At 67.7% G+C, this 57671-nt stretch carries 40 protein-coding genes, 2 tRNA genes and 1 pseudogene (1 of these 43 running past the window's edge); 12 read left to right on the forward strand and 31 right to left on the reverse strand.

The genetic code is table 11. The annotated features are described in order from the left end of the window. Window positions 1-448: 448 nt before the first annotated feature. Genes H7U32_RS04120 through H7U32_RS04130 form a run of 3 tightly spaced genes read right to left on the reverse strand, consistent with a single transcriptional unit; the run spans window position 449 to window position 3648 of the window. Window positions 449-1357 carry a carbohydrate ABC transporter permease gene (locus H7U32_RS04120; RefSeq protein WP_239457490.1) on the reverse strand — a complete coding sequence of 303 codons (909 nt, stop codon included), beginning with the start codon at window positions 1355-1357 and terminating at the stop codon, window positions 449-451. Between the two features lie 19 nt (window positions 1358-1376). Beyond that, window positions 1377-2324: a carbohydrate ABC transporter permease gene (locus H7U32_RS04125; protein WP_204468340.1), complete on the reverse strand. Its 948-nt coding sequence runs from the start codon at window positions 2322-2324 to the stop codon at window positions 1377-1379. 40 nt (window positions 2325-2364) lie between these two features. Next, window positions 2365-3648 (reverse strand): ABC transporter substrate-binding protein, encoded by a 1284-nt coding sequence (locus H7U32_RS04130; RefSeq protein ID WP_204468342.1) that lies wholly within the window; start codon window positions 3646-3648, stop codon window positions 2365-2367. Window positions 3649-3901: 253 nt separating this feature from the next. Between H7U32_RS04130 and H7U32_RS04135 the strand changes: the two genes are divergently transcribed. After that, window positions 3902-5137: an ROK family protein gene (locus tag H7U32_RS04135; RefSeq protein WP_204468344.1), complete on the forward strand. Its 1236-nt coding sequence runs from the start codon at window positions 3902-3904 to the stop codon at window positions 5135-5137. Between the two features lie 285 nt (window positions 5138-5422). Here the strand turns inward: H7U32_RS04135 and H7U32_RS04140 are convergent, their stop codons facing one another. From H7U32_RS04140 to H7U32_RS04150, 3 genes are all read right to left on the reverse strand, one after another. Further along, window positions 5423-7921, reverse strand: coding sequence for an alpha-galactosidase (locus H7U32_RS04140; protein WP_440201432.1), 2499 nt, complete (start codon window positions 7919-7921; stop codon window positions 5423-5425). Window positions 7922-8021: 100 nt separating this feature from the next. Continuing rightward, window positions 8022-8591: a nucleoside deaminase gene (locus H7U32_RS04145; protein WP_204468347.1), complete on the reverse strand. Its 570-nt coding sequence runs from the start codon at window positions 8589-8591 to the stop codon at window positions 8022-8024. Between the two features lie 163 nt (window positions 8592-8754). Next, the gene (locus tag H7U32_RS04150; RefSeq protein ID WP_323804575.1) at window positions 8755-9477 is read right to left on the reverse strand and encodes a M48 family metallopeptidase; all 723 of its coding nucleotides are present in this window, start codon (window positions 9475-9477) and stop codon (window positions 8755-8757) included. Window positions 9478-9618: 141 nt separating this feature from the next. Here H7U32_RS04150 and H7U32_RS04155 point away from each other — a divergent pair, with 141 nt between their 5' ends. The 5 genes and pseudogenes from H7U32_RS04155 to H7U32_RS04175 all read left to right on the forward strand — a co-directional run bounded on the left by H7U32_RS04155 (window position 9619) and on the right by H7U32_RS04175 (window position 13893). Beyond that, a complete protein-coding gene (locus tag H7U32_RS04155) occupies window positions 9619-9846 on the forward strand; it encodes a hypothetical protein (RefSeq protein ID WP_204468348.1) in 228 nt (75 codons plus the stop codon). A 207-nt stretch (window positions 9847-10053) separates the two neighbouring features. Next, a pseudogene (locus H7U32_RS04160) lies at window positions 10054-11469 on the forward strand (MDR family MFS transporter); the annotation flags it as partial. 511 nt (window positions 11470-11980) lie between these two features. Then, window positions 11981-12054, forward strand: a tRNA-Ile gene (locus H7U32_RS04165). 43 nt (window positions 12055-12097) lie between these two features. After that, window positions 12098-12170: transfer RNA gene (locus H7U32_RS04170), tRNA-Ala, on the forward strand. Between the two features lie 442 nt (window positions 12171-12612). Further along, the gene (locus H7U32_RS04175) at window positions 12613-13893 is read left to right on the forward strand and encodes an MFS transporter (protein WP_440201433.1); all 1281 of its coding nucleotides are present in this window, start codon (window positions 12613-12615) and stop codon (window positions 13891-13893) included. Window positions 13894-14671: 778 nt separating this feature from the next. On the opposite strand, the gene H7U32_RS04180 is transcribed toward H7U32_RS04175, so the two are convergent. After that, window positions 14672-16045, reverse strand: a complete 1374-nt coding sequence (locus H7U32_RS04180) for a GH1 family beta-glucosidase (protein ID WP_204468352.1) — start codon at window positions 16043-16045, stop codon at window positions 14672-14674. A 236-nt stretch (window positions 16046-16281) separates the two neighbouring features. Here H7U32_RS04180 and H7U32_RS04185 point away from each other — a divergent pair, with 236 nt between their 5' ends. After that, a complete protein-coding gene (locus H7U32_RS04185) occupies window positions 16282-17340 on the forward strand; it encodes a GDSL-type esterase/lipase family protein (RefSeq protein ID WP_204468353.1) in 1059 nt (352 codons plus the stop codon). Between the two features lie 58 nt (window positions 17341-17398). Further along, on the forward strand, window positions 17399-19195 hold the full coding sequence (locus H7U32_RS04190; protein ID WP_204468355.1) for a sialate O-acetylesterase: 1797 nt from the start codon (window positions 17399-17401) through the stop codon (window positions 19193-19195). Window positions 19196-19292: 97 nt separating this feature from the next. Here the strand turns inward: H7U32_RS04190 and H7U32_RS04195 are convergent, their stop codons facing one another. From H7U32_RS04195 to H7U32_RS04205, 3 genes are read right to left on the reverse strand one after another with little or no spacing between them, the layout of a single operon-like run. Further along, the gene (locus H7U32_RS04195; protein WP_204468357.1) at window positions 19293-20567 is read right to left on the reverse strand and encodes a serine hydrolase domain-containing protein; all 1275 of its coding nucleotides are present in this window, start codon (window positions 20565-20567) and stop codon (window positions 19293-19295) included. Then, window positions 20564-21775, reverse strand: coding sequence for a glycosyl hydrolase (locus tag H7U32_RS04200; RefSeq protein WP_239457491.1), 1212 nt, complete (start codon window positions 21773-21775; stop codon window positions 20564-20566). The genes H7U32_RS04195 and H7U32_RS04200 overlap by 4 nt, the downstream gene beginning before the upstream one ends. Window positions 21776-21814: 39 nt before the next feature. Beyond that, on the reverse strand, window positions 21815-24004 hold the full coding sequence (locus tag H7U32_RS04205) for an alpha-galactosidase (RefSeq protein WP_204468359.1): 2190 nt from the start codon (window positions 24002-24004) through the stop codon (window positions 21815-21817). Window positions 24005-24159: 155 nt separating this feature from the next. Here H7U32_RS04205 and H7U32_RS04210 point away from each other — a divergent pair, with 155 nt between their 5' ends. After that, complete coding sequence (locus H7U32_RS04210; RefSeq protein ID WP_204468361.1) at window positions 24160-24930, forward strand: hypothetical protein; 771 nt, start codon at window positions 24160-24162, stop codon at window positions 24928-24930. A gap of 99 nt (window positions 24931-25029) precedes the next feature. Continuing rightward, a complete protein-coding gene (locus H7U32_RS04215; protein WP_204468363.1) occupies window positions 25030-25659 on the forward strand; it encodes a DUF624 domain-containing protein in 630 nt (209 codons plus the stop codon). Between the two features lie 11 nt (window positions 25660-25670). Here the strand turns inward: H7U32_RS04215 and H7U32_RS04220 are convergent, their stop codons facing one another. The 6 genes from H7U32_RS04220 to H7U32_RS04245 form a co-directional block, all read right to left on the reverse strand. Next, window positions 25671-26843 carry a glycoside hydrolase family 26 protein gene (locus H7U32_RS04220; RefSeq protein ID WP_204468365.1) on the reverse strand — a complete coding sequence of 391 codons (1173 nt, stop codon included), beginning with the start codon at window positions 26841-26843 and terminating at the stop codon, window positions 25671-25673. Between the two features lie 68 nt (window positions 26844-26911). Beyond that, complete coding sequence (locus H7U32_RS04225) at window positions 26912-27952, reverse strand: LacI family DNA-binding transcriptional regulator (RefSeq protein ID WP_204468366.1); 1041 nt, start codon at window positions 27950-27952, stop codon at window positions 26912-26914. Window positions 27953-28080: 128 nt separating this feature from the next. Then, window positions 28081-30816: a glycoside hydrolase family 2 protein gene (locus H7U32_RS04230; protein ID WP_204468368.1), complete on the reverse strand. Its 2736-nt coding sequence runs from the start codon at window positions 30814-30816 to the stop codon at window positions 28081-28083. A 12-nt stretch (window positions 30817-30828) separates the two neighbouring features. After that, a complete protein-coding gene (locus tag H7U32_RS04235) occupies window positions 30829-31731 on the reverse strand; it encodes a carbohydrate ABC transporter permease (RefSeq protein ID WP_239457492.1) in 903 nt (300 codons plus the stop codon). Further along, complete coding sequence (locus H7U32_RS04240; RefSeq protein ID WP_204468370.1) at window positions 31728-32783, reverse strand: carbohydrate ABC transporter permease; 1056 nt, start codon at window positions 32781-32783, stop codon at window positions 31728-31730. Before H7U32_RS04240 ends, H7U32_RS04235 begins: the two co-directional genes overlap by 4 nt. A 90-nt stretch (window positions 32784-32873) precedes the next feature. Continuing rightward, window positions 32874-34277, reverse strand: coding sequence for an ABC transporter substrate-binding protein (locus H7U32_RS04245; protein ID WP_204468371.1), 1404 nt, complete (start codon window positions 34275-34277; stop codon window positions 32874-32876). 375 nt (window positions 34278-34652) lie between these two features. Between H7U32_RS04245 and H7U32_RS04250 the strand changes: the two genes are divergently transcribed. Then, entirely contained in the window at window positions 34653-36452 is a 1800-nt protein-coding gene (locus tag H7U32_RS04250) for an ABC transporter ATP-binding protein (RefSeq protein ID WP_204468373.1), read from the forward strand. A 218-nt stretch (window positions 36453-36670) separates the two neighbouring features. Here H7U32_RS04250 and H7U32_RS04255 read toward each other — a convergent pair whose 3' ends face one another. The 5 genes from H7U32_RS04255 to gdhA all read right to left on the reverse strand — a co-directional run bounded on the left by H7U32_RS04255 (window position 36671) and on the right by gdhA (window position 41584). Next, window positions 36671-37342 carry a hypothetical protein gene (locus tag H7U32_RS04255; protein ID WP_239457493.1) on the reverse strand — a complete coding sequence of 224 codons (672 nt, stop codon included), beginning with the start codon at window positions 37340-37342 and terminating at the stop codon, window positions 36671-36673. A gap of 141 nt (window positions 37343-37483) precedes the next feature. Next, window positions 37484-37867 (reverse strand): hypothetical protein, encoded by a 384-nt coding sequence (locus tag H7U32_RS04260; protein ID WP_239457494.1) that lies wholly within the window; start codon window positions 37865-37867, stop codon window positions 37484-37486. A gap of 27 nt (window positions 37868-37894) precedes the next feature. Continuing rightward, entirely contained in the window at window positions 37895-39277 is a 1383-nt protein-coding gene (locus H7U32_RS04265; RefSeq protein ID WP_204468375.1) for an ATP-binding protein, read from the reverse strand. Then, the gene (locus tag H7U32_RS04270) at window positions 39265-39759 is read right to left on the reverse strand and encodes a LytR/AlgR family response regulator transcription factor (protein WP_239457495.1); all 495 of its coding nucleotides are present in this window, start codon (window positions 39757-39759) and stop codon (window positions 39265-39267) included. Before H7U32_RS04270 ends, H7U32_RS04265 begins: the two co-directional genes overlap by 13 nt. A gap of 478 nt (window positions 39760-40237) precedes the next feature. Next, the gene (gdhA, locus tag H7U32_RS04275; RefSeq protein ID WP_204468377.1) at window positions 40238-41584 is read right to left on the reverse strand and encodes an NADP-specific glutamate dehydrogenase; all 1347 of its coding nucleotides are present in this window, start codon (window positions 41582-41584) and stop codon (window positions 40238-40240) included. 217 nt (window positions 41585-41801) lie between these two features. On the opposite strand from gdhA, the gene trhA reads away from it, so the two are divergent. Continuing rightward, window positions 41802-42617: a PAQR family membrane homeostasis protein TrhA gene (gene trhA, locus H7U32_RS04280; RefSeq protein WP_239457496.1), complete on the forward strand. Its 816-nt coding sequence runs from the start codon at window positions 41802-41804 to the stop codon at window positions 42615-42617. 165 nt (window positions 42618-42782) lie between these two features. On the opposite strand, the gene H7U32_RS04285 is transcribed toward trhA, so the two are convergent. From H7U32_RS04285 to dnaA, 10 genes are all read right to left on the reverse strand, one after another. Beyond that, window positions 42783-44687 carry an ABC transporter ATP-binding protein gene (locus H7U32_RS04285; RefSeq protein ID WP_204468380.1) on the reverse strand — a complete coding sequence of 635 codons (1905 nt, stop codon included), beginning with the start codon at window positions 44685-44687 and terminating at the stop codon, window positions 42783-42785. After that, window positions 44684-46522, reverse strand: a complete 1839-nt coding sequence (locus H7U32_RS04290) for an ABC transporter ATP-binding protein (RefSeq protein ID WP_204468382.1) — start codon at window positions 46520-46522, stop codon at window positions 44684-44686. Before H7U32_RS04290 ends, H7U32_RS04285 begins: the two co-directional genes overlap by 4 nt. A gap of 66 nt (window positions 46523-46588) precedes the next feature. Further along, entirely contained in the window at window positions 46589-47047 is a 459-nt protein-coding gene (locus H7U32_RS04295) for a MarR family winged helix-turn-helix transcriptional regulator (RefSeq protein WP_204468383.1), read from the reverse strand. Between the two features lie 415 nt (window positions 47048-47462). Then, a complete protein-coding gene (locus H7U32_RS04300; protein WP_204468385.1) occupies window positions 47463-47987 on the reverse strand; it encodes a DUF3566 domain-containing protein in 525 nt (174 codons plus the stop codon). Window positions 47988-48044: 57 nt separating this feature from the next. Beyond that, a complete protein-coding gene (gene gyrA / locus H7U32_RS04305) occupies window positions 48045-50696 on the reverse strand; it encodes a DNA gyrase subunit A (RefSeq protein ID WP_239457503.1) in 2652 nt (883 codons plus the stop codon). A gap of 51 nt (window positions 50697-50747) precedes the next feature. Then, window positions 50748-52799 carry a DNA topoisomerase (ATP-hydrolyzing) subunit B gene (gene gyrB / locus H7U32_RS04310; RefSeq protein WP_440201434.1) on the reverse strand — a complete coding sequence of 684 codons (2052 nt, stop codon included), beginning with the start codon at window positions 52797-52799 and terminating at the stop codon, window positions 50748-50750. A gap of 276 nt (window positions 52800-53075) precedes the next feature. Continuing rightward, on the reverse strand, window positions 53076-53561 hold the full coding sequence (locus H7U32_RS04315) for a DciA family protein (RefSeq protein ID WP_204468391.1): 486 nt from the start codon (window positions 53559-53561) through the stop codon (window positions 53076-53078). Continuing rightward, window positions 53554-54687, reverse strand: coding sequence for a DNA replication/repair protein RecF (gene recF, locus H7U32_RS04320; RefSeq protein WP_204468457.1), 1134 nt, complete (start codon window positions 54685-54687; stop codon window positions 53554-53556). Before recF ends, H7U32_RS04315 begins: the two co-directional genes overlap by 8 nt. Window positions 54688-54832: 145 nt before the next feature. Further along, on the reverse strand, window positions 54833-55957 hold the full coding sequence (gene dnaN / locus H7U32_RS04325; protein WP_204468393.1) for a DNA polymerase III subunit beta: 1125 nt from the start codon (window positions 55955-55957) through the stop codon (window positions 54833-54835). An 875-nt stretch (window positions 55958-56832) separates the two neighbouring features. Then, window positions 56833-57671 carry the 3' portion of a chromosomal replication initiator protein DnaA gene (gene dnaA / locus H7U32_RS04330; RefSeq protein ID WP_239457497.1) on the reverse strand. The gene runs 718 nt beyond the window's last position, so the window shows 839 of its 1557 coding nt (coding positions 719-1557); the start codon falls outside the window, past its right edge; the stop codon is at window positions 56833-56835.

Raw genomic sequence — 57671 nt, forward strand, 5'->3', positions numbered from 1 at the left:
GAACGCAGATAGACCTCCGCAACAGACAAAATCCGCCCCAACGAACCGAGATACACCCCTCCAGACGACCCAACGAACCGAAATAGCCCAGCCACCGCACTTCAGCACGACCCAACGAACCGAAATAGCCCAGCCACCGCACTTCAGCACGACCCAACGAACCGAAATACGGCATCTCACGAGTCGACAGAAACCCCAACGAACCGAGATACGGCGTCCCGCCATCGTTGACGAAGACTCATGCCTCGGCACGCTTCCGCACGGCGATGTGGAACTCGCCGATGTACCCCGAACCAGGGTCCCTGGGACCAAAGCCGCCCAAACCAAGACCGCCCGGAGCCAAGACCGCCCAGACATAGCGAAAGGGCCGGCTCCGCATGGGAACCGGCCCCGACCAAAGGATGGACACAGCCCGTCGTGCTTCGCACGCAGCCCGCCGGGCTTTCCTTTACTTCACAGCGCCCCTCATCACGCCACCGACGACCCACTTCTGGGCGAAGATGTAGACGACGAGCACCGGCGCCATGGCCATGAGGTAGCTGGAGAACGCCATCGGGTAGTTGGTGGCGAACTGCGAGCTGAACACGTACTGGGCCAACGGAATCGTCTGGTTCGACTGGTCGGTGAGCACGATGAGCGGCAGGAGGAAGTCGTTCCACGCCCACAGGCAGGTGGTGATCGCGATCGTCGCGTTGATCGGGCCCATGAGCGGGAAGATGATCGTCCAGAAGATGCGCCAGGTGCTGGCGCCGTCCATACGCGCGGCCTCCTCCAGCGAGATCGGGATCGAGCGGATGAAGCCGGTGGCGATGAACAGGTTCGTGCCCAGGCCGAGCACCATATACAGGATGATGAGGCCCGCCTGGTTGTCCAGGTGCAGCGTGCCCATCTGCTTGGCGATCGGCAGCATCACCACGGAGAACGGCACGAACATGGCCAGGATGAAGAAGTAGTACAGGAAGCGGAAGAAGCGCTTGTCCTGGTTGCGCGCCACCGCGTACGCCACGAAGGTGTTCGTGACCAGCGTGAGCACCACGGCCAGCACGGTGATGATCGCCGAGTTGAGCGCGGCGCGCGGGTAGTTCACTTTGGCGGAGGCGTCCGCGAAGTTGTGCCACTCCCAGCTGGTGGGCAGCGCGAAGGTGCCCGCCTCGGCCGGGGTTTTCAGCGCGGTGACGATGGTGAAGTACAGCGGCACCAGGATGGTCAGCGACAGCACCGCCACCACGGCGGTGAGCCACCAGTTGATGTTGCGGTCCTTGTGGAACTTGAGCGGCTTCCGGTCGCCGTCAGCCGCGCCGGTAGTCACGCCGGCAGCCACGCCGGACGCCTTGGCGGAGGTCATTGCACTCGTCATGATCGTTGCCTTGCCTTCCTCAGATCTTTTCCTGCTTGCTGGAGATCTTCAGCTGGATGATGGCGATGACGGCCAACACCACGAAGAACAGCACCGCGTTCGCGGTCTGGTAGGCGTATTCGCCGCCGGTCAGGCCGCCCTTCCAAATGAGATAGGTCACCGTTTCGGTGGAGGAGTTCGGCCCGCCTTCGGTCAACGCCACCACCTGGTCGAAGGTGTTGAGCGCGTTCTTGAAGCTGAGCACCAGGTTGATGGTGAAGAAGGGGCCGATGAGCGGGAAGGTGATCTTCCAGAACTTCTGCCAGGCGTTCACGCCGTCGATGTCGGCCGCCTCGTAGATCTCCGTGTCGATGGTCTGCAGGCCGGCCAGGTACAGCAGCATCGAATAGGCCACGGACTGCCACACGGCCAGGAACACGATTGGGATCCAGGCCAGCTTCTCGTTGGTGAGCAGCGAGCTCGACAGCCATTCGATGCCCAGCGCCTTGCCGAGCTCCGGCAGCGGGTTCATGAAGATGTACTTGAACACGTAGCCGATCACCAGCACCGAGAGGGTGTAGGGGATGAAGTAGATGGCGCGGAAGCCGTTCTTGAACGCGATCCGGCCGTTGAGCGCCACCGCCAGGAACATGGCGATGAGGTTGACCAGCACCGTGATCACGATGGCGATCGCGAAGGTGAACAGGTAGGCGTGGCCCACGCGGCTGTCCTGGAACAGCGCGAGGTAGTTCTTCAATCCGATGAACTTGTAGTCGCCGTAGCCCTGGGAGTTCGTGAACGAGTAGAACACGCCCTGCAGGAACGGCCAGTACAGGAAGAACGCGAAGATGACCGCGGCCGGCACGGCCATCCAGTAGTAGGCGCGGTCCACCTTGCGCGTGGAGAACGTGGAGACCTTGGAGACCCTGGCCTTGCGCGCCTTGCCATGGCCGGCGCGGCGGGCCGACGTGGATGTTGCGAAACTCATGATGATGCCTTTCCTTGTCCCTTTCCGGGTCCGCTGCCCGTCACTCGAAGGTCCTGGCCTGGACCTTGTCCCATTCGGTCTGCATCTGGTCCAGGAACCGCTCGGTGTTCCCGCTGGTGACCATGGTCTGCAGCATGCCGCCGATGTTGATCGAGGAGGGGATGTAGTGGTCGCAGAAGTCGGCCACGCGGTTCTCCTCGAAGAAGGGGCGCACCGTCTCCAGCGCCTCGGATCCGAAGTGCGTGTCCTTGAGCGGGGTGATGGCGGACTGCGCGTCGGCGTAGGCGTTGAGCTGCTCCTCCTGCATGAGGAACTCGATGAGCTTCATCGCCTCCTCGGGATGCTTGGTGTCGGCGCCCATGGTGAGCATCACGTCGTCGCCGGCGGTCAGGATCTGCTCGTCCGGGTCGTCGGAAGCGGGCATCTGGGCGAAGCCGAGCTCGATGTCGGGGTCGATGAGCAGGATCTGCGGGATTGCGTACGTGCCCAGCGGGATGATCGCGGCCTCGCCCTTGGCGAAGTTCTGCGTGCCCTGCTGGTAGGTGACGCCGGTGTCCGCGGTGGAGTAGGTGAACAGCTCGGCCTCCTTCTCCACCACATCGCCCCACAGCTCCTTGAACGTGGTCTCGCCCTTCTTCAGCGCGGTGTACTCGCTTTCCGACACCAGCGTGCCGGCGAAGGAGGCGAGCGGCGCCTGCGTGGTCCACGCGTCGGCCACGGTGCCCTGCAGCGGGTTGATGCCCCGCTCCTTGAAGGCGGTGAGCATCGCGGTGAACTCGCTCCACGTGGCCGGCGGCTGCTCCGGGTCGAAGCCGGCCTCGCGCCAGATCTGCTTGTTGTAGATGTAGCCGGAGGCGTTGCCGGCGAACGGCAGGCCGTACAGACGTTTCTTGGCCGGGTCGGTGGTCTGCACGAGGTTCTTCGCGATTTCGACCATGCCCGGGTTGAGCCGGTCCACGATCGGGTCGTCGGTGAAATCGTGGAACACACCGGAGGCGGCGAACATGCCGAAGCTGATGTCGCCGTTGAAGGTGATGACGTCGGGCACGCGGTTCTTCACGAAGCGCGTGCGCAGGTCGGTCTGCGCGTTGGCGGAGTTGTTGATGGTGACCTTGATGGTCGGGTTCTCCTGTTCGAACTGCTTGACCATCGCCTTGAACTGGTCGGCCGCCTCGGATTTGAACTGGAAGAAATCCAGCGTCACGGTGCCGGCCGTGCTGCCGCCGCAGCCCGCCAGGCCGAGGCCGACGGCCGCCGCGCACGCCACCGCGGCGATGCGGCGGAGCAGCCGTCCACGCGCCTTCGTCTGGGAATTGCCCTTCATTGCTGTTAGCTCCTTCTTTCTCCCCGCAGCCCCTGTGCCGCGGTCGGAACACTGCCCATTATGGGGACCGCCGCTTTTCATTCCCAGCGGCGGCGAGCCCCGCGGGAGCGCCATGGAAAAACCGGGTATTTTTGTATTCGGAGCAACAAATAATCCGGATCGGCAAGGAAGCGGCATGACGGACGGCATATCGAGGCGGACGGCGGCATCAGCCACGGCGGCGACAACGGCGGCGACATCGGCCACATCGGCCATGGCGGAGGCAACGGCGGCACCGCCCGCATCGTCGGAGAACGCGATCCCCGCCTGGTTCGACGGCTCGGAGCACACCCACCGCGTGGCCGCCGCGATCGCCCAGTACGGGCCGATCGCGCGCACCACGCTGGCGCAGATGCTCCAGCTGAGCCAGGGGGCGCTCTCGCGCATCACCAGCGACCTCATCTACGCGGGCGTCATCGAGGAGCTGCCCGGCGAGGCGGCCGGCCATCGCGGGCCGCTGCCGGAGGGCTTCGTGCCCCGGGAGAGCTCCGACCGGCGCGGGCGGCCGCAGACCGCGCTGGCGCTGCGTGCGAACGCGCGGACCTTCGTCGGGGTCAAGGCGCACGGCCACTCGGCGGTGGCCGCCGCCGTCAACGCGCACGGGGAGGTCGTCTCCGGCCGCCATGAGGCGGTCTTCACCGACCGCTCGCCGGCCAGCGTGGCCGCCACGATCGCCACGCTGGCCGCCGACTGCTCGGCCGACGTCGTCGCCGCCGGCCTGCCCTCGCCCACCGCCATCGGCGTGGCGGTGGGCGGGCATGTGCGCGACGACGCCGTGGTCACCTTCGCGCCGTTCCTCCACTGGGACCACGACGTGGACCTGGGTGCGATGGTGCATGCGGCCACCGGCCTGCCGTGCGGGGTGTTCAACGACATCGATTCGCTGCTGGTGGACGCCTGCTGGTTCGGGCCGGGCGTGGGCAAGGAGATGTTCGCCGTCGTGACGGTCGGCGTGGGCGTCGGCTATTCGCTGGCCGTGCGCGGCCGGCCGGTCAGTTGCCCGGACAAAAGCTACGGGCTGGCCGGGCACATCCTGGTCGATCCGGAGGGGCCGCGATGCTCGGCCGGGCACATCGGCTGCGCGCAATGCCTGACCGACGATTCGATCGCGGAGCAGTATTCGCGGATCCTCGGCCGGCCGGCCAGCTTCGGGGATTTCGAGGCGGATGTGCGCGCCGGGGTGGCGCAGGCCAACCAGCTGCTGAACCGCACCTGCTTCCGGCTGGGCACGCTGGTGGCCACCGTGGCCAATCTGGCGATGCCGGGGATGGTGATGATCGCCGGGGAGTCAGCGTGGCTGGCGAAGGTGGGCATCGATTCGATCCGCGACGGCATCGTCCGCTACCGGCACAACCAGGCGGCGCCGGTGCCGTTCGTCGTGGCCGACCACGATTGGCAGCTGTGGGCCAAGGCCGCCGCCAGCCGCGTGATCGTCAAGCACATCGGCTGAGCCGGGCGGGATGCCGGGCGGGGCTGCCGGGCGGGATCGCGGCGCACGCCTGCGGTCTCAGTGGTCCCAGTGGTCCCACCGGTCCCGACAGTCCCGACGTGGCCTCCCCATACGGCAAACCGTACGCTGACGGGCCGTAAGCGTACGGTTCGCCGCACAGCAACACGCCCCATGCGACAAACCGTACTCTTGCGAAGCGTAAGCGTACGGTTTGCCGCACGACCACCGTTCCCATGCGACAAACCGTACTCGGGGGATGGGTTCCGACGCAGGGGGCCGACAAGGCTATTCGGCCACGACCTTGAGCAGCACGGCCTGGGCCGGGTGGAGCGATGGCGGACGGATGCCGTAGGCGATGAGCGCGGCGCCGGGCAATACCACGCCGTCCTCCGTCCACCAGCCCAGGGGGCTCTGCCCGTTGCCGAGTCCCTCCAGGTCGAGGCTGGGAGCGAGGGGACTCACGCGGTACAGGCGGTCCGGGTCGAGGCCAGGCAGACGCACGGGCGCGGCCGGGTAGGTCTGCGAGGTGGTGAGCTGGGTGAAGCGGTAGATCGCCGCGTCACGCTCCGGCTTGACCATGCCGTCGAGGCGGACGGCCGGGTCGGGGGTGTCGCCGTGCACGCAGGTGTCCACGGCGAACCAGTCGCGGTGCTTCTTGTATTCGCCGACCCAGCGGCCGAGCTTGTCCAATGCCTCCTGCGGCTCGTGGTTGAGATCCCATTCGATGCCCATATGGCCGAAGAAGGCCATCGCCATACGCAGCTCCTGACTGGTGGCGCGGCGCGTGGAATGCGCCGGCGAGGCGCCCACATGCTCGCCCATCATGAACGGCGGCACGAGCAGCGAGGTGTAGCGTTGGATGTCGGCGCGTTCCACCGGGTCCACGCAGTCGGACACCCAGATGCGGTCGGCGTACTCGAGGATGCCCAGGTCCACACGTCCGCCGCCGGAGGAGCAGCTTTCGATCTCCAGGCCGGGGTGGCGGGTCTTGAGCGTGCGGAAGATTCGGTACACGGCCTCGGTCTGCGCATGCACAGCCGGCCGCCCGGTCTTCGGCGAGACGGCCTCGGTGACGAGCTTGTTGTGGTCCCACTTGATGTAGTCGATGCCAAGTTCGCCGACCAGCGCGTCCATCGCATGCGCGATATAGTCGAAGGCCTCCGGATTCGTCAGGTCCACCACCTGCTGGCTGCGGCCCTGCATCGGCAGACGGCCGGGCACCGGCGCCAGGATCCAGTCCGGGTGGTTGCGCGCCAGCTCGGAGTCGGGGTTGGTCATCTCCGGCTCGAACCACAGGCCGAATTCCATGCCCAGCCCGTGCACGTAATCGGCGAGCGCCTTGAGGGACTTCGGCCCGTCCGGCCACACCTCGGGGCTGATCTGCCAGTCGCCCAGGCCCTTGGTGTCGTCGCGGCGGGCGCCGAACCAGCCGTCGTCGACCACGAAACGTTCCACGCCGGAGGCGGCGGCCTTGTCGGCGAGCGCCTTGAGGGTGTCGAAGTCGTGCTGGAAGTACACGGCCTCCCAGGTGTTGAGGATCACCGGACGCGGCTTAGCCACCAGGCGCGGGTGGCGCGAGCGCAGGTACGTGTGGAAGCGGGCGGCGATCTCGTTGAGGCCGTCGCCGTAGGAGCCGTACACCCACGGAGTGCGGTAGGACGCTGCGGCAGTCGCGTCGCCGTCGGCAGTCTCCCCCGCCCCGCCGGCAGGCCCCAGCGTCACCTCGCCGCCGAAGAGCAGCTCCCCGCCTGTAAGCTGCGCCTGCGTGTACGGCAGCCGTTCGACCGCGCTGACCGCGTTGCCGGACCAGGCGACGTGCAGCGCCCACGCCTCGCCGTGCTCGAAGCCGAAGCCGGGCACGCCGACAGTGGTGAGCAGCGTCGCATCGAAATCGGGTCGACCGGCCAGCTGCGGGCGCGCGAAGCGGCCGACGGTGAGCGGCTGACGCTGCGGGGAGCGTTCGCGCAGGTGATGGCCGGTGGTGGTGAGGATCTCCGCGGCCGCGGCAGGCAGCGCGAAGCCGAGCTCGACCTTGCCGACCTCCAGCCCCGGCTGGTCCGCGCCGAAGAGGTTCCTCACCTCGGCCTGCTGGCGCAGCAGGCCGCCGGACACGATTTCCATGCGCCATTCGATTTCGACGCCAAGCGCCTCGTCGCACGCCGTCACCCGCACGCCGGGCACGCGCACCGGCCCCGCGGTGCGCGCCTGCCCGGCCACGTCCTCGTAGGCCAGCGGACCCGTGGGATCGTCCGGATCCGCGGGGGTCACCCCTGGCTGCGTCGCGGCGGCGGCAACGGCATGGACCGCCGCGTCGGAGGCGGCGGCCATCGCAGCATCGTCGCCGGCGAGTGCGCCGCGACCGAACGCGCGCGCCGCGTCGACCCACTCCGGGGAGGGCGTGGCATCCACGGTGGCGCCGACGACGCCCGCGTCGTCGGCGGCTTCGATGCCGGTGACGACGAACTTGGGGAAGAGCTCGACACCGCCGCGCCGCAGCACCAGACGCGGCTCGCCGATCCAGCTCTCCGCCTGGGTGGGCAGGACGGACGGCCAGGCGGTCTCGTCGAGCGCTCCGGAGACGCGCTGCGGCTTGAGCGCGTCGTAGGCGCCGAGCAGGCTGTCCGGGTGGGCGACCGGCCGGCCCCAGTGGACGAGCCGCGGCAGGTCGGAGCCGGGGAACGCGAGCGCGAAGGCGACGCGGTCCGCGGGTTGCTCGGCATAGACGACGGTGAGTGCGGTCCCGTCGGCGGCGGTGCCGTGGATTTGCGTGGCGTGGGACATCAGGACTCCTTCCCCTTCGATGACTGCGGTGTGATCGCTGGTCCCGATGCTACGCGCACACCGGTTTGTTGCCCCGGCGCGGCGTGTGCGCCGGGGCAGGAAACTAAATCCGGCCGGTGGCGGACCGGCGCGCGGCGAAGAAGTCGGAGAGCGGGGCGGCGCAGTCGTCCTCCATCACGCCGCCGATCACCTCGGGACTGTGCCCGATGTGCGGGTCGCGGGGGATGTCCCACACCGAGCCGCAGGCGCCGAGCTTGGCGTCCCATGCGCCGAACACGATGCGTCCGACGTGCGTCTGCAGGCAGGCGCCGGCGCACATCGGGCAGGGTTCCAGCGTCACGACCAACGTGCAGTCGGCCAGGTTCCACGGCGAACGGGCGGCGGAGGCGGGGGGAACGGGGTTGGTTACGCCGGCGGCCCCATCGACGGAAGCATCTTCGGGGACATCAGAGCTGCGGCGGGACGCGAGGGTGCGGGCGGCCTCGCGCATCGCGAGGACCTCGGCATGGGCGAGCGGGTCGCCGTCGGCCTGGCGGGTGTTGAATCCACGGCCGATGACGCGGCCGTCGGCGTCCAACACCACCGCACCCACCGGCACATCGCCGCTCTCCCCCGCGCGGCGGGCCAGAGCCAGCGCCTCGCGCATCGCGGACCTCATCACATCGGCATCCATGATTCCATCGTCACACAGGGACCGGCCTTGGCGGCGAGGCACGCGCGTTTCACGTGGAACATACTTTGCACTGATGCGTGTTTCACGTGGAACACGTTCTGGATCGACGTGCGTTTCACATGAAACACACTGCGGACTGATGCATGTTCCACGCGGAACACCCTCAGCGCAGGACGAGATGGTGGTTGAGCTCGCGGCGCAGAGCCCGCCATTCGGGCAGGTAAGCGGACATGCGGCGCTGGAAGCCGGCGCCGTGGCCATGCTCCCACAGGTGGGTGAGTTCATGGACAAGCACATATTCCAGGAACCGCGGCTCCATAAGCCCCAGCTGCAGATTGAGCCGGATGCGCCCGGTGCGTGGTGTGCACGACCCCCAGCGCGAGGTCATCGCACGCAACGTGATCTGCGTCGGCGTCCGACCCACCACCGGCGTCCATCGGTCCAGCAGCGCCGGCAGCCGCGCCTCGATGGCCGCCGCGGCCTCCGCGCGGCGCGCGTCGGTCCAGACGCTCGGGGAAGCCGTCGGCCCCGACAGTCCCGTCGCAAACGGCCCACCCGGGGCGACGGCCGACGAGCCCGGCTCCCCCAGCGCTCCCGGCTCCCCCAACATGCCCGCAGCCGCCAGCTCACGTTCCGCAATCCTCTGCTGCTCGCGCATGCGCGTCTGCTGGCGGGCGATCCACGCGCGCCGTTCGCGCACGAAGGCGACAATCCGCGCATCGGCCATCCTCATCGGCGCGGACACCGCCACCGCACCGGCCGGCGGTCGGACGCGCAGGTAGGCGTTCCTGATCGGCTTGCGCGTCACCGCCACGCGCAGGCCGTCCACTTCCAGCACGGATTCGACGGCGGCGGCGCGCCGCCGGGCGTCATATGCATTCCTCACCCCGCCATTGTGCCGCACAGGGCGGCCGTCGGTTCGGCCCGCGGAGGAAGGCGGCGGCCATGCGGCGGGAGTGGTAGGCTTCTGCCGTCGGCCGGATTCCCGGCCGTGTCGGCCCGAAGGCGCCTGGAGGGAGGACGAGTCATGCTCATGTGGCAGTCGTCGTCCCTGTCCTACCGGTTCCGCGCGCAACTGCGCGACGCACTGGCCCAGGCCATGTCTGAATCGACGGAACGCCGCTACCCCGCGCGGGCGATTGCGACGGCGATGGGCACGTGGTTCGCACGGCGCCGCCGGTCGCACAACTTCGGCTATCTGGGCCGCCTGCCGTATGCGATTCCAGCGCTGGCACTGACCGCCATGCTGGTGTAGACGGCTTCCCTCGCTGTAGACGTTGCCTATCATCCCGGCATGCCCATCATCCCGGATGCCCATCATCCCGGCATGCCCGTTGTCCCGGCATGCCCGAGTTCTCTGAATCTGCCCAGCCTGTGCCACAGGTGGCTTCACCTGGCATCAGGCGTCTCGCCCCTTTTGTCAAGGAGCATTGTGTCCGTTTCCCCATCCAATCCCTCATCCATCTCCCCATCCTCGCAGTCCCCGGCGCGCCCGCTGTCCGGGCGTGCCCGCGTGCTCACCGTCGGCGCGGTGACGCTCGGCGCGTTCATCGCGCTGCTCAACCAGACCGTCATGTCGCCGGCGCTGCCGAACCTCATGCGCGACTTCGCCGTGTCCGAAGGCACCGTGCAGTGGGTCACCAGCATCTACATGCTCGTCTCCGGCATCATGGTGCCGATCTCCGCCTACTTCATCGACCGCTTCACCACGCGCCGCCTGTTCTTCGCCTCGATGGGCCTGTTCATCGCCGGCACCGCGCTGGGAGCCTTCGCGCCGGGCTTCGGCGTGCTCATCCTCGGGCGCGTGCTGCAGGCCGCCGGCTCCGGCATCCTCATGCCGCTGGTCGCCGTGGTGCCGATGCTCGTCTACCCGCCGGAGCGGCGTGGCATGGCCATGGGCGTCGCCGGCATCGTGATGGCCGCGGGCCCGTCCATCGGCCCGGTGGTCGGCGGCGCCGTCATCGATTCGCTCGGCTGGCGTGCGATGTTCCTCGGCATCGCCGCGGTCGGCGCGGCGATCCTCGCCGCCGGCGCGGTGATGCTGCACAACGTGGGCGAGCTGCGGCACCCGCGGCTGTCGGTCTCCTCCGTCATCCTCTCCACCGTCGCGTTCGGCGGGCTGCTGTACGGCTTCTCCACCGCGTCCGACGCCGGCTGGACCAGCCCCATGGTCATCGTGCCGATCGCGGTGGGCGTCGTGGCGTTCGTGGCCTTCGCGGTGCAGCAGATCCGGCTCAGGGAGCCGCTGGTCGAGGTGCGCACGCTGGCGACCGCGGACTTCCGCAACGCGGCGATCGTCGTCACACTGATCAACGCCTCCGTGGCCGTGACCAACGTGTCGCTGCCGCTGCTGCTGCAGAACGGCATGGGGGTCTCCGCCACGGTCACGGGTGCCGTGATGCTGCCGGCCGCGCTCGTCGGACTGGTTATGAGCCCGGTGTCCGGCGCGCTGTTCGACCGCTTCGGCGCCCGTTGGATGGCGATCGGCGGCACGGCGCTCATGGTGCTGGCGATGGGGTCGATGGGCCTGTTCGCGCACCGCGGCTCCTCCGTGGCGCTGGTGGCCACGCTGTGCGGACTGCAGGGGCTCGGGCAGGCGCTGGCGAACATGCCGGTGAACACGTGGGGCATCAATGCCCTGCCGGATGCCATGATTGCGCACGGCAACGCGATCGCCAACACGGGCCGCCAGGTGTTCGGCGCGATCAGCACCGCGCTCATCGTCACGGTGATGTCCGGCGTGCAGGCCGGACGGCAGTCCGCGGGGGCCGCCGAGGCGACGGTCGCCGGCGTGAGCGCGAGCTATGTGATCTGCGCGGCGATCGCGCTGGTGGCGATGATCTGGTCGGCGGTCACGGTCCGCGACCGTCGCCGCGAGCCGGTGCTCGTGCCGGTCGAGACGCATGCGGTGCGCGCGCCGGAGGTGCCGGTGGATGCGCCGGCCACCCCGCGCGTCGATTCCGCGGCGTGAGACCTGCGGTGGGCTTGTGCGACCGCGGGCGGCACGGTGCGCGGCCCCACACGGCACAGCACGCGGACCTGTGCGGCAAGGTGCGCGGCCCTGTGCGGCAAACCGTACGCTGAGCGAACGTAAGCGTACGGTTCGCCGCATGAGGGCCGTTCGAGTGCGACAAACCGTACTCCCCCACGGCAAACCGTACGCTGACAGACCGCAAGAGTACGGTTCGCCGCATGGGGCGCACGGACACGTACGGACCACCGCGCAGACACCGCGAACATCGCGTGGATGCAGAGCGGGCACGCACAGCCGCGTGCAGACATGCGCGTACGGTCACGGCGGGCATCGCCGCGACACGCCGAAACGTCCGCGTTGACATATCTCATCCAGTCGGTATTATGACTACTTGTGCGTTTCGGCGCGCAGGAACGGGCCCGTAGCTCAGGTGGTTAGAGCGCATCCCTGATAAGGATGAGGTCGGAGGTTCAAATCCTCCCGGGCCCACAGGAAAAAATCAGCGGCTCGTGTGGCCGCTCTTTTTTTCTCCGGGGCATTGGCGCAGTTGGTAGCGCATCTGCTTTGCAAGCAGAGGGTCACCGGTTCGAGCCCGGTATGCTCCACGTTCAATCTCGAAGAAACCCCGCACAGGCAACGATGTGCGGGGTTTTTCTATATCCGACGCCCCCGATGCCACCCGATAGCGCCCGACGCCGCATTCGGCCTCCCACCTACCCGAGTCACCAACCGACGATCCCCGACAATCAAGTGGCGCGCATATGCCGCGTCGATGGCAAAGTCGATGGCCGCCGGCCGACGACGGCGCTCCGGCGGCGGTATCATCGTCGCAGTCATCGGGGCATCGGCGGACAGGCGCTCCGGGGGAAGGACGGGGACATGACGGACGCACCGCATCGCCAACACGACCGACGGCCGGTCAGCGGACAGCCCGGGCCCAGCAAGCAACCCAACACGCAGTCCAGCACACAGCCGCGCAAGCCCCCGCGCAACGCGCGCCAGCCCCAGCGCCAGCACCAGCCCAAGGACCGACTAATCACGCGCGACGTGGCGCTGGTCATGGCGGCGGCGTTCTGCTTCATGGCGAGCAACATGCTCGCCACTCCCCTCATGGCCGGGTATTCGGAGGAGCTGGGCGCCACGGGCGCGATGATGGGCCTGGTCTCGGGCATGATGAGCATCGTCTCGCTGTTCTGCCGTCCGGTCGCCGGGCTGTTGTCCGACCGCACGAGCAAACGCGTGCTCGTCGGCGTGGGCGCGGCCCTGTACCTCGTGTCGAGCGTGTGGTACTCGCTGGCCGGCAGCCCGGCCTCGCTGATCGCGGCGCGCATGGTCAACGGCGTGGGCTTCGCCTGCTGCTCGGTGTGCCTGGCCACTTGGATGTCGCTGCTGCTGCCGATCCGCCACATGGGCGCCGGCATGGGCCTGTACGGCACGATGAACGCGCTGGCGATGGCCGTCGGCCCGGCGATCGGCATCGAAGCGCAGCAGCTCGTCGGCTACCGGCCCACCTTCCTCATCTCCGCCGCGATGGCTGTGTGCATGGTCGTCTCCGTCTTCCTCGTCAAGAACGGCGGCCGGCCGGTACGGGGGCGGACGGCCGTGGGCGGACGGCCAGCCGACGACCGCACCGCCGGCGGCCACGTCTCCGGCGGCCCGGCGGCCGGAGACCGGGCCGCCGCCCTGCCGACGCCTCAGCCCCGGTCCCGCCGCAGCACCGCCCTCCGCCTCCTGCGCGCGGTCATCGAGCCGCGCGTGGTGCCGCTGACGCTGGTGTTCATGCTGTTCGCGCTACCGTACTTCGCCAACCAGTCCTTCCTCGTCACCTATGTGGACGGGCGGCATCTGGCGGTGACGGCCAGCCTGTTCTTCCCGCTGTACGCGGTGGCGCTGCTGGTGCTGCGCCTCGCCCTGCGCGACCTATTCGACCGCTGGCCGTTCCGCCGCTTCCTGCTGTGCTGCTCGGTGTGCCTGCTTGGCATGCTCGCCTGTCTGGGAGCCATGACGAACGACTGGCTCATGCTGCTCGCCGGCATCTTCACCGCCGCCAGCTACGGCATCATGAGCTCGGTCACGCAGGCGCAGGCCGTAGTCATCGCCGGCCGCGAGCGCAGCGGCGTGGCCAACAGCACGTACTACATCGGCATCGACCTGGGCATGGGCCTGGGGCCGCTGGTAGGCGGCTTCCTGTACCAGCATGCGCCGCTGGCCTGGTTCTACCCGATGATGATGGTTGTGGTGCCGGTCGCGTTGGCGCTGTACTTCGCCGCCGATGCGATGATGCGGCGCCACGACCGCCGTCGCGACGCCGAGCGCGCCGCCGGCTGACGGGAACCGGGGCGGGGCGGCCGGCAGGCCGAAGCTGGGGCCGAGGCCGGATTCGGATTATTGTCGTCAGGATATTCGGATTTTGGTCGTCGGGGAATTCGGATTATTGTCGTTGCAGGATTCGGATTGTGGTCGTCGGCGACGGAGATGCCCGATAATCCAAGGTTCCGGCGCGAACAACCCGGCCTCGTGACCCGACGTTGCGGCCCAGCCTCGCACCAGCTTTGCCACATGACTTTGCCCTTGCTTGGCCGCATGCGCGGAGTAGGGACGACGCCACATGGCAGGTCTGGCGAGACCGAGGAAGCCAACGTCTATCACCCGGCACATCGCGCCCATTGGATGTGATAACGCGGGATGGGCGTGATTTCTCCGTTCGTTGGGGCGCCACGGGCAGGGTATCTGCGTTCGTTGGGGCGTTTGAGGAGGGGTATCTCGGTTCGTTGGGGCGGATTTTCCGTTCTGCAGACATCTATCTGCGTTCATTGGGTCCTCCGACCAGCGACACCCCAACACCCAAGCCTTGGAATTCCGCCATTTTCGGGACCTCCCCAGGCGGGATATCACGCCGACGAGGACCCAACGAACGCCGATAGACCTCCGCAACAGACAAAATCCGCCCCAACGAACCGAGATACACCCCGCCAGACGACCCAACGAACCGAGATAGCTCAACCGCCACGCTTAAGCACGACCCAACGAACCAAGATATCCCGTCCGTCACAACCCAACGAACACAGATACGGCGCCCGCGGGGTCATGCAGGCGCAGGCCGCCATCACAGGCCGCGGCGCGCGATCACCTCGCGGTACCACCGGAAGCTGTCCTTCGGCGTGCGCTCCAACGTGTCGAAGTCGACGTGCACCAGGCCGAAGCGCCGGTCATAGCCCCATGCCCACTCGAAGTTGTCGAGCAACGACCACGCGAAGTATCCGCGCAGGTCCACGCCCTCGTCGATGGCGTTCAGCGCGGCCTGCAGATGGCGGCGGTAGTAGTCCACGCGCCGCTCGTCGTGCACCGCCTTCGTGCCATCGGCTTCGACGACCAGCGTGTCGTCCACCGCGATGCCGTTCTCCGTCACCACCAGCGGCACGCGGTACTCGTCCCAGGTGCGCACAAGCAGGTCGGTCAGTCCCTGGGGGTCGATGTTCCACCCCATCTTGGTGTGCGGGCCGGGCGTGGGCAGGAAGTCCACGTCGCTGGCGCCCGGGTTGGTGGACGCCGCGGTGGACTGCGGGAACTGCGGCCGGCCCGACATCGCGACGAGGTTGGTGGAGTAGTAATTGACGCCCAGCACATCAATCGGCTGGTGGATCAGCCCGAGGTCGCCGTCCTGCACGAAGGACCAGTCGCAGATGCCGCGCGTGATGAACATGAGCTCGTCGGGGTAACGCCCACGCAGCATCGGGTCGAGGAACGCCTTGTTGGCGATCAGGTCGAGACGATGGACGGCATCGGCGTCGCCGCGGTTCAGCTGCAGGTTCAGGGTGACGGACAGCTCCGTCCCTTCGCCGACCTCGGCGCGGATCGCCTGGCACATAAGCCCATGGGCGAGGTTGAGGTGGTGCACGGCCGGAAACGCCTGGGGACCGCCGCCCAACCCGGGGGCATGCTCGGTGCCGCCATAGCTCAGGTACGAGGAGCACCACGGTTCGTTCAGCGTGGTGTACGTCTGCACACGGTCGCCGAGCCGGTGCGCGACGGCACCCGCGTATTCCGCGACCCGGTACGCGGTCTCGCGGTTCAGCCATCCGCCCTTATCGCCGAGGTACTGCGGCAGATCCCAGTGGTACAGCGTCACCACCGGCTTGATGCCTCGCGCCAGCAGTGCATCGACCAGGCGGTCGTAGTAATCGAGCCCCTCCGCGTTGGGTTCGCCGCCTTCCACGGGCATGACGCGCGGCATGGCGACGGAGAAACGGTAGGCGTCGACGCCTAGGTCCGCGAGCAGCTCCACGTCCTCGGCCCAGCGGTGGTAGGAATCGCACGCAACATCGCCCGTGTCGCCGTTGAGGATCTTGCCGGGGGTGTGCGCATACGTGTCCCAGATGGAGGGGCAGCGCCCGCCTTCCGCCACGCCGCCTTCGACCTGATACGACGCGGTCGCGGTGCCGAACTGAAAGCCCCGGGGGAATGTGGTGCCGATGGTCATGATGCCTTCCTTGGATGCTTCGAACTGCCATGGTGCCGCTGCCGTCATTGGCGCGGGTCGACCGCGACGGCCCGTGGCCGCCGGTTGACCATGGCCAGTGTACCATGGATATTAACCGGTTAAGCCCCTGTGTTGCGCAGGATGCGCCGCACCCGGGCCACCGCGCGGCGCGCCGCCGGCCGATGCCCGCGTCGCCCGAGGAAGGGACGACCGGATTCCACTGCAAAGGAGGCAGCATGACGTTCATCGCCCCGAACGATCCCGCGGTCCGTGTCACCGGCCGCGTCGACGACGCCGACCCCACCCGCCCGGTGTGGGTGCATCCATACACGCAGGCGGCGTTCCGTTGCACCGGCACCTCGCTGGCGGTCCGGCTGGTGAACCGGCGCACCTATGGCGTCAGCCAGCTCGGCGCGATGATCGACGGATTCCCGGTGCGGGTGCCGATTCCGGTCGACGGCGAGACGACGACGGTGACCTTGGCCTCCGGCCTGCCGGACATCGAGCATGACGTCGTGGTGTTCAAGCGCCAGGATGGCCAGCACTATGTGGAGCTGCTGGGCTTCGAGCTTTCGGAGGGCGCGCGGGTCCTGCCCCCGTCCGAGCCGCGGCCCGCCCACCGGATCGAGGTGTTCGGCGACTCCGTCTCGTGCGGCGAGCGCAACGAGGCGTCGCTGTATGTCGGCAAGGCGGACCCGGAAGCGGACCTGAGCCCTTACAGCAACGCGTGGCTCTCGTATGCGGCGATCACGGCCCGCGCGCTGGGCGCGGAGCTGCATGACGTCTCGCAGGGCGGCGTCTCGCTGCTCGACGGCATCGGCTGGTTCAACGCCCCCGATTACGTGGGCCAGGAGCATATGTGGGACAAGATCGAGTACAATCCCGCGCTCGGCCCGTCCAAGCCGTGGGATTTCAGCCGCTGGACGCCGCATGTCGTGGTGGTGGCGGTCGGGCAGAACGACGCGCACCCCGACGACTTCATGAAGGACGACTACGACGGCGACATGGCCCGGCATTGGCGGGCGCGGTATGTGGCGTTCCTGCGCGCGCTGCGCGCACACTACCCGCACGCGCATATCGTCTGCATGACGACGGTGCTGCGGCACGATCCGTCCTGGGACCGCGCCATCGGGCAGGCGGTGGCGCAGCTCGGCGACCCCAATGTGGAGCAGTTCCTGTTCTCCCGCAACGGGGCGGCCACGCCGGGGCACCCGCGCGTGGCAGAGCACGAGGAGATGGCGCGCGAACTCACCGACTATCTCGCCGCGCTCGGCCCCGGCATCTGGAAGGACTGACCCGGCCGCCATCGCATCCAACCATCCGAACCATTCCAACCCTCCCCAAGGAGCACCCATGACCACAACAGCCACGGGCCCGGCGCCCGGCGCCACGCTCACCGGCGCCACCGGCACCACCGGGGCGAGCAAGCCCACCGGCGCCGCCGAACTGCGTCCGGCCGCGATCTTCTCGCATCGCTGCGTGCTGCAGCGGCGCGCCCCCATCCCCATCTTCGGCACCGGCGCCCCCGGACGCACCGTGGTCGTGCAGCTGACGGCGGGCGAGTCCCCCGACCTGCTGCGCTCGGCGAACGGCGACGCCACCGATTCCCTCATCGTCACCACCACGATCGGCGACGACGGACGCTGGTGCGCGTATCTGCCCGCGCTGGAAGCCGGCGACGGCTACCAGCTGACGATCCGCGACCACGGCGACGTCACGCTGGTCTACCAGCATGTGGCGATCGGCGAGGTGTGGCTGGCCGCAGGCCAGAGCAACATCGAGCTGGAGCTGCGCAACGCGGACGACGCCGCCCGGGCGGTGGCCGATTCGGCCGACCCGCTGCTGCGGTTCTTCAACACCCCCAAAAGCGGGCATGTGGACGCCGACCTGCTGCGGGCGGAGGACGCCTCCGCCTGGTTGGCGTGCGGCCCCGAGACCTCCGGCACCATGTCCGCCGTGGCGTACTGGTTCGCGCACCGGCTGCGGCAGACGCTCGGCGCCCGGGTGCCGGTCGGCATCGTGGACTGCTACGTGGGCGGCACGTCGATCTCCTGCTGGCTGGACGAACCGGCGCTGCGGTCGCTTCCCGCCGGCCGCGGATACCTGGAGCGCTACCACGCGCAGGTGGACGGCAAAACCCTGCCCCAGATGCACCGCGAAACCGACGAATGGCAGCGGCGGTTCGACGCGTGGAACGCGGCCATCGCCCAAGCGCAGGCCGCCGAGCCCGGCATCAGCTGGGACACGCTCAACGCCCGCTACGGGGAATGCCCCTGGCCGCCGCCGATGACGACGTTCTCGCAATACCATCCGACCGGCCCGTTCCATGCCATGGTCGAGCGCGTGGCGCCGTACGCGCTGGCCGGGGTGCTGTGGTACCAGGGCGAAGAGGACGAGCCGTACTGCGGGGAGTACCGCGCCATGCTGGGGCTGCTCATCGAACGCTGGCGCAACCTGTGGGGCGCGCCGCTGCCGTTCATGGTCGCGCAGTTGCCGCAATGGATCGCCAAGGCGGACCACTGCGAGGGCATCGACCGCATGCTGTGGCCGGTGATCCGCGAGGCGCAGTGGGATGCCTCGCAAACGATCCCCGGCGTGTCCACCGCGGTGCTCATGGATTGCGGCGAGTTCAACAACATCCACCCCACCGACAAGCGCACGCCGGGCGAACGGCTCGCCGACCTCGCGCTGGCCCGCGTGTACGACGTCACGGCGGCGCGCCGGCCGGAAGCGCCGACCGATGCCGCCATGGAGCCACTCGAGGTGGACGGTCCGCTGGTCAGCGGCGCGGTCCGCGCCGACCCTCATGCGGACGCCGGCACGGTGCGGCTGCGGTTCGCCCACGCCGACGGGCTGCGCTTCCACGGCACCACGCCCGGCGGCAGCGACCCCGCGGACGACTCGCCCACCTCACGCACCGCCGCGAACTCCGGATTCGCCGTGGCCGGGGCCGATGGCGCCTTCCATCAGGCGAGCGCGGCCATCGCCGCCGATGCCCCCGACTGCGTGGACCTGCGCTGCCCGGACGTGCCCCATCCGATCCACGCACGGTACGGATGGTTCAGCTGGGGCCCCGCCCCGCTCGTGAACGCCGCCGGCCTGCCGGCCGTTCCCTTCCGCGACATCCGCGTCGCGGCGCCCACCGACTGATGCCCATCCCCACGCATACGGGGGCTGGCCGAGATTCCGGCCAGCCCCCGTATGCCTTCGCCCTGCCGGCGTGCGGTTCCGTCACCGTTCCATCCGGCTATGCCTCAAGCCCACAGGCAGCGATGTTGGCCAGGCGGCGGGTGAGCGGAATGACGCCGGCATTGGTCAGCTGCGTCTGGAACAGGACCACCGAATCAGTAGCCGGGCTGTTCGCCCACCTGGTGCCCAGCCAACCGTCCCAGCCGTATTCGCCGATGCGTCCGATGATCTCGCTGCTGCCGGGATCGCGCACAATGCGCATGAAGCAGTTGTACCCGCAACCGGGCTTCCAGTCGCGCAGGTCAGCGAATTGATCGGGTTCGAGGGCATTCGAGGTCATGGCGGCAACCGTGGCACCGTGCAGAATCCGCACACCGTCCAGCTCACCGCCATTGAGCATCATGCGCGCGAAGCGCGCATAATCGTCCAGCGTGGAGTACAGGCCGGCGCCGCCCGATTGGAAGACGGGGTCATCGGTCGCCGCGTATGCCACGCCAAGATGGTCGGTGGCGATCTCCCGCAATGGCTGTCCGGCGTTGGCGGGGTTCATCGGATTGGCAGGATTGTCATAGATCGCCGCCAGCCGTCCCAGTTTCGATTCCGGGATGAAGAAGGCGGTGTCATACATGCCCAGCGGTTCGCAGATCTCGTCGCGGATCACGTCGCCAAGACGGCGGCCGGCCGCCACTTCGATCACCGCGCCCAGCACATCGGCACTGGTGCCGTATTTGAAGTGACTCCCCGGCTGGAACGCCAGCGGCAGCCGGCCCAGTCGGTTGGCGAACTCCACGGTCCCGATTGGATTCCCGCCATGCAGTCGCGAGACAACCTCGTCGAACAGCGCGCCGGTCAGCCGCCCTGCCTCGCTGGTTGATTCGCCGTACACCAGTCCCGAACGCATCGTGAGCAGGTCTTTGATCCGCATCTCGCGCTGAACCGGTTCCCCCGCCGCGGTGCCGTCGCCAGGCAACAGCCAGCCATTGCCGCCGGTTTCCGTTGGAATACCGCTGCGCACCTGCTGCGGCTGGCGCACGCCCACATGCTGCCCGGCGAACCCCGGCAGATACGCGCTCACCGGCTCACCCAGATCGAGCAGACCGCGTTCCACCAGAATCATCGCAGCCACTGCCGTGATCGGCTTGGTCTGCGAATACAGGCGCACGATGGTGTCGCGGCTCATCGCTTCCCCGCGCGTGGCGGACCGCATGCCGGCTCCGGCATACCAGCGTTCACGTCCATGCTGCAGAACCAGCAGGTTCGCACCGCCCACGTCGCCGCGCTCCACCGCACGGTCCAACGCATCCTGCATCAGTCTCAGCGTGAGGTCGGTCATGGCAGCGGCCTTTCCAGCGTGTCCGCCAGACGCATGAAGTCGCTGCGCACGAAGGCACGGAAATCCGGGGCATAGGGCGAGCCTGGAGCCGGGGTGCCGTAGGCTCCGCCACCGGCCGCTTCCTCGGAATTCCGCCACGGCAGATACCACAGCACGCGGCGGGTGTCGTCGTTGGCGAGTGCCGCCGAAAGCAGATATCCGGTCCACGGGGCATCGCCCGCGCCCGGCGCAGCCGACGGACCTTCGTATGCGGCCGCGAATGCACCCGGCGAGCCGATCTCCGTGGCGGCGGCGAGTTTGCCGCGCTCAGCCGCCAGCCTCCCGACCAACGACAGCATCGTCACCAGGTCGGCATGGCGGTCGACGGGCGTATGGGCGGTCGGATCCTGGTCGAGGTCCCAGTAATCGTCAAGGCCGAGCACATCCACGTACCCATCGCCCGGGTAACCGTACAGATAGTCCGCACGGCGCGTGGCGTCGCTGGACATCGAGATGCGGCTGCGGTCGGGCGAATACGCGTACAGCACATGGTGCAGCCCGCGCACGTCGCGCAGATGATGCACGGTCATGCGCCAGAGCTCGGCGTACTGGTCCGGCGTGGTGTCCGTCGCCTCGACCGACGATCCGGGACACCACCAGAACCATGTGCCGGTGTGCTCGTGGTATGGACGGAACACCACGGGAATGGGCTCGCCATGCTCGTCGCATACGGACAGCAGGAAATCCGCCGCACGGTCCAGCCAGCCGAGGTACCGTCCGTGGGCCGCCCCACCGGGAAGCACCGCGGCGACGGACCCGGCCGCCATGTTCTCGCCGTATCCGCCGTCCGTCAGCGGGTTGACCGAATGCCAGCTGACGGTCGGTATGGCACCGATCTGGTGCGCACGCCGGATCTCACGGCGGATGTCGTCGAACGGAATGCCATCGATGTTCGCGCTCCAGCCAAGTTCGATGCGCCCCAGGTCAAAGCCCCAGACCGCCGGATAACCGCCGGCGACCGCGAGCACGTCGGAGTCGGCGTCGGTCGCGTGATGGCAGAACGTGTCGTCCTGATGGCCGAACATCGCGAAACGTCCGGCCGACCGGTGCAGGAACCGGAACAGCACCAGCGCGCCGGCGGTGAGCTGGCGATCAACCGGTTGAGCCGGCGGCGGGCCGGGGACAACGGAACCGTCATCAGAATCCGGCATGGTCACATCATCTGACATCAGCATCTCGTTTCTCTCACTGGTGTTCCGCGCCTACGGTCACACCGCGCTGAATTCCAGGATGACCGCCTGCATGGGCCACAGATTCGGCAACTGCAGACCGACGTCCGCCAGCAGCCGGCCGGGCGCCACGAACCCGTCCGCCGACCGGGCGTCCGCGATCCACGCGGGCGTCACCCATCCCCACTGTGCGGCGCCCACGTCCTCGCGCAACCGCACACGGTAGTGCCGTTCCGGGTCCAGGCCGGGCACGCGCAGCCGCTCGGCCAGCCAATCGGCGATGTTCGTCACCGTCGCCACCACCCATACCGCGTGGGTGCGGTCCGGCGACACCACACCGCGGGCGCGCAGCGCGGAATCATGGCAGTCCGCGTGCAGCACGCGGCCAGTGTGCAGCAGGCCCCGCAGCTCCTTGTACAGCGCGACGAACGCCGTCAGCCGGTCCAGCTCCTCCTCGCCGCATTCCAGGATGTTCCATTCGAAGCCGGAACATCCTTCCAGCGAGACCGCCGCCCGATAGCTCAGGTCGGTCGTCCGCCCGGTGGAGTGCGCGGGCGATGGGCCGACATGCGCGCCGATCATTTCCGGCGGCACGATGAGCTCGGTCCAGCGCTGGATGTCCACGCGGTCGCGCGGGTCGTTGGAATCGGACGCCCAGATGCGGTCGGCATGGCGCAGGATGCCCGCATCCGTGCGCGCGCCGCCGGAGGAGCAGCTTTCGATCTCAAGTCCCGGGAATTCGGCCTTGAGGTCGTCGAACAGCCGGTAGCAGGCGAGCGTCTGCCCGCGCAAGCCATACCGCCGGTCCGATTGCCGGACGGGTTCCGTGACCTCGCGGTTGTGGTCCCATTTGATGTAGTCCACGCCGAACTCACGGATGGCCTGGGCCATCTGTCCCCGCACATGCGCATAGGCGCCCGGATCGGTCAGGTCGAGCACATACTGGCTGCGGTAGGACAGGTCGGCGCGATGGGGCGCGGCCTCCGGCTCGGCCAGGATCCAGTCGGGATGGTCACGCGCGAGGTCGGAGTCGAGGTTGACCATCTCCGGTTCGAACCACAAGCCGAATTCCATGCCCAGCGCATGGACATGGTCGGCCAATGGTTTGAGCCCGTTCGGCCATACCTCCGGGTCCACCCACCAATCGCCGAGCCCCCGGGAATCGTCGCGGCGCAGGTGGAACCAGCCGTCGTCCAGCACGAACCGTTCCACGCCGACGGCCGCGGCACGGTCGGCCAGACGCTTCAGCGTGGCTTCGTCGTGGTCGAAGTACACCGCCTCCCACGTGTTGAGCGTGAACGGACGCGGCTTGGCGGCGGGGTCCACGCGGCCGGGCATGGCGCGCAGCCATGCATGGAACCGGGAGGCCATACCGTCGAGGCCGGCATCGGAGTAGGAGAAGCAGACGTCCGGCGCCTCGTATGTCTCGCCGGTCCCCAGCAGGATCTCGCCCGGGCCAAGCAGTTCGCCCGCGCCCAGCACCGGCTCGTGGGCGGGCAGGTTGTCAAGCCGGTACGTCTGGTTGCCGCTCCACGCCAGATGGCAGGCCCAGATCTCGCCGTCGCGCCAGTGCGGTTCGCCGGCGGAGGCGATGAACAGCCACGGCGAGTCATGCCCGGTTTTGCCACGACGGCAGTCGCGCGTGATGGAGCCGACCGGCAGCGGTCCGGTGGCGGGCTGCTTTTCCAGGGGCCAGCGCCCGGTGAACTGGGTGAGCGTGTCCGCGCGCCGGGGCATGGGCAGGGCGGCGTCCAGCCATGTGACGGCCAATGGCTCCGGGCAATCCGCGGTGTTGGTCAGGGCCTGGCGGATGACCAGCAGACCGCCGGGCTCCAAACCGAGCGAGATGCGCAGCCGCAGCCCGTGGGCGGCGTCCTCGGCGATCACGGTCACACCGTGCCCGTCCGCGGTCGGCCGGCAGCGCACCGTGGTCCAACGGGCGAACACCGGCCGCCCGCCGCGGTGAGCCTCGAGCCCGGGGCGGCCGGCCCATCCTTCGGCGCCCTGCGGCAGCAGCGACGGCCGCCACGCCGCATCGGGCCGGTTCGGCGGCGTATCCTTCAGCGTCATCCGGTCCAACGCCCGCAGCGACGCCTCGTCCGAGGCCGCGGCCGCTTCTCCCAGGTCACGCCCCCAGTACTCCACCTGCGGCATCTCATGCTCCGGGGTCTTCAGCACCACGCACACGCCGTCGCGTCGCAGCACCACATGCGTTCCCTGATCGAACATCGGCAATCGGTCCTTTCGCCATACGCCGCCGTCCATACGCGCGCATGCACACCATGGTCGTCATTGGCAGATGTGTATTGTTGGAAACACTATATCTTAATCGGTTAAGCGACGCGCGGATTATGCGCTATAGTGGAACGGCATGAGGAGGTGCCATGAGCGACGAGCAGCATCCCGTCCGGGCCAACGTGGGCCCCGGCATCAGCGAACGGCAGGCCCAGGTCATCGATGCGTTGTCTTCCTCGGTGGCGTTCAAAGGCAAGTCCAGCTGGACCATTCTGCGTGAGCTGCCCACGGGGCGGCGCTGGGGGTATTTCCGCGACCAGCTGCTGGCGCGCACGCTGACCGCGGCGGCCATCGCCATGGTCGCCGTGTTCCTGGTGGTGCAGTTCCTGACGCCCAAGGCCCCACCCAAACTGTATGTGGCGGCCGTGGGCGAGGCCATCGCCGTGCAGGACGCCGCCACGCTGCAGCGCGAGGTCGCCACGGCGCTGCGCCTTCCCGAGGGAAGGCAGGGCGGCGTGCGCATCGACGCCTACTTCGACCTGAAGAAGGACGGCCTGAGCAAATTGCAGGCCATGCTCAGCGCGCAGGAAATCGACGTCATCATCGCCAATCCCCAGGATTTCCGCACACTCGCCGGCTACGGCTATATGACCGACCTGACCGACACGCTCACCGCCGAACAGGTCAGCGACTATCGGCGCAATCTGGTGCGATGCCCCGGATTCGACGATGCCGACCATGAGGATCCCGAATACAACGGAGCCGGCAAGGGCGCCACCGCCCCGTTCGGATTCCAACTGGCCACGGCCGGCAACTGGACCAAGCTCCCCAACGCCAGCGGCACGGCCATGCTCGGCCTGGCCCAGGAATCACGCAACCTCGCCACGGCCCGACGATTCGTCACCTTCCTCGAACAGTAGGACGGCGCATGCCGCGGGCCACCAGCACGCCACACACAACGCACACGCACACGCACACACGCACACACGCACACACCACAACCCCAACCAGGAGCCACGATGTCATTCTTCGAGCAGGATAGTCCGTTCTCCACCGTCATGTCGCGGATCGGCGACCTCGGCATGGTCAACATCGCCTGGGTGGTGTGCAGCCTGCCGGTCGTCACGATCGGCGCTTCCACCAGCGCCATGTACGAGGTGGTGCGCAGCCTGCACGAAGGCCATGACCAGCATGTGCTGCGCCAATTCGGGCATGCGTTCACCCGACGGCTGGGCACCTCGGTCGCGATGACGGCGATCGCCGCGGCTTTCCTCGCCCTGGTGGCCTTCAACCTCCGCTGGCTCACGCTGCCGCAGGCCTCGTCGGCCATGTCCGCCGTGGCGTACGGCGTCATCGTGTTCCTCGCCGCCGTGGTCCTGGCGGGCGCGGGATTCATCTTCCCCGCCATGTCGCGGAGCAAGCTGAGCCTGTGGCAGCAGATCCGCCAGTCCTTCCGCATCGCGGCCTTCCACCCGCTGACCGCCGTGGGGACGCTGGCGCTGAACCTCCTGCCATTCGCGATCACGGCGGTCATCCCCGGTGGTTTCGCGTTTGTGACGTTCTTCTACGGCCTGGTGCTCACCGCGGTGAGCGCGTACGCGATCGTCGCGATGATGCTCCGTGCGGGCATCATCGCGCTGCGTGACTGAGCGGACGTCGGTCAGCGTTCGACGCGGTCGAGGAACCGCACGTAGCCCTGCCGCGCGAACCGCAGGAAGTCGGGCCCCGTGGGATCCGTGGAAAGCGGCGTTCCATAGATGTTAGGTTCGCCGTGCCAGGAATTCGTCCAGGTGAGGTACCACAGCACACGCCGGGTGAGGTCGCTGGCGGCCGCGCCACGGTCGAGGAACCTCGTCCACGGATGCTCGGGCACGCCGGCCATCGCGTTGGGCGTGCCGATTTCGGTCATCGCCGCGGGCTTGCCGTGCGCCCGCGCGACCTTCGCCAGTTCCTCCAGCGAAAGCACGAATCCGGCGAACACCTCCTCGGGAGTGCCAGGATTGTCGTCGCGGCCGATGTCGATGTAATCGTCCAGGCCGAAGACATCCACCACATCGTCGCCGGGGTAGCCGCGCAGATAATCCGCGGCGAACGCCTGGCGGTCGGCCCGGATGCGGCTGCGGTCCGGTGAGATCGCGTACAGCACGTTGTGCACCTCGCAGCGGTCGCGCAGATACGCGACGGTGAAGCGCCACAAGGCGGCGAACTGATCGTCGGTGGCGTCCGCGTCCGGGCCGAACTGGCCCGTATGCCCGTCCCGCTGCGCGGCGGCGGCCTCCGCGGGGTCATCGTCCTGGCCGCCGATGCACCACCAGAACCAATCGCCGTTGTGCTCGTGGAACGGGCGGAAGACCACGGGGATGGCGTTCCCCTGGCTGTCCGTCAGCGAGCGCAGGAATCCGGCCACCGTGTCCAGCCAGCCGCACCACGTGCCGTGGCGGTCGCCGCCCGGCAGCACCACCGCCACCGAGCCGGGGTGCAGGTTCTCCCCATAGCCGCCGCCGGTGATCGGGTTGCGGGAATGCCAGCTGATCGTCACGATGCCGCCGCGCTCATGGTCGCGTCGGATCCATGCGCGCATCCGATCGAAATGCGCGGCGTCGCGTCCTGACGCCGCCGGGGCCTCGATGCCGCCCAGGTCGAAGCCGAACACCGCCGGGTAGGTACCGGTCGCCTCGCACACGTCGGAGTCCGTGCCCGGGGACCGTCTGATCTGTTCGTCCTCCTGATGGCCGAACATGGCGTACCGCCCTTCGGCCCGCCGCAGGCGCGCGGCCAGCGCGCGCCCGGCGGCGCACAGGTGCGGATCGGCGAATGTGATGGCATCCTGCATATCGGCTCCTTTGCCTCGATATGGTCTGTGTGGTCGGTATGGCCGGCGCGGCCGCCGGCCGGTTCCGGTCACTGGCCGGCGTGCACCGGCGCCGGCGCCGTGGAATCGCGCACGACGAGTTCGTACGGCTCCTCGTATTCGTTGCCGACGGTCTCGCCGTTGATCTGGCGCAGCAGCATCGGCACCACCTGCTTGCCGGCGGTGACGATGCTGCGGTGCAGCGCCGTCAGCCCCGGCGTGACGGTCTGGCACAGGAAGGAATCGTCCCATGCGATCATCGACAGCTGCTCCGGCACGGCGAACCCGCGTTCCGCCGCGACCTTCATGCTGGCGATGGCCATGCTGTCGCTGTCGTACACGATGGCGGTGGGCGGGTCGCCGAACGCCAGCAGCCGCGCCGTGCAGTCGGCGCCCTGTTCAGGCGAGTAGTCGGCGTGCAGGCAGTCATACCGCATGTCCATCGCCGAGGTCTCCTCGATGAAGGCGCGGTCGCGGCTGAAGGTGTGGCCGTAGCGTTCCGGGCCGGCCACGCGGGCGATATGCGTGTGCCCGAGCTCATGCAGGTAGTCGACGAGCAGGCGCGCGCCGCCGGCGTCGTCGCTGGTCAGCGTGGGCAGGCCGCCGGTCACCGACGGGTCGGCCATGGCGACGACCGGCATGCTGCGCGCGGAACGGTACAGTTCGATGCGCTTGTCGCCGATCTCCACATTGGTGATCACCACGCCGTCCACGCTGCCGTCCGCCAGCCATTCACGGTGGATCGACAGCATGTCGCCGCCCGTGGGAATGATGCGCAGCATCAGCGAATAGTCGTTCTTCTCCAGTTCGAAGCTCATGCCGGAGAGCAATGCCAGCGTCCAGGAGTCCACGGTCAGCGCCTCGGGACTGTAGGTCAGCGCCAGACCGATCGCGCGGCTGCTGGCGTTCGACAGGGCCTTGGCGGCGCTGTTGGGCCGCCATCCCAAGGTATCGGCGACTTTCAGCACCTTGTCGCGGGTTTTCTCGGAGACTCCGGGTTTGCCGTTCAAGGCATAGGAGACAGCGCTGCTCGACACGCCAGCGGCCTTGGCCACGTCGGTGATGGTGACTTTTGTCTTCGGCGCTGCCATGACGCCTCCTTGCCTGCGATGGGTATGAATTAAGCGCTTCCGTTGGTGACGTCAAGTGTAATGGAGCACGTCGTCAACGGAAGCGCCGCTCGGTCACGTCCCGTGTGCCATGACGGGACGTGACCAGCTCAGTCCCGGTTCCGCTTGAGGTCGTTGGCGCAGCGCATGACGTTCGGCGCGGCGAAGGCAGCCGGATCGCCGACGGTGCCGCAGGCGACGTGCCAGGTGACCGATTCGCCCGGCAGTAGGGTGGCCAGGCCGCCGTCGATGCGGGCGGCCGGGTCGACCTTGTCGACCATGCAGAACACGTCGCGGGCGTAGGCCCGGGCCGTCACGGTCAGCGCATAGCCGCCGTCCTCCGCGGCCACGTCCACCTCGATGGGGTCGGCCGTCAGCCGCTGGTCGATCACCTCGGCCGGGTTGTAGACCACGCGCGCGAATCCACTCGCCGGATCGGCCGGCGTGGCCACGAGGATCTCGTTGGCCGGGTCGCCGAATGCGGCCAGTTCCGCCGGCAGGTCGACGTCCCGGTGCCCGCACGGCCCCAATGCGACGTCGAACCGCGCCGTGGCCAGCGCCGTGCCGTCGAGGGCGCGCCGTTCCACCGTCCACGCGGTGGACACGGCCTCGCGCGTGTCGTTGAGCACGGCCAGCGCCAGGTGGTCGTACGTCGCGACCTCCACGCCCTCCCAGTTGTGGGCTTCGCGCGCTTCGTCGGAGATCCGGGGCTGGATCGTCGCCAGCCGCGGCGCGAAGAAGGCGCGGGACGCGTGCCACAGCGGCTTGCGGTGGCCGCCGTAGTCGACCGCCGCCCACGACACCACCGGCCAGTCGTCGTTGAGCTGCCAGATCAGCGCGCCGGCGTTCACCGGCTCGATCGAACGCATGTACTCCACGCCGAAGCGGATCGCCTGCGCCTGCTGCAGCTGGCAGGCCCAGTGCCAGTCCTCGATGTCGTCCCAGCGGTCGGTGGGGATGAGCCAGTCGCGCGTGCCGTCGGCGTGCATCGTCACGTCGTCGATCATGCCCGGCGTCAGGTGCGAACGCATGCCGCGCGCCAGCTTGATGTTGCCGCCCGAGGCCTTCTGGTGCACCAGCATCTGCGCACCGAACGGGTCGGGGACCTCGTCGTGCACGGCGCCGGTGAGCGTGCTCCACGCGGGCGGCGCCTGGTAGCCGAACTCGTCCGCGAACCGCGGCCGGTACGAGGCGTAGGTGCGGTAGTCGACGCGGTTCCACACATCCCAGATGTGCATGGTGCCGTCGGTGTCCAGGTTCGCCGCCGTGTACGGCGTGAAGCTCATCGGGGAGCTTTCCAGGTACACGCGCGTCGGGTCCAGCTCGGCGAGCAGGCGCGGGAACACCTCGCGGTAGTACGTTTCCCCCCACGGCTTCTGCCCGTAGCCGTATTCGCCGGCGGGCAGGTCGTCGGCGCGGACGGCCTGCTTGTTGCCGCCCCACTCGGCGTGGGCCACGTAGTTCTCGTTCGACCCGTTCCACACCACCAGGCTCGGATGGCAGGCCAGTCGGCTGATGTGCTCGCGCGCCTCGGCCTCGATCTGCGCCTTGGTGAACGCGTCCTCGTGGTAGGAGGCGCAGGCCAGCATGAAGTCCTGCCACACCATGACGCCGTGCTCGTCACACAGGTCGTACAGGTCGTCGGATTCGTAGATGCCGCCGCCCCAGATGCGCACCATGTTCGAGTTCGACTCGACCAGGTCGCGCACGCCGCGCTCGTAGTCGGCACGGCCGACACGGGCGATGTACGCGTCGTCCGGAATCCAGTTGTATCCGCGGCAGTGCACCGGCACGTCGTTGACGTAGATCTGGAACGGGCGGCCGATCTCGTCGGCGGCGGTGTCGACGCGCACCGTGCGGAAGCCGACGCGGCCGGACCACTCGGCCTGCGGCTGCGCGCCGGCCGGGCGCGCGGCCGGTGCACCGTCGGCTCCGGCGGTGACCGACGCGTCGACGGTCACGTCGTACAGCGGCTGGTCGCCGTAGCCGAGCGGCCACCACAGCGCGGCGTCCTCCACGTCCAGCGTGACCGTGGCGTGGGTCTCCCCCGGAGCGACCACCGCCGAGCCGATCACGTCGGCGCCATGGCCGCGGACGGCGGCGGTGACGGTCACCACGGTCTGGCGGCGGGCGTCGCCGACGGTCATCACGCGACCGGAGCCTTCGCGCTCGATCTCCACCTCGACGGTGAGCACGCCGTTGCCGTGGCGGTCCACGTCCACCAGCGGGCGGACCGCGGCGAAGCGCACGCCGGACCAGGATTCGATGCCGATCGGCCGCCAGATGCCGGCGTTGGCCACATCGATGCCCCAGTCCCAGCCGAAGCTGTACGAGGGTTTGCGCAGCTGGTTGAACGCGTGGTGCTCGGTGTGCGGCAGGTAGCCGAGCTCCTGCTCGCGGCGGTCGGATTCACGCACCGGGGAGGCGAACGCCACCTCCAGCGTGTTCGTGCCTTCGCGCAGCAGGCCGCGCACATCCCAGCGGTACGAGCGGTGGAAGTTCTCCACATGGCCGACCGGCCGGCCGTTGAGGCGCAGGTCCGCCACCGTGTCGAGGCCGCCGGCGACCAGGTCGTGCCGCGTCTGGCCGTCGTCCTGCCAATCGAACGTGCAGGCGTACTGCCAATCGATGTCGCCGATCCACTGCTGGTGGTTCTCGTTGTCGCCGTCGAACGGGTCCGCGATCAGTCCGGCGTCGAGCAGGGCGAGCGTGGCCTCGCCCGGCACCGCGGCCGGGATGCCGGTGGTGAGTGCGGCGCGCAGCTCCGCCGGCGCGGCCTCGGGATTGAGCGCGGTGAGCGTCCAGCCGGCGGCGAGAGGAACGAAGGTTCTGTTGGTCGAAGTCATGGGCAGGTCCTTTCACTCCTTGACAGCGCCCGCGGCGATGCCGTTGTAGATCTGCTTCTGGAAGACCAGGAAGAGGATCAGCATGGGCAGCAAGGTGATGATCACGCCGGCGCAGATCAGGTTGTACTGCGAGCCCATCGGGCCGGTGAACGAGTACAGCGCGATGGCGATGGTCTTGAGGTCGGCGTCCTGCAGGTACAGGTTCGAGGCGTAGTACTCGTTGTACACACCCACGCCCTTGAGGATCATGCAGGTGACGATGGCGGGTTTGAGCAGCGGCAGCAGGATCTTCGAGTACACGGTGAAGTAAGAGGCGCCGTCCACGATGGCGGACTCGTCCAGCGACACCGGGATGTTCTCGAAGAACTGGATGAACACGTAGATCGAGATGACGTCGGTGCCGCACATCATCAGGATGTAGCCCCACATGGTGTTCACCGCGCCGAAGTTCACCATCATCTTGTACAGCGCGACCTGCATGGCGATGCCGGGCAGCAGGGCCGCGACGGTGAACATGCCGCGGATGAAGCCGTTGCCGGGGAAAGTGAAGCGGGAGAGCACATACGCCAGCTGCGTGCCGATCAACGTGGTGACGACCAGCACCACCACGAGCACGATCAGCGAGTTGCGGAACGCCAGTCCCATGTTCGAGGTCTTGAAGGCCTGGACGTAGTTGTCGAAGTTGAACCAGTTCTTCGGCATCGTCATGACGGACGTGGACTGGTATTCCTGCTCGGTCTTGGCCGCGGTCACGAAGCAGCTGACCAGCGGCAGCAGCATCCAGAACGCGAAGAACACCAGCGAGAAATACTTCAGGAAGGAGAAGAACGCCAGCTTGGCCTTGTAGAAGGCCGAGCCGCCCGCCTTGATGCGACGGGCCCGGGGACGGGCCTTGGTCATTGCCGCGGTCATCATGCCACCGCCTTATCTGTCATGTCGTGCTGTGCCGACGGGCCGTTGCGGAAGATGGGCGCCGCCTTGGCGCTCACCCGGCGACGCCGGCGCTCGAGCTTGCGAGCCTGTTTCTTTGCCTTGGCGACGCCGTCGTCCGCATCCTTGAACACATAGTTGAAGAAGATCTGTTGCAACAGCGCGCAGATCAGGATGATCACCAGCAACACGATCGCCATGGCCGAGGCCAGGCCGACCTTCTGGCTGACGTGGGCGAGACGGTCCATGCGCACGAAATAGGTGGCGGTGCCGTTGGCACCGGTGGTGATGACGTACGGGCCCTCAAAGGCGGACAGCGAGCCGGTGATCGACAGGATGACGTTGAGCACCAGGATCGTGCGGATGCCGGGCAGGATGATGTGCCGGAACTGCTGGAACTTGTTCGCGCCGTCGATTTCCGCCGCCTCGTACAGGCTCTTGTCGATCGACATCATGGCGCCGATGAACAGGATGACGTTCTGCCCGAGGTAGCGCCAGACGGAGGCGCCGACCAGCGACCAGTTGTTGATCGACTGGTCCTTGAGCCAGTAGGGAAGGTTGTCGAGCTGGAATCCGCACCATTGCAGCACCGTGTCGAACACGTAGCCGCGCGTGTAGAAGAACTTGAAGATGAAGCCCACCGCGATGCCGTTGATCAGGTAGGGGAAGAAGTAGATGGCCTTGAAGCCGGCTCCGCCGCGGACCTTGAACGCCAGGATGCTGGACAGGTACAGGGCGATGCCGACCTGGATCAGGGCGCCCACCATGTAGTACAGGCTCAGCTTCAGCGACGACAACGTGTCCGGACGGGTGAACACGTCGACGTAGTTCTCGAGGCCGACGAATTCACGGGGCCCGATGTACTTCATCTTGTAGAAGCTGTAATCGATCATGCTCGCGAACGGCACATAGGTGAAGACCACGAGCAGTGTGACGGGGATGGCGCAGAAGGCCACGATGATGCCGGTCTTCCGCCAGTTCCTGGGTTGCTTGTTGACGGGGACCTCGGCGACGGATCCCGCATGCGATGCACTCATTGCTTCCCTCTTTCGGATGGATGATGATGGCAGAACACAGTGCGGACACCGGGGGCCTGGCCGGTCCGGCCGGCGTCCGCACCTGCGGGATCACTTCGTGACGGTGTCGTACTTGACCTCGACGCCTTCGTCCTCCAACGCCTGGTTCCACTTGCCGTTCCACTCGTCGACCATGTCCCAGTACGACATGTCCTTGTTGGCGGCGTGCTCGACGATGGCCTGGACGCGGGCGTCTCCGCCGGCGTTGATGGCCAGCTCGGAGTCGGAGTTGAGGTCGTTGAAGAGGTCCTCCTCGCCTTCGACGGCGGGCTTGTCCTCCAGGAACGTGACGTCCTTGAAGTCGGCGTAGGCGTCGGGCAGCTTGTCGTTCTCCGGCAGCTTGGAAACGGGCAGGCCGCCTTCGTTGTAGGAGAAGCCGGACTTGTCGGTCATCCACTTGACGAAGATCATCGCGGCTTCCTGCTTGTCCTTCGAGGAATCCTTGTTGATGCCGTACGCATAGTCGGGGGCGGAGGAGGTGTACTGCTTGCCGTCCACCGTGATCGGGAAGGGCATGTAGCGCACATCATCGGCATGCTCGCCGGCGCCCTTGATCTGGGAGACCGCCCAGGAGCCGAGGACCATCGTGGCGATCTCGCCATTGTTCATCTTGGTCTTGGAGCCCTCCCAGTCGGTGGTCGAATAATCGTCCTCGGTCAGGCCGTCCGCGACGGTGTCGTACAGGACCTTGTACACGTTGTACATATGGGTGCCGTCGCCGGGATCGGAGAACGGGTTCTTGGTGTGCAGCAGGTCGCGCGACATGTACGTGTCGGAGCCGGTGGCCGTGCCGCCCACATACGAATCCCAGGCGCCCATCGTCCATCCGGCGGCATAGTTGGTGTACAGCGGAATCGCGTTGGTCTTGGCCTTGACGGCCTTAAGCGCTTCATTAAACTCTTTCGGCGTCTTCGGCAGCTCGGTGACGCCGGCCTTGTCGAAGACCGCCTTGTTGTACACGATGCCCACGGCGTTGCCCGTGGAGGCGATGCCGTACACCTTGCCCTTGTAATGCTGGCCGTACACGTAGTGGATCTGGTCCTTGAGCTGGTCGACCGTGCCATAGGACAGGAAGTAGTTGCCGAGCTCCGAGGCGTCGACGGCCGGGATCATCATGATGTCGCCCCAGTCGCCGCCCTGCAGACGGGTCAGCGCGCTGTTGGCGTAGTCGGTGCCGGCTGTCACATCGACCTTGATGCCCGGGTACATCTTGTTGAATTCCGCGATGTACTGCTTCCACGTCGTGCCGTTGTAGTCGTCCTTCAACAGGTCGGTACGGTGCGAATACAGCTTGATCGTGGTCTTGATGTCCTTGCCGGTGGTGCCCAGCTCGATCTTGTCGTAGGTCAGGTCGGTCTGCTCGCCGCCATTGCTCTGTCCGCCCCCGCAGGCGGCCAGACCGATGGCGCACACTCCCGCGACAGCTGCCGCCGCGATCTTCTTCAGTGCCTTCATGGTGTTCCTTCCAACCAAGTGGATGCCGGGAGCTCCGTTGTTCTCCCGCCAACGTCCGACGCCTCAGCCATGAGCCGCCTTGCGATTCCCTCCAGGAGGCCTGCACGAGCAGGTCGCCTGTAAGTGAGCCCCAGTATATGTCAATGCTTGCAACATGTCAACCGCTTAAGTTCGACCCCGGTAAACAGCCGTTTGCATCGGCGTGTCGCCCTTCGCGACCCGGTTTTTCCACCTCTGGGCACCCCATTCTGGCGCGAAAATCGCTGAAACAATCAGTGGAACATCGCCCGGAATGGACGTGCCAACCAGGTTTGCCTCATGATTACTTAATCGGTTATGCTCAGCATTGACGCAACGCCGCACGGAGGAGAGCATATGGCCGACGCCCCTGCAGTTCCCCAAGGCACCCCTTGGTCCTTTGACGAATACATCGCCGCCTACCGCAGGCACGCGGGGCATCCGCTCGCCATCCTGCTCCGCTTCCTCGCCGGCAACGCCAAGGACCTGACCATCGCCATGTTCGGGCTGGTGGCCAAGCAATCACCGGTCTGGGTCATCCCCATCGTGACCCGCAACATCATCAACGTCGTCACCTATCCCGACCGGCATCACATCACCGAGCTGTGGCTCAACCTGTCCATCGGGCTGGGGTTCATCCTGCAGAACATCGTCACCAACTGGCTGTACGCCTACCATTTCGGCAAGGTCAACCGCACCATCGAGCAACGGCTGCGCGGCAGCCTCATCGTCAAGCTCCAGCATCTGTCCATACGCTTCCACAACGAGACCCAGACCGGACGGCTGCTGAGCAAGGTGATGCGCGACGTGGAGAACGTCGAGGTCCTGCTGGACCAGATGTTCCGCAGCCTGCCCCTGATCGTGCTCGACATCGCCATCGCCATCACCGTCACCGCCTTCGCCAGCCCGAAGGTGCTGCTGTTCTTCGTGTGCTCCGTACCGGTCGCCGTGCTTGCGATCTATGCCTTCCGCAAGCCCATCCGCGACTCGAACCATGACTTCCGCTCCCAGATGGAGCACACGCAGGCCGCTGTCGCGGAAATGTTGGAGATGATCCCCGTGACGCGCGCCCACGGCCTCCAGCAGGTCGAGATCGACCACATGGGGCGCCATCTGTCGCGCATCCGCGACACCGGCCTGCATCTGGACGTGATCAACGGACTGTTCGGCGCGACCAGCTGGGTCGTGTTCCAGGCGTTCCAGCTCGGCTGCCTGGCCTTCACCTCCTGGCTGGCTCTGACCGGGCAGATCCAGATCGGCGACGTGGTGCTGTTCCAGACCTATTTCGCACAGATCGTCAACGGCATCTCCGGCCTCATCAACCTGTATCCCGTGCTCACGCGCGGCATCGAATCCGTCAGCTCCATCGGCGAGATCCTGCAGGAAACCGACGTGGAGTGCAACGCCAGGAAGGTCGAGCCCAACGAGATCAAGGGCGACGTCGAGTTCCGGTCGGTCGATTTCCGCTACAGCCCGGACTACCCGTGGGTGCTGCGCGACTACTCGCTCACTGTGCCGGCCGGGCAATCGGTCGCGCTGGTCGGCGACTCCGGCTCGGGAAAGTCCACGTTGCTCAACCTGCTCATCGGCTTCGCCGAACCCGAGGCCGGCCAGGTGCTGGTCGACGGCGTGGACCTCAGCACCATCGACCTGGACGCCTACCGTCGCCAGATTGCCGTCGTGCCGCAGAACACCATCCTGTTCTCCGGCACGCTGCGCGACAACATCACCTACGGTCTGGCCGACGTGGACGATGCGGAGGTGGACCGCGTGATCCGCGAAGTCGGTCTCGAGGACGTGGTCGATGCGCTGCCGGAAGGAGTGGACACTCCCCTGGGCGAGCACGGCGGCACCTTGTCCGGCGGGCAGCGCCAGCGCATCGCCATCGCGCGGGCGCTCATCCGGCGCCCACGCATCATCATCTTCAACGAAGCGACCAGCGCGCTCGACTCGGTGTCCGAGAAGCAGGTGCAGCAGGCCACCGAACGGATGATGAGCCAGTGCACGACGTTCCTCGTCGCCCACCGGCTCTCGACCATCCGAAACGCGGACCGCATCGTGGTCATGGAGCATGGGCGCATCGTGGAGGAAGGCACATACGACGAGCTCATGGCGAAGCGCGGGAAGTTCTTCGCGCTGAAGAAGCTGCAGGAGTAGTCCCGGTCGGCACGCACGGTCAGCGCACACGCCGGATCCGGAGTATTGCTGTCGGAACGTTCGGATTGCGGTCGTCAGGAAGGCGCATCTGCGTTCGCTGGGGCGCCACCCCCTCCCCGATCAATCCCCTCCCGCGGAAGACGCAATCCCCTTCAATACCGCAAACGCCGGCCCGCCGGCACTAGCCGACGGACCGGCGTCACGCGCCGAGGCCACACTCACTTCGCCTTCGCCTTAGCCTTCGCCTTAGCCTTCGCCTTGGCCTCGCCCTCGGGGAAGATGATCTTGAGGATCGGGAAGTAGATCACCATCTGCACATCGCCGTTGACCACGGTGATGAGCACGTTGTACACGGCCGGCGGCACCAGGCCCTTGAGCCACGGCACGTACAGCCCCATGAGGAAGCTGCATGCCACGGTGATGAGCACGAAGGCGATCACGTACCACATGATCTGGTACCACACGTTGCCGTGCGACTTGAACGTGACGTTGCGCTGCATCGGGAAGTTGATGCACTGCGCCACGAACAGCGTGATCGCGAACGCCACGAAGTACCCCATGCCGCCGGTTTCGTCGCCGGTGACCGGGTAGTCGAACACGTAGGTGCCCACCGGGCCGATGGCGATGTGCCCGATCTGCGCGGGGATGCTGCACCAGTCGGTGAAGCGGTGGATCAGCCCGGGCAGGAAGGTGAGCATGAGGTACTGCAGCACCGTGACGAACAGCGAGAACGCGTAGAACATGACGAACTGCGCGACGAGCTTGTGCTCGGCCGAGAACCGTTGCCACCACGCGCCCAGCGCCGAGGTGGGCGCCCCGCCTTGGGATGCCGCCTGCTCGGCGATGGACGACGGGGCGTCGGCCGCGGCGTCAGCGGGATGTCGGGACATGAAGGACTCCTTGGATACGTTGGGTGCGATGGATACGTTGGATGCGATAGACCCGTTGGGCGCCCGCGATGGGCGCCCGCGTGGATGATGGGCGCGATGGCCGGGGCGATGGCCGCGCTCAGTCGATGGTCACGGCGGCCGTCAGGCCGCGCGCCTCCTCGGTGACGGTGAGCGCCGCGCCGGCGCCGACGGCCCCGCCGCCGCCGACGCGCATGACGGCCAGCGCCTCGCCGTAGTAGGTGTCGGTCTCCCGGTGACGAAGCTGCCCGGGTTGTACGGCGCGGCGCAGCCGAAGCCGAGCAGCTCGCCGCCCGTCACCGATGAGACGCGCAGCATGCCGCGTTCCAGCGGCTTGGTCACGCCGTCGGCGTCGGTGTAGCGCACGCGCACGAAGGCCAGGTCACGGCCGCGATACTCGACCTCGGCGCGCAGTTCGGTGGTCTCCCCGGCGGAGCGCAGCGAGCGGCGGCCGATCTCGCGGCCGGCGCCGTCGTAGGCCACGGCGGTGATCTCGCGGCCGTTCACCAGTGAGCGACGGCTACGGTTCCAGAGTCACGCGGAGGACGGCCGGCGGCAACGCCGGCGGCGCAAGCGGCGCGTTTCGCGCCATGAACGACATCGCCGACCCGGGATCAGGCGGGCAACGGCAGCACCACGTTGAGACGGAACACCCCATTGTCGGCGCGCGCGGACAGTGCGCCACCGTAGCGCTCGGCCACCATGCGCATCGAGCGCATGCCGAAGCCGTGGTACCGCGGCCTTGACCGTGACCGGCAGGCCTTCGTGGAAGCGCAGTTCGCCGGCGTACGGGTTCTCGATGTGCACGACCACCATGCCCTTGCGTTCGGCCACCTTCATGCGGATCCACCGGCGCGAGGGGTCACCGAGCCGTTCCACGGCCTCCATGGCGTTGTCGACCGCGTTGCCGAACAGCGAGTAGATGTCGCCCGGCTTCATGAAGGCGAGCTTCGCGCCGTCGATGATCCGGTCGAACTGGATGCCGTGCTGCTCGCAGATCAGCGACCGGTTCGGCAGCAGCACGTCCAGCGTCTCGTCGCCGGTGCGCACGGTGGCGTCGTAGATGCCGGCCAGTGAGGTCAGCCCGTCGATCTCCTCCTGGGGGATGCGCCCGCCCAACGTGGCGAGACGCTTCTTCAAGTCGTGCGTCTTGACGTTGATCAGGTCGATCGTGGCCTTGTCGCTGTCGAACTTGGCCTTCTGCTGGTTCATGAGCTGGCGCATCATCGCGGTGTCGCGCTCGGCGGACTCATGCTCCACGATCTCGCGCAGCAGGGCGAGCAGGAACACGCAGTTGAGCAGGTCGAACACGGCGAAGGTCAGGAAGGTGCGCGGCGCGGAGTGTTGCAGGCCGGATCCGTTGACGATCGTGGTGAACACGTTGATGCACAGCATCACGCCGATGACCATGAGCAGGAAGCGCCGGCGCAGCACCTGGTCGACGTTCCTTCCGCGCAGCGGACGCACGAACAGCAGGTATCCCACCGCATACGCCGGCACCAGCGCGGCCGCATAGGCGGCGTTGACGGCAAGGTACACCGTGCCCGCCGGATCCGGGATTCCCATGGCCACGCCGGCGCCCATGCGGGCCAGGTCGGCGATGCGGTAGGCGAAATGCTGCAGCGCCGTCGCCTCGGCCAGCAGGAACAGCGCCTGCGGCGCCGTGGTCCGCAGGCACAGGCCCAGGGCCACGCCGTACAGGGCGTAGCACACCATGCAGCGCAGAATCAGCAACGGCGTGGTGGCGGGAACCAGCATGCCCCACAGCTGCGAAATGACGAGCATCCCAGCCACGCACGCCGCCACGCGCAGGGCGAAGCGCGGCTTGCGCGGCGCACGGAACGCGGTCAACGCCGAGGCGACGATCAGCTCCAGCACCAGGCCGTTGATGTCGAGGAACGCGATCAGCCCATCCATGGCACCGCCTCCCAGCTCCGGCACACGGCGGCGGCGTCACCGCACATGCTCGTCCCCCAGTCCCTCGGCGAGCCCCTGCAGGAACTCCTTGCGGAACGCGCGCCCGATGGGCAGCACGTCGCCGCCAGTTCGCGCAGCGCGCCCGACCCGGTGACCACGCCGGTCTCCGCATGGAACTCCAGGTTGTGCCCGCGCACCTCCACGTAGGCGATGTCGCGCAGCAGCACGCGCTGCGAGCCGCCCCGCCGCGCGATGACCACCGCGTCGGAATCCGCCTCGCACAGCTTGACCGCGCGGGCCATCTTGCGCTCGAAATCGGCGTAGGCAAAGGGTTTGATGATGTAGTCGAGCGCGTCCACCTCATAGCCCTTGGCCGCGAACTGCGCCATATTCGTCACGAACACGAGCACGACGCGCTGGTCGAGGGCGCGCAGGCGATGGGCGGCTTCCAGGCCGTCCATGTTCGGCATCTCGATGTCCATGCACCAGGTCCCAGACGGGACGGTAAGGGTCGAGGAAGGCCGTGGGGTCCGCGAACGCCGTCACGTCGAACTGCACGCCGTGCTCGCGCCCGTACCGCTCCAGGCATGCCCATAGACGGTCCGCGGCAATCTGCTCGTCCTCGACCAGAGCCACCGTCAGCATCGATGCCACCCCTTTCGTGTCCCGTTGCCCGCATCGTAGCGTCATCCTAGCATCGGCGCTAGGGCGTGGCGGGTCTCGGGTTTCCCTTCCCAGGGTCGGTCGGATCCATATGCCGGATTCACAGACGTGGGTGTCGCATCCGTTTACCGGGTTCAACAGATGCGACAGTATCCCGGGGAACAGTGTCGCATCCGTTTACTGGGATTCAACAGATGCGACAGATCGACGGCACGAAATGTCGCATCCGTTTGCCAGGTGGAAACGGATGCGACATCCCCGGCCCCTCAGGGCTGTTCAGTCAGCCCAGGAACCGGCTCAGAGCACGCCCTGGGCGACCATGGCGTTGGCGACCTTGACGAAGCCGGCGGCGTTGGCGCCGAGCATGAGGTCGCCTTCGTGGCCGTACTCCTTCGCGGCGGCGAGGGAATCAGCGACGATGGTCTCCATGATGGACTTGAGCTTGGCGTCGACCTCCTCGAAGGTCCAGCTCAGGCGGTAGCTGTTCTGGCTCATCTCCAGGCCGGAGACGGCCACGCCGCCGGCGTTCGCGGCCTTGGCCGGGCCGTACAGCAGGCCGTTCTTCTGGTAGACGGCGATGGCCTCCGGGGTGGAGGGCATGTTCGCGCCCTCGCACACCACGGTGCAGCCGTTCTTCACCAGCGCCTCGGCCGAGGCCTCGTCGATCTCGTTCTGCGTGGCGCACGGCAGGGCGATGTCGCACGGCACGGTCCACACGCCCGCGCAGCCCTCGTGGTACTCGGCGCCCGGCACGCGCTCGGCGTACTCCTTGATGCGGCCGCGGTGGCCGAGCTTGATGTCCTTGACCACGTCGAGCTGGATGCCGTTCGGGTCGTAGACGTAGCCGTTGGAGTCGGAGGCAGTGACCACCTTGGCGCCCAGGGCCTGGGCCTTCTCGGTGGCGAAGATCGCCACGTTACCGGAGCCGGAGATGACCACGGTCTTGCCTTCGAAGGAGTCGCCCCTGAGCACGCGCATCGCCTCGGCCGTGTAGTAGCACAGGCCGTAGCCGGTGGCCTCGGTGCGGGCCAGCGAGCCGCCGAACTCCAGGCCCTTGCCGGTGAGCACGCCGGAGTATTCGTCGCGGATGCGCTTGTACTGGCCGAACAGGTAACCGATCTCGCGGGCGCCCACGTTGATGTCGCCGGCCGGCACATCGGTGAACTGGCCGATGTGGCGGCACAGTTCGGTCATGAAGGCCTGGCAGAAGCGCATGACCTCGGCGTCGGAGCGGCCCTTCGGGTCGAAGTCGGAGCCGCCCTTGCCGCCACCCATCGGCAGCGTGGTCAGGCTGTTCTTGAGGATCTGCTCGAAGCCGAGGAACTTGATCACGCCCTCGTTGACGGACGGGTGGAAGCGCAGACCGCCCTTGTACGGGCCAATCGCGGAGTTGAACTGCACGCGGTAGCCGCGGTTCACCTGCACCTTGCCTTCGTCGTCGGTCCAGGCCACGCGGAACTTGACCACACGCTCCGGCTCGACCAGACGCTCCAGCACGCCCACCTTCTCGTACTCCGGGTGCTTCTCCACCACCGGCTGGAGGCTTTCCAGGACCTCCTGCACGGCCTGCAGGAACTCGGGCTGGTCTCCATCGCGCCGCTCGACCTGCGCATAGACGCGCTTGACATACTCGTTCGTGAGCATGGTGTAACTCCCCTTTGGGTTAGTGTGTCAATACAACGGTTCCGATTGTAGGCACACCCCCGAAGTGGGCCCACAGGCCGTCCACAGATTGTCCGCGGACCGCGCCGGTCGCCTGTGGGCGAAGCAGGTTACGGGGGCGTAGGTTGGGTCCCTATGCTGGAGGAAGACGGCCGCGCACCCCAGCGCGGCCGGAATCGTTCGGATGAGCAGGATAACGATGACGACCAGCAGGAAGACCAAGCCCACCCCGGAGCCGATGCGGCGCATGAGCCGCCGGCGGACCGGCCGCGGCCCCGCCCGCCGACCGACGACCACGGTGGCGAAGCTGCGCGCCGGGCACGAGGCCGGTCTGCGCGCGCAGGCCAGGCGCGCCAAGGCACGCCTGCTGGCCGCGAAGCCGAAGCTGCGCGGTGTGCTGCACCTGGTCACGTTCCCGCTGTGCATCGCCGCATCGGTGGTGCTCATCGTGCTCGCGCGCGGAGCGCTGATGAAGACGGCCGTGAGCGTGTTCGCGGCGACCGCGATCCTGCTCTTCGGCAACAGCGCGCTGCTGCACATCGGCCACGGACGCTGGCCGATGGCCGTGGAACGGGTGCTGCGGCAGATCGACTACTCGAACATCTTCCTCATCATCGCCGGCACGAACACCCCGTTCCTCATGGCCTTCGACCCACGCATCCGATGGCCGTACCTGGCCGTGGTGTGGGCGGCGGCCATCGCAGGCACGGTCTGCCATGTCATCTGGCCGGACGGCAAGGACGTGCTGTTCACCGTGATCTACATCGTGCTGGGGCTGGCGCCCGTCGTCCTGCTGCCGTTCATGTGGACCAACCCGTTCATCGGACCGGCGGGCACCGTGCTCATCGCCTCGGGCGGCGCCTGCTACATCGCGGGCGCGGTCTGCTTCGCCCGGCGCAGCCCGAACCCGGTGCCCGGCTGGTTCGGCTATCACGAGCTCTTCCACCTCGGCACCGTGGCGGGCTACGCCTGCCACGTCGTGGCGATGTTCCTCACCGTCTGCGCGATGCGGTGAGCCCAGGTCCGGGAAACACCGCGCGGGTTCCATGCGATTCCGCCGGCCCATCGGTCCGACGGCGGGTCGCCTATCTCGTCTTCCCGGACGGCAAGATGTACGAAAATCTTGCCGTCCGGGAAGACAAGGATGGCGCGCCCGCGCCCCCGCGCCCGGACCCCGCGCCTACGCGAACTGCGAGTTGTACAGCCTGGCGTAGGCGCCGTCGGCGGCGAGCAGCTCGCGGTGCGTGCCCTGCTCGATGATTGTGCCGTGGTCCATGACCAGGATGAGGTCGGCGTCCACGATCGTCGAGAGGCGGTGTGCGATCACGAAGCTGGTGCGCCCGTGCATGAGCGTGTCCATAGCCTTGCCGATCTCCTGCTCGGTGGCGGTGTCCACCGAGCTGGTGGCCTCGTCGAGGATCAGGATGCGCGGGTCGCATAGGATCACGCGGGCGATGGTGAGCAGCTGGCGCTGGCCCTGGCTGATGTTCTCCGCGTCGTTCGACAGGCGCGTGTCATAGCCGTCGGGCAGCGTGCGCACGAAGTAGTCGACACGCGCCATCTTCGCAGCGGCCACGATCTCCTCGCGCGTGGCGTCCGGCCGGCCGTAGGCGATGTTCTCGGCGATGGTGCCGTCGAACAGCCACGCGTCCTGCAATACCATGCCGAAGCAGCTGCGCAGCTCGGTGCGGTTCATGCGCCGCGTGTCCACGCCGTCGAGGCGGATGTGCCCGCCGTCGATCTCGTAGAAGCGCATGAGCAGGTTGATGAGCGTGGTCTTGCCGGCGCCGGTCGCGCCGACGATGGCCGTGCGGTGGCCGGGCTCGGCGGTGAAGCTCACGTCCTTCATGAGCGGGCGGTCCGGGTCATAGCCGAAGCGCACGTGCTCGAAGTCCACGCGGCCCCGGACCGGCTCGGCCACGGCCTCGGCCGGGTCGGGCTCGGGCTCGATCTCCTCCTCGTCCAGGATGTCGAACACGCGTTCCACGGAGGCGAGCGCCGACTGCAACGAGTTGATCGTGAACGACATCTGCGTCAGCGGCTCGCTCGCCTGGTTGATGTACTGGAAGAAGGCCTGGAACACGCCCACCGTGAGCTGGCCGGCCACAAGCATCATGCCCGCCATCACTGCGATGGCGACCTGCGAGAGGCGCACGATCAGGCGGATGGCCGGGCTGATCGCGTTGGTCATGAAGTCGGCGCGGCGCATCGTGTCCGCCACCTTCTGCGTGGCCTCGTGAATGCGCGCCGAGCTGGCGCCCTCCTGGTTGAAGGAGCGGATGATCGCGCGCCCGGAGTACGCCTCCTCCACATGCCCGGTGAGCTCGCCGACCGCGCTCTGGCGTTCGGCGGCCAGCACGAGCGTCTTGGCGGCCACGACGCGCGTGACGAAGCCGGAGCCGACCGCGAACACGAGGAACACGAGCGCCAACCACACGTTGATCGTGACCATCATGATCACGGCGCCGGTCACCTGCCCGATGGCGGTGAGCAGGCGCAGCAGGCCGGTCTGCATGACCTCGCTCATCTTGTCGAGGTCGTTGGTCACGCGGCTGATGATGCGGCCCGGCTGGTGCGCGTCGAAGTACCGGAGCGGCAGCCGGGTGAGCTTCTCCCCCACCTGGTTGCGCAGCACCAGGTTGATGCGTTCGGCGAAGCCGGCCATCACGAAGGTCTGCAGCGAGTAGAAGCCCCACTGCAGCGTGTACAGCACGAACAGTCCCACGATCTGGATGCCGCCGTCGCTCCAGGTGATGCGGAAGGTCTCGCCGCCGTGCCAGGCGGCCTGTACCTTGTCCCAGATCAGGTCGATGAGGTATGCGGTGTACATCGGACCGGCGAGCGTGGCCGCCACGTAGAACACGATGCCGACGCACACGGTGAAGATGCGCCAGTGCTGCGCTTTGGCCACGTCCCACAGCCGCCGCACGGTGGCCCAGAGGTTGCGTGGGACCTCGAGTTCCTCCTCGTAGGGGTCCGTGGAGGGCTGGGAGGCGCTGCTGGCCGCGGCGCGACCGCCCTCAGCCGCGGCTTCGCCGTGCCAGCTCCCGCCAGCGGGAGCCTTGGTCTTCTCGTTCTCGGTCATTTCACCACCTCGTCCGTTCCGTCCGTTCCGTCCGTTCCGTCCGCGTCGTCCGCGCGCATCTGCGAGCGCGCGATCTCCTGGTACGTGGCGCAGGTCCGCATGAGCTCGTCGTGCGTGCCGCGGCCCTGCACCTTGCCGTCGGCCAGCACGATGATCTGGTCGGCGTGCACGATCGTGCTCACGCGCTGCGCGATGATGAGCACGGCCGCGTCCGTGATCTCCGTGGCGAGCGCCTTGCGCAGCTTCGCGTCGGTGGCGAAGTCGAGCGCGGAGAACGAATCGTCGAAGATGTACAGGTCGGCCTTCTTGACCAGCGCCCGCGCGATGGCGAGGCGCTGCCGCTGGCCGCCGGAGAAGTTCGTGCCGCCCTGCGCCACCCGCGAGTCCAGCCCGTCGGGCAACTCCCGGACGAACGACCCCTGGGCCACGTCGAGCGCATGCCAGAGCTCCTCGTCGGTGGCGTCGGGGTCGCCGTAGCGCAGGTTCTCGGCGATGGTGCCGGAGAACAGCCACGCCTTCTGCGGCACATACGCGATGTGGTCACGCAGCTCGGCCTGCGTCATCGTCGTCACATTGCGGCCCTCCAGCAGCACCCGGCCGTCGGTCGCGTCGATGAGACGCAGCATAAGGCGGGCGATCGTCGACTTGCCCGACCCGGTGGGCCCGATGATCGCCGTGGTCTGGCCACGGCGGCAGGAGAACGTGAGGTCCTGCAGCGTGTCCTCGGCGGCATCGGAGAAACGGAAGGTCATGTGGTTGAAGCAGGCGACCTTCGGATGGGCCGCGTCGAGCGCAGCCCTCGCCTCGCCCTGGGCGAGGTAGCTCGGCTGCTTCTGCCAGGCGAGCGCGGCGTTGCGGCCCTCGGTCGCGTCGGGGCCCTCCGGGTCCGCGATCGACGGCTTCAGGTCGATGACCTCCTTGGCGCGGCCCAGGCAGATGAAGGCGCGCGGCACCATGAACATCACGAAGCCGGCCATCATGATGTAGAAGAGGATGAGGATCGAGTACTCGATGAGGGCGGTGATGTCGCCGATCTGCATGGCGTGCATGCCCACGCGGTCGCCGCCCACCCACATCACCGCGACGATGATGATGTTGATGAAGAAGAACGAGAAGCTGTCGAGCCCGGCGAACAGCAGGTTCACCCTGATGGCGCTGCCGGCGTAGTCGGAGAACGCGGTGTCGAGGCGCTTGCGCTCGTGGCGTTCGCGGCCGAAGGCGCGGATCGGGCGCACGCCGGTGATGTTCTCGCGCAGCACCACGTTCATGCGGTCGATGAAGCGCTGCAGCTTGTCGAAGATCGGCGCGGCCTTGACCACCACGACCACGGTGATCGCCACGACGATGAGCACGGTGACCAGCAGCAGCCAGCCCATGGTCACGTCGAGCATGAACGAGAGCGAGATGCCCATCACACACATGATCGGCACGGGCACGAGCATCTGGAAGCTCATCATCACGGCCTGCTGGATCACGTTGACGTCGTTGAGGGTGCGGGTGATCATCGAGCCGGTGCCGAAGCGATTGAAGTCGCCGTCGGAGAAGCGCAGCGTCGAATCGTAGATCGCGTTGCGCATGTCACGGCCGACGTTGGCGCACAGCTTGGCGCACAGGTAGCTGCCGACCAGCGCACCGACGCCGGAGACCACGGTGACGGCGAGCATGAGCATGCCGGTGGGCAGAATGTGCTCGGTGCCGCCTTCGGCGCCGACGTTGATCATCTCGGCGAGGATCGTGGGCACGAACAGCGCGCCGGCCACGTCGAGCAGCAGCGCGAACAGCGTCGCCGCCGCCAGACCGGCGTAGGGTTTGAGGAATCTCAGCAGCAATCTCATGCGGGCGTCACTCCTTCCTTCGTCTCCGCATTCGTCGGGGCTGTGTCGGGATCCGGCCGGCGCGCCTCAGGCGCCGCACAGGCCGCGTTCGTCGGCGAGCGTGCCGAGCAGGCTGGTGTAGCCGTCGAGCCGGTCGAGGAGCTCCTCCGCTCCCTCGGCGCCCAGTCCCGCCAGCGCCGCCTGCTCGGCCTGCGCCACGGGCAGCAGGTGCCGCCGCGCGAACCCGAGGCCTTCGTCGGTCAGTTCGATGACCTTGTCGCGCCGGCTGCCCTCGGCGAGCCGGACCTGGACCAGGCCGCGCCGGACGAGCTGCTGCAGCGCGGAGGCTACCGTCTGCTTGCTGTACTGCCAGGTCTGCGAGATCTCCTTCTGCGGCAGGGGTTCCTCGGCCCCGTACAGCGCGTACATGGTCCAGAACGCGCAGTCGGAGAGCCCGCTGGTCCGGGCCATCTCGTGGTAGACCCGGTCCAGTTCCCGCAGCGTCCGGTTGAACCGTTCCAGCAGGGCAAAGCCGTTGTCCGTCATCGCCTGGTTCCTTTCCGCCGCCCGGGCCGCGCCATGCGGGCGCCTGTGCGCCGATGGTCGACCGTTGGTCCGATTACAGACAATTGGCCACTCTAGTCCGAACTCGGACAATCGCAAGCGCGTGTGTCGCCCGTCCCCGCCCAGCCCCCTCATACGGCAAACCGTACGCTTACGCGCCGCAAGAGTACGGTTCGCCGCATGAGGACCGTAAAACTACGGCAAACCGTACGCTGAGACGCACTCAGAGTACGGTTTGCCGTATGAGGGGCCCAGGACAGCCCGCCCGGAGCCCGCCGGAAGAAACAGGACAGCCCGCTGGGAGAAAAAACAGGCGGCCCGTAGGACCCGAAGGTCCCGCGGGCCGCCTGTGCGGACTGTCCTGGGAAAAGCTTGGTTTATGCGCAGCGGCGGTGGATCAGTCGTCGCCGAGGGTGACGTGGATGCCGCCGACCAGCGCGGAGACCGCGTTGTACAGGGCGGCGCCGATGGCCGCGATGAGCGTGAAAAGCACCACCTCGACGATCGAGAAGATCGTCACGGCGCTGAGCACCGTGCTGATGCTGAACACGTTGTCCAGGTTGAAGCCGCCGGCGTCGAGGCCGGTGGAGGCGACAATCGAGGTGATCTGGTTGAACACGCCGACCACGTCGAGCAGCAGCCACACCAGGGCCACGGCCACGATCTGGATGATGCCCAGCGCGATGGAGAGCATGAAGGAGACCTTGGCCACCGACCACGGGTTGATATGGGTCAGCGACAGGCTCATGCGGCGGGCGCGCGGGGTGCCGCGGCGCTTGGTCGCCTTGCGCACCGGCTGGGACTCCGGGGCGGAGGACACGGAGCGGGCCACGCGCGGTCCGTGCTCCTGCCCGCCGTTGGCGCCGGACCGGCCGGCCAACGGGTCGACGACCGGGGCCTGCTCTTCGAGGTTGTCGCTCATGTTCGTGTCTCCTTGCTGTTGCAATCCCTAGGCGAGACTACCAATCTTCGCCGACGTTCAGGCCTGCCCGTCGCCGGCCTGGGCCTGGCCCTCGGCCGGCCCCTGCGGAACGCCGGTCTCGTCGGCCGCACCGGTCTCGCCGGCCTGCTCCTCGGCGTCCTCCTCGTCCTTCTCCGCGTTGAGCGCGATGGACAGGATCGAGTCGCCCTTGTCCGGCTTGGCCAGGATCACGCCTTGGGTGTTGCGCCCGGTGCGCTTGATCTCGTCCACGTCGGAGCGGATCACCTTGCCGGACTTCATGATGGCCATCACCTGGTCGCCGTCGCCGACGACCAGCGCGCCCACCAGCGAGCCGCGCCCCTCGGCCAGCTGCACGGCCTTGACGCCCAGGCCGTTGCGGCCCTGGCGGCGGTATTCGCCGATCGCGGTGCGCTTGGCGAAGCCCTCGTCGGTGACCACGAGCAGGTCCTTGTCGGTGTCGCCCCAGACCACGTCCATCGCCAGCAGCTCGTCGCCCGGGCGGAACCGCATGCCCTGCACGCCGGCGGTCTGGCGGCCCATCGGGCGCAGCTGGTCGTCGTCGGCCTTGAACTTCAGGCTCATGCCCTGGCGGGAGACGAGGATGATGTCGTCCTCCGGATTGCACAGCGCGGCGCCGATGAGCTCGTCCGCGCCCTCGCCGGTCCCCTCGTCGCCGCCCATCAGGCGCACGGCGATCAGGCCGCCCTGGCGCGGGGAGTCGTACTCGGCCAGCGCGGTCTTCTTGACCTTGCCGGAGCGGGTGGCGAGCACCAGGTACTTCGCCACGTCGTAGTTCGGGATCGACAGCACGGTCTGGATCGTCTCGTCCGGCGCGAACTGCAGCAGGTTGGCCACATGCTGGCCCTTGGAGTCGCGCGAGCCCTCGGGCAGCTCGTAGGCCTTGATCCGGTACACGCGGCCCTTGTTCGTGAAGAACAGCAGCCAGTTGTGCGTGGAGGTGAGGAAGAAGTGGTCCACCACGTCGTCCTCGCGCAGGCGGGTGCCCTTGATACCCTTGCCGCCGCGGTGCTGCGCGCGGTACTCGTCCGCCTTGGTGCGCTTGATGAAGCCGGAGTGGGTGACGGTGACGACCACGTTCTCCTCGGGGATGAGGTCCTCCACGTTCATCTCGCCGGAGAACGGCAGAATCTTGGTGCGCCGGTCGTCGCCGTAGCGCTCCACGATCTCGTCGAGCTCGTCGCCCACGATGCGGCGCTGACGCTCCGGCTTGGCCAGGATGTCGGCGTAGTCGGCGATGCGGCGCATGAGCTCCTCGTGCTCGTCGAGGATCTTCTGGCGTTCCAGGGCGGCCAGGCGGCGCAGCTGCATGGCCAGGATCGCGTCGGCCTGCGTCTGGTCCACGTCGAGCAGCTCCATAAGGCCGGTGCGGGCGGCGTCGGCGTCCGGGGAGCGGCGGATCAGGGCCACGACCTCGTCGATCATGTCGAGCGCCTTGAGGTAGCCCTGCAGGATGTGGTCGCGCTCCTCGGCCTCGCGCTTGAGGTACGCGGTGCGGCGGGCGATCACGTCGAGCTGGTGGTTCACCCAGTGGCGGATGAAGGCGTCGAGGCTCAGCGTGCGCGGCACGCCGTCGACCAGCGCCAGCATGTTCGCGCCGAAGGTCTGCTGCAGCGCGGAATGCTTGTACAGGTTGTTGAGCACCACCTTCGGCACCGCGTCGCGCTTGAGCACGAGCACCAGGCGCTGGCCGGTGCGGCCGGAGGTCTCGTCGCGCATGTCGGCGATGCCCTGGATCTTGCCGTCGCGCACGGCCTCGCGGATCGAGACGACCAGACGGTCGGGGTTGACCTGGTAGGGCAGCTCGGTGACCACCAGGCACATGCGGCCCTTGATCTCCTCGGTGTTGACCACGGCGCGCATGGTGATCAGGCCGCGGCCGGTGCGGTAGGCCTGCTCGATGCCCTTGTGCCCCAGGATCGTGGCGCCGGTCGGGAAGTCGGGGCCCTTGATGCGGGCGATGAGCGCGTCGAGCAGCTCCTCGTTGGTCGCGTCCGGGTGGTCGAGCGCCCAGTGCACGCCGTCGGCCACCTCGCGCATGTTGTGCGGCGGGATGTTCGTGGCCATGCCCACGGCGATGCCCGAGGAGCCGTTGCACAGCAGGTTCGGGAAGCGCGAGGGCAGCACGGTGGGTTCCTGCGTCTTGCCGTCGTAGTTGGGCACGAAGTCGACGGTGTCCTTGTCGATGTCGCGCACCATCTCCATGCTCAGCGGCGCCATGCGGCACTCGGTGTAACGCATGGCGGCGGCCGGGTCGTCGCCCGGGGAGCCGAAGTTGCCCTGGCCGTCCACGAGCATGTAGCGCATCGACCAGCTCTGGGCCATGCGCACCAGGGTGTCGTAGATCGCGGAGTCGCCGTGCGGGTGGTACTTGCCCATGACGTCGCCGACCACGCGCGAGCACTTGTTGTAGCCGCGGTCCGGCCGGTAGCCGCCGTCGTACATCGCGTAGATCACGCGGCGGTGCACCGGCTTCATGCCGTCGCGCACGTCCGGCAGGGCGCGGTCCACGATCACGCTCATCGCGTAGGCGAGGTAGCTCTCCCGCATCTCCTTCTGCAGGTCGGTGCGCTGGATGCGCTCACCGGTCATCAGGCCGTAGTCGGTGTTGTCGGCTTCCTGCGGGCTCAGCGGTTCCATCGAGCCGTCCGGGACGAACTGGTCGCCCATGCCGCTGCTGTTCGTTTCGTCTGCCACTGTTGTGTTCTCCTACTGTAAAACTCAGGCGTCGATCCAGTTGACGTTGCGGGCGTTGCGCTGGATGAACAGGCGGCGGGGCTCCACCTCGTCGCCCATGAGCATCGAGAAGGTCTCGTCGGCGGCGGCCGCGTCCTCGATCGTCACCTGCTTGAGGATGCGGCGCTCGGGGTCCATCGTCGTCTCCCACAGCTCCTGGTAGCTCATCTCGCCCAGGCCCTTGTAGCGCTGGATGCCCTCGCCCTTGGGCAGCTGGCGGCCCTTGGCCTTGCCCTCGGCGAGCACGCGGTCGCGCTCGGCGTCGGTGTACACGAAGTCGTGCGGTCCCTTGGTCCACTTGAGCCGGTACAGCGGCGGCATGGCCACGTACACGTAGCCGGCGTCGATCATCGGGCGCATGTAGCGGAAGAACAGCGTCAGGTTGAGCGTGGCAATGTGCGCGCCGTCCACATCGGCGTCGGCCATGATGATGACCTTGTGGTAGCGCACCTTCGACAGGTCGAAGTCGTCGCCGTAGCCGCCGCCCACCGCGGTGATGAGCGACTCGATGGTGTCCGACTTCATCATGCGGTCGATGCTGGCGCGCTCGGTGTTGAGGATCTTGCCCCTCAGCGGCAGGATCGCCTGCGTGATCGGGTTGCGCCCCTGGATGGCGGAGCCGCCTGCGGAGTCGCCCTCCACGATGAACAGCTCGCATTCCTCCGGATTGCTCGACTGGCAGTCCTTGAGCTTGTCCGGCATGCCGGCGGACTCGAAGATCGACTTGCGGCGCGTGTTCTCGCGGGCCTTCTTGGCGGCGATGCGCGCGCGGGAGGCCTCGATGGCCTTCTGGATGATGTTCTTCGCCTCGGTGGGGTGGGCGTCCAGCCAGTCGCCGAGCTTCTCGGTCATCACGCGCTGCACGAAGGTCTTGGCCTCGGAGTTGCCGAGCTTGGTCTTGGTCTGGCCCTCGAACTGCGGGGTGGTGAGCTTGACGGACACCACGGCGGTCAGGCCCTCGCGCACGTCGTCGCCGGAGAGGTTCTCGTCCTTCTCCTTGAGGATGTTCTTCTCGCGCGCGTAGCGGTTGACCAGCGTGGTCAGCGCGGCGCGGAAGCCCTCCTCGTGCGTGCCGCCCTCGGTGGTGGCGATGGTGTTCGCGAAGGTGTGCACCGACTCGGAGTAGGCGGTGGTCCACTGCATCGCCACCTCGGCGGAGATGCCGATCTTGACGTCCTCGGCGTCGAAGTCGATGACCTCGGCCTCCACCGGCGTGGCCTTGCGGGACTTGACCAGGTAGTCGACGTAGTCCTTGATGCCGTTGGCGTACTGGTAGGTGACGGTGCGGTGCTTCGGCCCGCCCTCGGCGCCGGTCCCGTCCCCGGCGGCGCCGGCCACCTCGTCGCCGGCGTCGTCCACCTCGCGCAGGTCCGTCAGCGTGATCTTGAGGCCCTTGTTGAGGAAGGCCATCTGCTGGAAGCGGGCGCGCAGCGTCTCGAAGTCGTAGACGGTGGTCTCGAAGATCTTCGGGTCCGCCCAGAACGTCACGGTGGTGCCGGTGGACTCGCCCTCGGCCATCGGCTGGCCCTGGGCCAGGCGGGCGGTGGGACGCTGGTCGAGGTAGGTCTGCGTCCAGTGGAAGCCCTGGCGGCGCACCTCGATGTCCACGCGGGTGGACAGCGCGTTGACCACGGAGATGCCCACGCCGTGCAGGCCGCCGGAGACCGCGTAGCCGCCGCCGCCGAACTTGCCGCCGGCGTGCAGCTTGGTCATCACGGTCTCCACGCCGGAGATGCCCTCGCCGGGCACCTCGTCCACGGGGATGCCGCGGCCGTCGTCGGTCACGGAGATGCCGTTGTCCGGCAGGATCGTCACCTCGATGTGGGAGGCGTAGCCGGCCAGTGCCTCGTCCACGGAGTTGTCCACGATCTCGTACACCAGATGGTGCAGGCCCCTCGGCCCGGTCGAGCCGATGTACATGCCCGGGCGGATGCGCACCGCCTCGAGGCCCTCCAACACCTTGAGGTCGGAGGCGTCGTAGTGCTCGGGGGTCATCGTCGAGTCGAGCTCGCCGGACTGGAGTTCACTGGTTTCGATGCGTTCGGCCGCCGCCTTGAGCTGCTCTTCCTTGCTGAGCTCCTGATCCTGCTCTGCCACAGGTGGTCCTTCCTACCCCTCGCGCGCGGGGTGCTCGCGGTCCCATCACGCCCCAGAACGTCCGCAAACGGCCCTCAGAGCGCTTTGACCATACTGCCCGTGATTCTACTCGTCTGAGACGACGAAGGCCATATGACCGCCATTTTGTGCCTCACACCATCACATCCACGCCTCCGTGCCCGCCGCACGGAGGCGAGCCCGGAGGCGGGCCCGCCGCTAGCCGCGCGAGTAGGCGCGTTTGCGCCGCGTCCAGCCGGTCTGGGGGCCGGTGACGCGGATCCGTTCGACGACGAGCCCCTCCAGCCGGGCCGCGATGGTCGCCTTGAGCTGGGGGACGAGGTAGGCGAGCTGGGTGGCCCAGGCCTGCGACTGGGCGCGGATTGTGAGCACGCCCTCGGCCTCGTCGTAGGAGTCGACGACGGTGTGCCGGGCGATGGCGGGGCCGACCACCTGGTCCCAGTGGTCGTTGAGCTGCGCGATGCGCAGGTGGGGGATCCAGTCGGCGTTGAGCGCGATGGCGCCCGCGACCGCCGCGAAGGCAGCCGGGTCGCGGCCGGGTTTGCCGAAACTTTCGATGGCCAGGTCGGCGCGCCGCCGGCGGTCGCGGATGACGCCGGCGCGGGCGTCGAGCCGCTCGAACACCTGCGCGGGCAGCTTGCGGGGGTCGAGCCCAAGCTTCGCCCCGATCGGTGGCTCAGGCATCGTCGGCGGCCTTCCGCAGCGCGGCCACGTCGATGAGGCGGGCCTGCCCGGCCGCCGCCTCCGGCACGTCGCCGGGGGCGGCCACGGTGACGAGCACCTGGTCCTGCCCGCGGGCGAAGCCGAGGATCTGGGCGCGGCGGGCGTCGTCCAGCTGGGCGAACACGTCGTCGAGGATGACGATGGGCCGGGTGCCGGTGGCGTCGGCGACGGTCTCGTACATCGCGAGCTTGAGCGCCAGCGCCAGCGTCCACACCTCGCCGTTCGAGGCGTACTCGCGCGCGGGGGCGCCGTCGAGCGTGACGGCGAGGTCGTCGCGCTGGGGACCGATGAGGTTGACGCCGCGGGAGGCCTCGCCCGGGTAGAGACGGCGGAAGTGCTCGGCGATGCGCGGGGCGGGGTCGCCGGGCTCCAGCACCTCCGCGAAAGAGGGCTCGTAGGCGAGGCCGGCGCCGTCGTCGCCGCCCGCCAGCTCGGCGTAGATGCGGCGGAACGGGGCGGCGAGCCGGTCCGCCAGCGCGGCCCGGTCGCGGGTGAGGGCCACGCCGGCCTCGATGAACTGGCCGGTCCACACCTCCAGGCCGGCCAGGGCCGGGTCGGGGCCGGCGGCGGGGCCGCGGTCGGCGAGCTGCTTGAGCAGCGCGGCCCGCTGGCGGGCGATGTGCGCGACGGTCTGGAGCCGGGCCGCGTAGCCGGGCACGAGCAGCGCGCCGGCCTGGTCGAGGAAGGTGCGGCGGGCGGCGGGGTCGCCCTGGACGAGCCGCTGGTCCTCGGGCGCGAAGACGACGGAGGGGACCTGGCCGACGATGTCGCGCATGTAGAGGCTGGCGCCGGAGTTGATGCGGCCGCGGTTGGCGCCGCGGGCCGCCACGGTCACCTCGTAGGTGACGGTGCGGCCGACGTCCTCGACGTTCGCGCGGACCGTGGCCTTGCTCTGCCCGCGTTCGATGAGCGGACGGGAGGAAGTGGCGCGGTGGCTGGCGCCGGTGGAGAGCACCTCGACGGCCTCGACGAGGTTCGTCTTGCCCAGCCCGTTGGCGCCGAAGAGGATGTTCACGCCGGGGGCCAGGTCGAGCACGCAGGACCCCCATGAGCGGAAGTGGTCGAGCGCCAGTCTCGAGATGTGCACGGCGGTGGTCCTCACGGTTGGCGGCGTTCCGGGGGCGGAACGCCAGGGGTTTCATTTTTGCAATCCATGCTTCGGCCCCGCGGTTTCATTCCTGCAACCTGCGGGGCCGGGCTGGGCCGGCGGCCAGTGGCGGCCGGCGGCGGGGTCAGTTGGTGAAGCGCATCGGCACCAGCAGGTAGCGGTAGTCGGTGGACTCGTCGGAGTCGGCCTCCTGCTGGCCGTTGAACTCGACCGGCTTGACGGCGGTCGTCATTTTCATGCGCACGAAGGGCTCGCTGATCGCGGACAGGCCCTCGATGAGGTAGGAGGGGTTGAATGCGACGGTGATGTCCTCGCCGTCCATGTCGATGTCCAGCGTTTCGACGGCCTGGGCCTCGTCCACCGCGCCGGCGGACAGCGTGAGCTCCTGGCCGGAGAACGCCATGCGGACCGGGGCGTTGCGGTCGGCGACCAGCGCCACGCGCTTGATCGCGGCGATCAGCGACTGGCGGTCGATGACCGCCTGGATCGGATAGTCGTCGGCGAAGAGGCGGTCGACCGCCGGGAACTCGGAGTCGATGAGCTGCGAGGTGGAGACGCGGCCGGCGTTCTCGAATCCCATGAGCGAGGCGGTTTCCGGGTCGAAGTCGAGCACCACGTTCTGGTGCTCGTCGAGGGAGCGGGCCACGTCGCGCAGCAGCGAGCCGCGCACCAGCGTCATCGCGTCGACTTCGGGATCGGCGGGCGTCCAGGTGAAGGTGGCGCGGGCCAGGCGGAAGCGGTCGGTGGAGGTCATGATCACCTTGTCGCCCTGGAACTGCATGCGCACGGCGGTGAGCACCGGGCGGTTCTCCTCGCGGGAGACCGCGACCGAGGCCTGGGCCACGGCCTGCACGAAGGTCGGCGCATCCACCTGGCCGAGCTTGGCCGGCACCACCGGCAGATCCGGGTACTCGGTCTCCGGCATGAGCTGCAGCGTGAAGTGCGACTTGCCGGAGGCGATGGTCAGCGTGGAACCGTCGGTGGCGAGGTAGGTCTTCTCCGCGGACAGCGACTTGGTGATGTCCGCCAGCAGCTTGCCTTGGGTGAGGGCCACGCCGGCTTCGTCGACGCCGGCCTCGATGTGGTGGCGGGCGGAGATCTCGTAGTTGAAGGCAGCAAGGCGCAGGGTTCCGTCGGCGGCCTCGAGCTTGACGCCGCCCAGGATCGGGTTGGACGGGCGCGCGTCGATGACGCGCGTCGTCCACGCGACGGCGTCTGCCAGGGCTGCGGTATCGACTTCGACCTTCATGGGGTTCCTCCTGCGGAAACGGGTTCGCTTGTGTCTTGCGGTTCATTCTATCCGGGGTCGGGAGGAGCCCTGCGCGCCAAGGTTGGGCCGGAAGGCGTGGCGATGATGGTTGCCGTTAAGTAACCACAGATAGTCATCATCATAAGGGCGGTGGAAACTGTGGATAAGTGCCTTCAGGGCGCGCGGCGCAACGGCGCAGCGGCAGTGGATCGTTGTGGATAACTTCTGGAGAGGCTGTGGATAACTGGCCGACTTATCCACAATGGCGGCGGGGTGCGGAAAGTTATCCACAAGCCATGCCCAGATTGGGGCGAGTTATCCACAACGCACCGGGCGTTTTCCACGGCTTATCCTCAGTTTTTGCCCACAATTGTGCATAACGTTGTGGATAACTCGGGGTGGGAATCGGGCCTCCGCTCGGCGTGTCTCGGCTGGGAGAATCGTTCCTGGAGACGAAAATCGCGGGTTTTGTCGTTCGGGCGGCGGGCGATGGACAAAAACGCCGGAATCGGTCTGTGGGAGCGATTGTGCTGGACGGGTCGCTTGCAGAAACGCCATGCGGCGGTCCATGCGGATGGTGTGGGAAGCGCGGTGGCGCGACTGGTTTGGCGACTGAGCGGGCGCTGGATGCGCGGCTGTTTGGCGCGCGGAGAGGCGTCCGCTCGGTGTTTGGCCGGAAGGCCGGTGTAGTGCGCGGGGTGCCGTCTGGCTCAGAGCGTTCTGGGGACGGAAATCGGCGCCCCTTGCGCATACCGTCGGTCGGTATGGCAAAGTGGCCGAAAACCGTCGCTGTGCGGGCCTCTCCTGGACGGAATCGGGCGGACTATGGCCAGAAAACAGGCCGCGGAACCGGCCTGAACCGGCGCAATCGGGCGTCAGCCGTCGCCGGAGGGATGCTGTTTCAGGCGGATCGTGAGCTCGGTGACGTAGTTGTAGATCTCCTGCTTCTCCTGCATCTCGCGGGAGATGCGGTCGTAGGCGTGCATCACCGTTGTGTGGTCGCGGCCGCCGAACACGGCGCCGATGTCCATCAGGCTCATGCTCGTCATCTCGCGCGTCAGGTACATCGCCACCTGACGGGCCTGGTTGACCTGTTTGGTGCGGCCGCGGCCGACGATGTCGTCGAAGGTGATGTGGAAGTACTTGGCCACCTGGCCGATGATGTCGGTCGGCTTGATCTCCACGTCGATGGTGAAGAAATCGGCGAGCGTCTGCTCGGCCAGCGCGCGCGTGACCGGCTGGCTGCTCAGCGAGGCGACCGCCGTCACGCGGGTGAGCGCGCCCTCGAGCTCGCGGATGTTCTCGGTGAAGCGCTGCGCGATGAGCTCGAGCGCGTCGTCCGGGATCGTGTAGCGGTTGTTCGAGGCGATCATGCGCAGGATCGCCATGCGCGTCTCGAGGTCGGGCGGCTGCACGTCCACCGTCAGGCCCGAGTTGAAGCGGGTGATGAGGCGTTCCTCGAAGCCCTTGAGTTTGTTCGGCGCCACGTCGGAGACGATGACGATGCGCTTGTTCGCCTGCTGCAGCGTGTTGAACGTGTAGAAGAACTGCTCGAGCGTCTCGTTCTTGCCGCCGAGGAACTGGATGTCGTCGATGAGCAGCACATCGACCTCGCGGTAGCGGCGGTTGAACTCGCTGACCTGGCCCTTGCCGCTGGTCGGGCTGCGCAGCGAGTCGATGAACTCGTTGGTGAACTCCTCGCTGGTCACGTACC

Source organism: Bifidobacterium pullorum subsp. saeculare, from assembly GCF_016899725.1.
Taxonomy (GTDB): domain Bacteria; phylum Actinomycetota; class Actinomycetes; order Actinomycetales; family Bifidobacteriaceae; genus Bifidobacterium; species Bifidobacterium pullorum_C.

Coding starts and splice junctions, on each gene's coding strand:
- H7U32_RS04255 (WP_239457493.1), bottom strand. CDS start 37,342: ATGTCCCGACATCCCGCTGACGCCGCGGCCGACGCCCCGTCGTCCATC.
- H7U32_RS04225 (WP_204468366.1), bottom strand. CDS start 27,952: ATGGCAGCGCCGAAGACAAAAGTCACCATCACCGACGTGGCCAAGGCC.
- H7U32_RS04265 (WP_204468375.1), bottom strand. CDS start 39,277: ATGGATGGGCTGATCGCGTTCCTCGACATCAACGGCCTGGTGCTGGAG.
- gdhA (WP_204468377.1), bottom strand. CDS start 41,584: ATGCTCACGAACGAGTATGTCAAGCGCGTCTATGCGCAGGTCGAGCGG.
- trhA (WP_239457496.1), top strand. CDS start 41,802: ATGACGACCAGCAGGAAGACCAAGCCCACCCCGGAGCCGATGCGGCGC.
- H7U32_RS04205 (WP_204468359.1), bottom strand. CDS start 24,004: ATGTTCGATCAGGGAACGCATGTGGTGCTGCGACGCGACGGCGTGTGC.
- dnaN (WP_204468393.1), bottom strand. CDS start 55,957: ATGAAGGTCGAAGTCGATACCGCAGCCCTGGCAGACGCCGTCGCGTGG.
- H7U32_RS04200 (WP_239457491.1), bottom strand. CDS start 21,775: ATGTCAGATGATGTGACCATGCCGGATTCTGATGACGGTTCCGTTGTC.
- H7U32_RS04155 (WP_204468348.1), top strand. CDS start 9,619: ATGCTCATGTGGCAGTCGTCGTCCCTGTCCTACCGGTTCCGCGCGCAA.
- H7U32_RS04285 (WP_204468380.1), bottom strand. CDS start 44,687: ATGACCGAGAACGAGAAGACCAAGGCTCCCGCTGGCGGGAGCTGGCAC.
- H7U32_RS04210 (WP_204468361.1), top strand. CDS start 24,160: ATGAGCGACGAGCAGCATCCCGTCCGGGCCAACGTGGGCCCCGGCATC.
- H7U32_RS04235 (WP_239457492.1), bottom strand. CDS start 31,731: ATGATGACCGCGGCAATGACCAAGGCCCGTCCCCGGGCCCGTCGCATC.
- H7U32_RS04245 (WP_204468371.1), bottom strand. CDS start 34,277: ATGAAGGCACTGAAGAAGATCGCGGCGGCAGCTGTCGCGGGAGTGTGC.
- H7U32_RS04295 (WP_204468383.1), bottom strand. CDS start 47,047: ATGACGGACAACGGCTTTGCCCTGCTGGAACGGTTCAACCGGACGCTG.
- H7U32_RS04180 (WP_204468352.1), bottom strand. CDS start 16,045: ATGACCATCGGCACCACATTCCCCCGGGGCTTTCAGTTCGGCACCGCG.
- H7U32_RS04185 (WP_204468353.1), top strand. CDS start 16,282: ATGACGTTCATCGCCCCGAACGATCCCGCGGTCCGTGTCACCGGCCGC.
- H7U32_RS04130 (WP_204468342.1), bottom strand. CDS start 3,648: ATGAAGGGCAATTCCCAGACGAAGGCGCGTGGACGGCTGCTCCGCCGC.
- H7U32_RS04190 (WP_204468355.1), top strand. CDS start 17,399: ATGACCACAACAGCCACGGGCCCGGCGCCCGGCGCCACGCTCACCGGC.
- H7U32_RS04230 (WP_204468368.1), bottom strand. CDS start 30,816: ATGACTTCGACCAACAGAACCTTCGTTCCTCTCGCCGCCGGCTGGACG.
- H7U32_RS04145 (WP_204468347.1), bottom strand. CDS start 8,591: ATGGATGCCGATGTGATGAGGTCCGCGATGCGCGAGGCGCTGGCTCTG.
- H7U32_RS04195 (WP_204468357.1), bottom strand. CDS start 20,567: ATGACCGACCTCACGCTGAGACTGATGCAGGATGCGTTGGACCGTGCG.
- H7U32_RS04220 (WP_204468365.1), bottom strand. CDS start 26,843: ATGCAGGATGCCATCACATTCGCCGATCCGCACCTGTGCGCCGCCGGG.
- H7U32_RS04290 (WP_204468382.1), bottom strand. CDS start 46,522: ATGAGATTGCTGCTGAGATTCCTCAAACCCTACGCCGGTCTGGCGGCG.
- H7U32_RS04120 (WP_239457490.1), bottom strand. CDS start 1,357: ATGACGAGTGCAATGACCTCCGCCAAGGCGTCCGGCGTGGCTGCCGGC.
- H7U32_RS04240 (WP_204468370.1), bottom strand. CDS start 32,783: ATGAGTGCATCGCATGCGGGATCCGTCGCCGAGGTCCCCGTCAACAAG.
- H7U32_RS04270 (WP_239457495.1), bottom strand. CDS start 39,759: ATGGACATCGAGATGCCGAACATGGACGGCCTGGAAGCCGCCCATCGC.
- gyrA (WP_239457503.1), bottom strand. CDS start 50,696: ATGGGCGACCAGTTCGTCCCGGACGGCTCGATGGAACCGCTGAGCCCG.
- H7U32_RS04125 (WP_204468340.1), bottom strand. CDS start 2,324: ATGAGTTTCGCAACATCCACGTCGGCCCGCCGCGCCGGCCATGGCAAG.
- H7U32_RS04315 (WP_204468391.1), bottom strand. CDS start 53,561: ATGCCTGAGCCACCGATCGGGGCGAAGCTTGGGCTCGACCCCCGCAAG.
- H7U32_RS04215 (WP_204468363.1), top strand. CDS start 25,030: ATGTCATTCTTCGAGCAGGATAGTCCGTTCTCCACCGTCATGTCGCGG.
- H7U32_RS04135 (WP_204468344.1), top strand. CDS start 3,902: ATGGCGGAGGCAACGGCGGCACCGCCCGCATCGTCGGAGAACGCGATC.
- H7U32_RS04250 (WP_204468373.1), top strand. CDS start 34,653: ATGGCCGACGCCCCTGCAGTTCCCCAAGGCACCCCTTGGTCCTTTGAC.
- H7U32_RS04300 (WP_204468385.1), bottom strand. CDS start 47,987: ATGAGCGACAACCTCGAAGAGCAGGCCCCGGTCGTCGACCCGTTGGCC.